General features: G+C 42.8%; 50 protein-coding genes and 3 tRNA genes (1 of these 53 running past the window's edge). 35 read left to right on the forward strand and 18 right to left on the reverse strand.

The features are described from left to right. Positions 1-279: 279 nt before the first annotated feature. The gene (locus HQ43_RS09385; protein ID WP_161785865.1) at positions 280-1,791 is read left to right on the forward strand and encodes an Ig-like domain-containing protein; all 1,512 of its coding nucleotides are present in this window, start codon (positions 280-282) and stop codon (positions 1,789-1,791) included. Positions 1,792-1,813: 22 nt separating this feature from the next. After that, entirely contained in the window at positions 1,814-1,999 is a 186-nt protein-coding gene (locus HQ43_RS01455) for a hypothetical protein (RefSeq protein ID WP_036788783.1), read from the forward strand. An 895-nt stretch (positions 2,000-2,894) separates the two neighbouring features. On the opposite strand, the gene HQ43_RS01465 is transcribed toward HQ43_RS01455, so the two are convergent. From HQ43_RS01465 to ribD, 7 genes are all read right to left on the reverse strand, one after another. Continuing rightward, positions 2,895-4,220: a UDP-glucose dehydrogenase family protein gene (locus HQ43_RS01465; RefSeq protein WP_036789060.1), complete on the reverse strand. Its 1,326-nt coding sequence runs from the start codon at positions 4,218-4,220 to the stop codon at positions 2,895-2,897. Between the two features lie 35 nt (positions 4,221-4,255). Continuing rightward, entirely contained in the window at positions 4,256-5,737 is a 1,482-nt protein-coding gene (locus HQ43_RS01470; RefSeq protein ID WP_036788789.1) for a TrkH family potassium uptake protein, read from the reverse strand. 10 nt (positions 5,738-5,747) lie between these two features. Then, on the reverse strand, positions 5,748-7,088 hold the full coding sequence (gene trkA / locus HQ43_RS01475) for a Trk system potassium transporter TrkA (protein ID WP_036788791.1): 1,341 nt from the start codon (positions 7,086-7,088) through the stop codon (positions 5,748-5,750). A 16-nt stretch (positions 7,089-7,104) separates the two neighbouring features. Next, positions 7,105-9,027 (reverse strand): 1-deoxy-D-xylulose-5-phosphate synthase, encoded by a 1,923-nt coding sequence (dxs, locus tag HQ43_RS01480; protein WP_036788793.1) that lies wholly within the window; start codon positions 9,025-9,027, stop codon positions 7,105-7,107. A gap of 134 nt (positions 9,028-9,161) precedes the next feature. Next, on the reverse strand, positions 9,162-10,733 hold the full coding sequence (locus HQ43_RS01485; RefSeq protein ID WP_036788795.1) for a sialidase family protein: 1,572 nt from the start codon (positions 10,731-10,733) through the stop codon (positions 9,162-9,164). A 22-nt stretch (positions 10,734-10,755) separates the two neighbouring features. Then, the gene (locus HQ43_RS01490; RefSeq protein WP_036788797.1) at positions 10,756-11,718 is read right to left on the reverse strand and encodes an NAD-dependent epimerase/dehydratase family protein; all 963 of its coding nucleotides are present in this window, start codon (positions 11,716-11,718) and stop codon (positions 10,756-10,758) included. Between the two features lie 152 nt (positions 11,719-11,870). Beyond that, positions 11,871-12,932 carry a bifunctional diaminohydroxyphosphoribosylaminopyrimidine deaminase/5-amino-6-(5-phosphoribosylamino)uracil reductase RibD gene (gene ribD / locus HQ43_RS01495; protein ID WP_036788799.1) on the reverse strand — a complete coding sequence of 354 codons (1,062 nt, stop codon included), beginning with the start codon at positions 12,930-12,932 and terminating at the stop codon, positions 11,871-11,873. Between the two features lie 35 nt (positions 12,933-12,967). Here ribD and HQ43_RS01500 point away from each other — a divergent pair, with 35 nt between their 5' ends. From HQ43_RS01500 to glmM, 10 genes are all read left to right on the forward strand, one after another. Then, positions 12,968-13,864, forward strand: coding sequence for a N5-glutamine methyltransferase family protein (locus tag HQ43_RS01500; RefSeq protein WP_052102998.1), 897 nt, complete (start codon positions 12,968-12,970; stop codon positions 13,862-13,864). Then, positions 13,861-14,388, forward strand: a complete 528-nt coding sequence (locus HQ43_RS01505; protein WP_052102999.1) for a regulatory protein RecX — start codon at positions 13,861-13,863, stop codon at positions 14,386-14,388. Before HQ43_RS01500 ends, HQ43_RS01505 begins: the two co-directional genes overlap by 4 nt. Then, positions 14,363-15,079 (forward strand): ComF family protein, encoded by a 717-nt coding sequence (locus HQ43_RS01510; RefSeq protein WP_081964508.1) that lies wholly within the window; start codon positions 14,363-14,365, stop codon positions 15,077-15,079. Before HQ43_RS01505 ends, HQ43_RS01510 begins: the two co-directional genes overlap by 26 nt. 365 nt (positions 15,080-15,444) lie before the next feature. Further along, complete coding sequence (locus HQ43_RS01515; RefSeq protein ID WP_036788803.1) at positions 15,445-16,221, forward strand: polyprenol monophosphomannose synthase; 777 nt, start codon at positions 15,445-15,447, stop codon at positions 16,219-16,221. Positions 16,222-16,227: 6 nt separating this feature from the next. Next, positions 16,228-18,285, forward strand: coding sequence for a putative porin (locus HQ43_RS01520; protein ID WP_036788806.1), 2,058 nt, complete (start codon positions 16,228-16,230; stop codon positions 18,283-18,285). Between the two features lie 18 nt (positions 18,286-18,303). Next, positions 18,304-19,149, forward strand: a complete 846-nt coding sequence (locus HQ43_RS01525; RefSeq protein ID WP_036788808.1) for a transporter substrate-binding domain-containing protein — start codon at positions 18,304-18,306, stop codon at positions 19,147-19,149. A gap of 15 nt (positions 19,150-19,164) precedes the next feature. Next, entirely contained in the window at positions 19,165-20,511 is a 1,347-nt protein-coding gene (locus HQ43_RS01530) for a DEAD/DEAH box helicase (protein ID WP_052103001.1), read from the forward strand. Next, a complete protein-coding gene (locus tag HQ43_RS01535; protein WP_036788810.1) occupies positions 20,438-21,460 on the forward strand; it encodes a DHH family phosphoesterase in 1,023 nt (340 codons plus the stop codon). The genes HQ43_RS01530 and HQ43_RS01535 overlap by 74 nt, the downstream gene beginning before the upstream one ends. 67 nt (positions 21,461-21,527) lie before the next feature. Next, a complete protein-coding gene (locus HQ43_RS01540; protein WP_036788811.1) occupies positions 21,528-22,136 on the forward strand; it encodes a DUF4827 family protein in 609 nt (202 codons plus the stop codon). Between the two features lie 64 nt (positions 22,137-22,200). Beyond that, complete coding sequence (glmM, locus tag HQ43_RS01545; RefSeq protein WP_036788813.1) at positions 22,201-23,592, forward strand: phosphoglucosamine mutase; 1,392 nt, start codon at positions 22,201-22,203, stop codon at positions 23,590-23,592. 276 nt (positions 23,593-23,868) lie between these two features. Here glmM and mfd read toward each other — a convergent pair whose 3' ends face one another. Continuing rightward, positions 23,869-27,249 carry a transcription-repair coupling factor gene (gene mfd / locus HQ43_RS01550; RefSeq protein ID WP_235305936.1) on the reverse strand — a complete coding sequence of 1,127 codons (3,381 nt, stop codon included), beginning with the start codon at positions 27,247-27,249 and terminating at the stop codon, positions 23,869-23,871. 257 nt (positions 27,250-27,506) lie between these two features. Between mfd and HQ43_RS01555 the strand changes: the two genes are divergently transcribed. The 10 genes from HQ43_RS01555 to HQ43_RS01600 all read left to right on the forward strand — a co-directional run bounded on the left by HQ43_RS01555 (position 27,507) and on the right by HQ43_RS01600 (position 36,576). After that, positions 27,507-28,634: a CapA family protein gene (locus HQ43_RS01555; protein ID WP_262501530.1), complete on the forward strand. Its 1,128-nt coding sequence runs from the start codon at positions 27,507-27,509 to the stop codon at positions 28,632-28,634. Between the two features lie 418 nt (positions 28,635-29,052). Further along, a complete protein-coding gene (locus HQ43_RS01560) occupies positions 29,053-29,628 on the forward strand; it encodes a 50S ribosomal protein L25/general stress protein Ctc (protein ID WP_036788816.1) in 576 nt (191 codons plus the stop codon). A 119-nt stretch (positions 29,629-29,747) separates the two neighbouring features. Then, positions 29,748-30,344 (forward strand): DUF3109 family protein, encoded by a 597-nt coding sequence (locus tag HQ43_RS01565; protein WP_036788818.1) that lies wholly within the window; start codon positions 29,748-29,750, stop codon positions 30,342-30,344. Positions 30,345-30,346: 2 nt separating this feature from the next. After that, positions 30,347-30,964 carry an aminoacyl-tRNA hydrolase gene (gene pth / locus HQ43_RS01570; RefSeq protein ID WP_052103003.1) on the forward strand — a complete coding sequence of 206 codons (618 nt, stop codon included), beginning with the start codon at positions 30,347-30,349 and terminating at the stop codon, positions 30,962-30,964. After that, a complete protein-coding gene (locus tag HQ43_RS01575) occupies positions 30,928-31,350 on the forward strand; it encodes an RNA-binding S4 domain-containing protein (protein WP_036788820.1) in 423 nt (140 codons plus the stop codon). The genes pth and HQ43_RS01575 overlap by 37 nt, the downstream gene beginning before the upstream one ends. Positions 31,351-31,397: 47 nt before the next feature. Then, positions 31,398-32,528: a tRNA guanosine(34) transglycosylase Tgt gene (gene tgt / locus HQ43_RS01580; RefSeq protein WP_036788822.1), complete on the forward strand. Its 1,131-nt coding sequence runs from the start codon at positions 31,398-31,400 to the stop codon at positions 32,526-32,528. 12 nt (positions 32,529-32,540) lie between these two features. Beyond that, positions 32,541-33,641: an LptF/LptG family permease gene (locus HQ43_RS01585; RefSeq protein WP_036788823.1), complete on the forward strand. Its 1,101-nt coding sequence runs from the start codon at positions 32,541-32,543 to the stop codon at positions 33,639-33,641. A gap of 9 nt (positions 33,642-33,650) precedes the next feature. After that, the gene (priA, locus tag HQ43_RS01590) at positions 33,651-35,897 is read left to right on the forward strand and encodes a replication restart helicase PriA (protein WP_036788825.1); all 2,247 of its coding nucleotides are present in this window, start codon (positions 33,651-33,653) and stop codon (positions 35,895-35,897) included. Between the two features lie 17 nt (positions 35,898-35,914). Continuing rightward, the gene (locus HQ43_RS01595) at positions 35,915-36,406 is read left to right on the forward strand and encodes a low molecular weight protein-tyrosine-phosphatase (protein WP_036788827.1); all 492 of its coding nucleotides are present in this window, start codon (positions 35,915-35,917) and stop codon (positions 36,404-36,406) included. Between the two features lie 86 nt (positions 36,407-36,492). After that, a tRNA-Leu gene (locus HQ43_RS01600) sits at positions 36,493-36,576 on the forward strand. Positions 36,577-36,662: 86 nt separating this feature from the next. On the opposite strand, the gene hemW is transcribed toward HQ43_RS01600, so the two are convergent. Both hemW and HQ43_RS09620 read right to left on the reverse strand, forming a co-directional pair. After that, positions 36,663-37,808: a radical SAM family heme chaperone HemW gene (hemW, locus tag HQ43_RS01605; RefSeq protein ID WP_036788829.1), complete on the reverse strand. Its 1,146-nt coding sequence runs from the start codon at positions 37,806-37,808 to the stop codon at positions 36,663-36,665. 270 nt (positions 37,809-38,078) lie between these two features. Further along, positions 38,079-38,246, reverse strand: coding sequence for a DUF362 domain-containing protein (locus tag HQ43_RS09620; protein WP_081964509.1), 168 nt, complete (start codon positions 38,244-38,246; stop codon positions 38,079-38,081). A 376-nt stretch (positions 38,247-38,622) separates the two neighbouring features. On the opposite strand from HQ43_RS09620, the gene HQ43_RS09625 reads away from it, so the two are divergent. The 4 genes from HQ43_RS09625 (at position 38,623) to HQ43_RS01620 (ending at position 41,609) form a co-directional block, all read left to right on the forward strand. After that, entirely contained in the window at positions 38,623-38,856 is a 234-nt protein-coding gene (locus HQ43_RS09625) for a 4Fe-4S binding protein (RefSeq protein ID WP_081964510.1), read from the forward strand. A 71-nt stretch (positions 38,857-38,927) separates the two neighbouring features. Next, the gene (locus HQ43_RS01610) at positions 38,928-40,013 is read left to right on the forward strand and encodes a 3-methyl-2-oxobutanoate dehydrogenase subunit VorB (RefSeq protein ID WP_036788831.1); all 1,086 of its coding nucleotides are present in this window, start codon (positions 38,928-38,930) and stop codon (positions 40,011-40,013) included. A 237-nt stretch (positions 40,014-40,250) separates the two neighbouring features. Beyond that, entirely contained in the window at positions 40,251-41,012 is a 762-nt protein-coding gene (locus tag HQ43_RS01615; protein WP_036788833.1) for a thiamine pyrophosphate-dependent enzyme, read from the forward strand. A 51-nt stretch (positions 41,013-41,063) separates the two neighbouring features. After that, entirely contained in the window at positions 41,064-41,609 is a 546-nt protein-coding gene (locus HQ43_RS01620) for a 2-oxoacid:acceptor oxidoreductase family protein (protein ID WP_036788835.1), read from the forward strand. Between the two features lie 150 nt (positions 41,610-41,759). Here the strand turns inward: HQ43_RS01620 and HQ43_RS01625 are convergent, their stop codons facing one another. Further along, on the reverse strand, positions 41,760-42,386 hold the full coding sequence (locus HQ43_RS01625; protein ID WP_036788837.1) for an aminotransferase class IV: 627 nt from the start codon (positions 42,384-42,386) through the stop codon (positions 41,760-41,762). Further along, positions 42,379-43,359, reverse strand: a complete 981-nt coding sequence (locus HQ43_RS01630; protein ID WP_036789074.1) for an aminodeoxychorismate synthase component I — start codon at positions 43,357-43,359, stop codon at positions 42,379-42,381. The genes HQ43_RS01625 and HQ43_RS01630 overlap by 8 nt, the downstream gene beginning before the upstream one ends. Positions 43,360-43,415: 56 nt before the next feature. Between HQ43_RS01630 and HQ43_RS01635 the strand changes: the two genes are divergently transcribed. The 9 genes from HQ43_RS01635 (at position 43,416) to HQ43_RS01675 (ending at position 52,353) form a co-directional block, all read left to right on the forward strand. Continuing rightward, the gene (locus HQ43_RS01635; protein ID WP_052089866.1) at positions 43,416-44,000 is read left to right on the forward strand and encodes an anthranilate synthase component II; all 585 of its coding nucleotides are present in this window, start codon (positions 43,416-43,418) and stop codon (positions 43,998-44,000) included. A 52-nt stretch (positions 44,001-44,052) separates the two neighbouring features. Further along, positions 44,053-44,124 (forward strand) — tRNA-Met (locus HQ43_RS01640). 176 nt (positions 44,125-44,300) lie between these two features. Then, complete coding sequence (locus HQ43_RS01645) at positions 44,301-46,778, forward strand: TonB-dependent receptor (RefSeq protein ID WP_036788839.1); 2,478 nt, start codon at positions 44,301-44,303, stop codon at positions 46,776-46,778. A 326-nt stretch (positions 46,779-47,104) separates the two neighbouring features. Then, on the forward strand, positions 47,105-47,689 hold the full coding sequence (locus HQ43_RS01650) for a superoxide dismutase (RefSeq protein WP_036789078.1): 585 nt from the start codon (positions 47,105-47,107) through the stop codon (positions 47,687-47,689). Positions 47,690-47,894: 205 nt separating this feature from the next. Then, positions 47,895-48,377, forward strand: a complete 483-nt coding sequence (gene ribH, locus HQ43_RS01655; protein WP_036788841.1) for a 6,7-dimethyl-8-ribityllumazine synthase — start codon at positions 47,895-47,897, stop codon at positions 48,375-48,377. 72 nt (positions 48,378-48,449) lie between these two features. Beyond that, a tRNA-Tyr gene (locus HQ43_RS01660) sits at positions 48,450-48,532 on the forward strand. Positions 48,533-48,993: 461 nt separating this feature from the next. Further along, positions 48,994-49,620 (forward strand): uridine kinase, encoded by a 627-nt coding sequence (gene udk, locus HQ43_RS01665; RefSeq protein ID WP_369794002.1) that lies wholly within the window; start codon positions 48,994-48,996, stop codon positions 49,618-49,620. Between the two features lie 20 nt (positions 49,621-49,640). Further along, positions 49,641-50,891 (forward strand): GTPase HflX, encoded by a 1,251-nt coding sequence (hflX, locus tag HQ43_RS01670; protein ID WP_036788843.1) that lies wholly within the window; start codon positions 49,641-49,643, stop codon positions 50,889-50,891. Then, the gene (locus HQ43_RS01675) at positions 50,863-52,353 is read left to right on the forward strand and encodes a CCA tRNA nucleotidyltransferase (RefSeq protein WP_081964511.1); all 1,491 of its coding nucleotides are present in this window, start codon (positions 50,863-50,865) and stop codon (positions 52,351-52,353) included. The genes hflX and HQ43_RS01675 overlap by 29 nt, the downstream gene beginning before the upstream one ends. A 166-nt stretch (positions 52,354-52,519) precedes the next feature. Here HQ43_RS01675 and HQ43_RS01680 read toward each other — a convergent pair whose 3' ends face one another. The 6 genes in view from HQ43_RS01680 to truB are tightly spaced (at most 40 nt apart) and all read right to left on the reverse strand, a layout consistent with a single transcriptional unit that may run on beyond the window. Continuing rightward, positions 52,520-54,559 carry a tetratricopeptide repeat protein gene (locus tag HQ43_RS01680; RefSeq protein ID WP_036788846.1) on the reverse strand — a complete coding sequence of 680 codons (2,040 nt, stop codon included), beginning with the start codon at positions 54,557-54,559 and terminating at the stop codon, positions 52,520-52,522. A gap of 40 nt (positions 54,560-54,599) precedes the next feature. Then, on the reverse strand, positions 54,600-55,151 hold the full coding sequence (def, locus tag HQ43_RS01685; protein WP_036788848.1) for a peptide deformylase: 552 nt from the start codon (positions 55,149-55,151) through the stop codon (positions 54,600-54,602). Between the two features lie 38 nt (positions 55,152-55,189). Then, positions 55,190-55,621 carry a Holliday junction resolvase RuvX gene (gene ruvX, locus HQ43_RS01690; protein ID WP_036788850.1) on the reverse strand — a complete coding sequence of 144 codons (432 nt, stop codon included), beginning with the start codon at positions 55,619-55,621 and terminating at the stop codon, positions 55,190-55,192. A gap of 11 nt (positions 55,622-55,632) precedes the next feature. Next, the gene (gene folK / locus HQ43_RS01695; protein ID WP_036788852.1) at positions 55,633-56,127 is read right to left on the reverse strand and encodes a 2-amino-4-hydroxy-6-hydroxymethyldihydropteridine diphosphokinase; all 495 of its coding nucleotides are present in this window, start codon (positions 56,125-56,127) and stop codon (positions 55,633-55,635) included. 16 nt (positions 56,128-56,143) lie between these two features. After that, the gene (gene queA, locus HQ43_RS01700; protein ID WP_036788853.1) at positions 56,144-57,193 is read right to left on the reverse strand and encodes a tRNA preQ1(34) S-adenosylmethionine ribosyltransferase-isomerase QueA; all 1,050 of its coding nucleotides are present in this window, start codon (positions 57,191-57,193) and stop codon (positions 56,144-56,146) included. Continuing rightward, positions 57,190-57,671, reverse strand: the 3' portion of a protein-coding gene (gene truB, locus HQ43_RS01705) for a tRNA pseudouridine(55) synthase TruB (protein WP_036788855.1). It continues 238 nt past the right edge of the window; only the last 482 of its 720 coding nucleotides appear in the window; its start codon lies beyond the right edge, outside the window; the stop codon is at positions 57,190-57,192. The genes queA and truB overlap by 4 nt, the downstream gene beginning before the upstream one ends.

The raw sequence follows: 57,671 nt of genomic DNA on the forward strand, positions 1-57,671 counted from the left end.
GTGCAGATCGAAGCGTGATTTAAGACAAGCAAGCCATGACTTGCAGCATTCTGCGCTTGATATGAGAAACTAAAAGTATTTATTGAGAGTTTTATGAACTATCATCTCTTTTTGTTTTAGCATTTATCCCAAAAATGGAGCTCTTTCTTTGAATATTTGTATTTTTGCGATATATAGGGAATAAATGAGAACCATACCCCGGATATAGGTTGGATTATTCTTGGGTATTATGCGTTTTTAGAGTTGACTATCAAATCAAGAACAATAAAAATTATGATTATGAAAAGAGTACTATTTCTTTTATTAGTTGTATCCCTGTCTGTTATGGGATGTAAGAAAGAACAGAAAGAGCCTGCAAAAGCACCTACGGTTTCTACCGGAGCGGTTTCGGCTGTTACCACAACAAGTTTCGACTGCGAGGGAAATGTTACCGCAGATGGAGGAGCGGCAGTTACGGATCGCGGTGTCTGTTATGCCATGAGTTCTGCTCCTACTGTTTCCAATGATAAAGTCTCCGGAGGTCAGGGTACCGGGAGCTTCAAGGTGAGCGTCAGCAACCTTACTCCGGGTAAAATCTACTATGCTCGTGCGTATGCAACGAACTCCGTTGGTACTACTTATGGTCAGGAGGTAAAAGTAACACTGATTAAGGTGGTGGAAGGCATTACCGTTTCTCCTACCGAAAAGAGTGTGGAGGCAGGGGAGAAATTCAAACTCCAAGTTACGTTTACCCCTGCAGATGTACCGAATAAGGCTGTAACGTTTAGTTCAAACAAGTCGGACGTTGCTTCCGTTGATGACAAAGGGGAAGTAACCACTCACAAAGAGGGCATTGCGATCATCACAGCCACATCTGTGGATGGCGGCAAGACAGCCACTTGTAAGGTAACCGTTCGCCGCAAGCCTGTTCTTGTAACAGGCATTACCGTTTCTCCGACAGCGAAGAGTGTAAAAGAGGGGGAAACGTTTGTCATCACAGCCACCGTGCTTCCTGCCGATGCGGACAATAAGGCGGTTACTTGGAGCAGCTCGGCTTCCGACATCGCTTCCGTAAATGATCAAGGACGTGTAACGACACATAAACCGGGTAACGCGACTATCACAGCCACTACGGTGGAAGGAGGCAAGACAGCCACTTGTCAGGTTACCGTTAATAAGAAAGAGGTAAAAGTAACCGGCATTACGGTCAATCCGACCAAGAAGACCATCATCGAGGGCGAGAGCTTCATTATTTTTGCCACCGTGCTTCCTGCTGATGCTGATAATAAAACAGTAATCTGGAGCAGCTCGGCTTCCGACATCGCTTCCGTAAACGATCAAGGTCGCGTAACCACACATAAACCGGGTAAAGTAGTCATCACCGCCACTACGGAAGATGGTGGCAAAACTGCTACTTGCGAGGTTACGGTCAAGAGCAAGATCACCGATGAGTACAAAGAACTTAGAGATAAGGCGAAACAGATTGAGCAAAATATCGAATCGGCAAGGACGGAATTTGACAGTATCAAGAAGTCCGATAAAACCGTAAATGAAAAACTCAAGCTGCTCACACCGCTTTTGGAGAAGATAGGAAACTTGCAAAATGAGATCAGCACCCTCTCTCAAGCAATTGAAGCAAAGAAAGATACTCTTCACGAACATGAATATAAGGAGTTGAAGAAACTTGCAGAGAAGCTTTTGTGGGACTGTACGGAGCTTCAGGCAGAAGTGGAAATTTATAAAGCAAAACTGGAGAAAGCAGCCAGAGAGGGAAAAGGAAATATTTCAGATCTTGAAATAGTGGATCTGTGATAAAATAAAAGAACCGAGGAATATGAGAAGCGTATATCCAAAGGCTCTCTTCCCGGCCTTCATGCCACAGGATGGCATCGCAACGCGCATCGCTTTGGAGCAAGACGGAGATAAGAACATCCTCTATGGCAATCCGGGCACAGACACGTGCCACAAGAAGATAGCCGAGAACAAGGGGTGGAAGGTACACCTCGAATCCGGTGATTGATAATAGCTCATCCCGAAGGGACGGAGTATAAAACATCTCAGACAAAAGCAGGCAGTGCCGGTACGATAAGTGCCGGCACTGCTTTTTTTGTGTTGCCAAAACGGGAACCTGAGAGTGGCACGAAAAAAAATTCTGTGCGCACGAAAAAAAAAATTCTGTGCGCACGAAAAAAAATTTACGTGCGCACGAAAAAAAATTTACGTGCGCACGAAAAAAAATTTCTGTGCGCATGAAAAAAAATTTCCGTGCGCACGAAAAAAAATTTCCGTGCGCATGAAAAAAAATTTCCGTGCGCACGAAAAAAAATTTTCGTAGGTAAGAAAAAATATTTTCGTAGGTAAGAAAAAATATTTTCGTAGGTAAGAAAAAAAATTTTCGTAGGTAAGAAAAAAAATTTTCGTAGGTAAGAAAAAAATTTTTCGTAGGTAAGGAAAAATATTTTCGTAGGTAAGAAAAAAATTTTTCGTAGGTAAGAAAAAAAATTTCCGTAGGTAAGAAAAAAATTTTTCGTAGGTAAGAAAAAAAATTTCCGTAGGTACAAAAATTCAGACCTTTACGGAAGAAGGTTTATTTCCCTCTATATGAGCAAGATACGGAGATGGAAATTGTGGCGGGTTTTGAGACCCTTGCAGGGTACTTTTTTTGCTGTTTTGCTTTCGAGATTCGGACCCGGTTTCGTGCCCGGAAACGCACCCAAAACCTCACTTCCGAGAGCTCGTCTCTGAAGCTGTCTGCAAAAAATCTCTTTCTTATCAGTACATGATGGCTTTCCGGTGACGGGGTGTCTCTCTTGGGGAGGGGAGTGGTACCGGCTTTCGAGGGGAGGAAGCATGGGCGGATGGCGATGGCGTTCACTGCCTCTCGGCATGGCGCATCGCCACAGGACGCACCGCTGCTAAGATTTGCCTATGCCGTAGTAGATGAGTCCTGCTTGTTCGAGCTCCGTTTTGTTGTAGATGTTTCTGCCATCTATTAGAACGGGATTCGGTTTCATGGACGAAATGATGCGCTGCCACAGAGGCATTCTGAACTGTTTCCACTCGGTCAGGAGTAGTATCGCATCCGCTTTTTCGGAGGCGGAGTAGAGACTGTCGGCATACTCTACGCGGCTGCCGAAGTGCTTTCGGGCTTCGGGAATGGCGACCGGATCGTACACACGGATACGCACGCCGAGAGCGAGAAGTCGGGCAATGACGACGACGGAAGTGGCTTCCCGCATATCGTCCGTTTCGGGCTTGAAAGATAGCCCCCAGACCGCAACGGTCTTGTCCCGAAGGGTGTCGCCATAGTGGCGGAGCAGCTTCTCCACGATTACTTCTTTCTGCCTGTTGTTCACATCGTCCACGGCTTTAAGTATGGTAAGATCCATTCCGTGCTCCAGCGCGGTCTGCCTGATGGCTCGGACGTCTTTTGGAAAACAGCTGCCGCCGTATCCGCAGCCGGGGTATAGAAATGCCGTGCCGATGCGCTTGTCTGCACCCATGCCTCGGCGGACGGCTTCGATGTCCGCACCCAAGAGTTCGCACAAGTTTGCCATCTCGTTCATGAAGCTGATTCGGGTCGCCAGCATCGCGTTGGAGGCGTACTTGGTAAGCTCCGCGGAGGCGATGTCCATGAAAATGACGCGGAAGTTGTTCAGCAGAAAGGGTCTGTACAGCTGTGTCATGATCTCTTTGGCTCGCTCCGAATCCACTCCGACGATCACTCTGTCCGGGCTTGTGAAGTCTTTTATCGCGCTGCCCTCTTTGAGAAATTCCGGGTTCGAGGCGACGTCGAAAGGAATATCCGCCCGGCGCAGATCCAGCTCCGCCTGTATGATCTCTTTCACCCTCTTTGCCGTACCGACCGGCACCGTGCTCTTCCCCACGATGAGAGCATATCTGCATAGATGCTGCCCGATCTCCTTCGCCACCGCATACACGGCAGAGAGATCCGCATTGCCGTCGGAACCCGAAGGTGTGCCCACAGCCGTGAATATGACATCGACCTCTTCGATGCAGGATGCCAACGAGGTGTGGAAGAAGAGCCTCTTGTCTTCGATGTTGCGCTGAACCATTACATCCAGCCCCGGCTCGTAGATGGGGATGATACCCTGCTTGAGGTTGGAGATCTTCTCTTCGTCAATATCCACGCAGTGTACGTGGACTCCCATTTCGGCAAAGCAGGCGGCTGTCACCAGCCCGACGTATCCGGTTCCTACGATAGCAATATTGAATCCCATATATGTGTGTTGTCTGATGAGATGAGAATAAAACTTCAGTCCTTCCAAAAACCACCGTGAAAGACTGCCAAAACAGTGAAAATCTCCAAGCGACCGATCATCATCATCAAAGACATCACGATCTTGGAAACAGAGCCTAAAGCAGCGTAGCTCTCCGTAGGCCCGAAAGACTCTAACGCCGGACCGCTGTTGGAGATACACGCAACAGCCACGGAGACAGCACTGTCGAGCTTTATCCCTTCAACGGTGAGAAATAAAATACAGAGCAAGATGAGCATCGAATAGGCGAAGAAAAAAGTGCCTACCTGACCCACAAATCTTGTCGGAATCACGATATTGTCGGCTCTTACCGGCAATACCGCATTGGGATGAGTCCGCTTGCGTATCTCGTTGAGTAGGTTCTTGACAAGAATGAGAAAGCGACCGACCTTGAGCCCCCCACTCGTGGAGCCGGTACAGCCCGCAACAAACATGATACAGAGCGCGAGCAGAGCAAAGAACGAGAGCCAGCCGTCATAATCTACCGTGTAGTAGCCCGTAGTGGAAATGAGGCTGATGACTTGAAAGAATCCGTGCCTGAGAGCTTCCAGAGGAGCGTCAATGATTCCTTTCATATAGATCCAGACCGAAGAGGCAAACCCTACAATAACCACAATGGAGAGAAACCATCTGAACTCCGTGTCCTGTATGAGCTTCTTGGGCTTCCCTGTAAAGGCAAAATAGATGAGAGAGAAGTTTGTCGCGGCAAGAAACATGAATAACATCGCCACGACATCCGTATAGGCGGAGTTGTAGTACGACAGAGAGTCCGTCCGAGTGGAAAATCCTCCGGAGCACACACAAGTGAGAGCATGGCAGACAGCGTCAAACAGGTCCATCGGTCCAATCCAAAAGAGAAGAACGCACGCAAAGGTCAGGATGAGGTAAATGTTGGTAACTTTCTTTGCCATGATGCCGGCTCTCGGCATGAACTTCTCGTGGAGAACTCCGCTTGCCTCGCAGTTGTAGACCAAAGAGCCTGATCCTCCGAAGACAGGTAAAAGAGCCAAAGCAAAGACAACAATACCTATACCTCCCTGCCATTGAGTGATGCTGCGCCAAAGTAACAGCCCTTTTGGTAGAGCTTCTATATTGTCCAATATGGTCGCTCCTGTCGTGGTGAATCCGGACATCGTCTCAAAGAAAGCATCCGCCGGATTGGGAATGTACCCACTGATAATATATGGAAGCATACCCAAAAGAGACAGGGTAACCCATGCAAGGGAAACGGTCAGCATCGCTTCTTTTCTCCCGGACTTGTAGTGTTTTGCCTCCCTGCCTGCAACAAGAAGAGTCCCTCCCACTGCAGCCATCGCAACAATGGCTGAGAGAAAACTCCATACGATAGACTTGTCGTAAAAGAGTCCTACCGATAGAGAGAGGATTAGAAAGGGAATTTCTAATAAACAGAGAAATCCCAACATTCGGGCAACGAAGCGGTAGTTCACTTTCCGTCTGATGTTATCGAACAGATGCATAGATTCTTTGTTAGGAGAAGAAGTGTCTCAACTTTATTAAGGAGTGTCCAAGACAGAATGCAAGGACTACATCATTGGGTTGTATTACGGTAGATCCTTCCACAAGCTGCATTTTCCCATCTCTAATGAGAGCTCCAAGACTTATTTCGTTGGGGAGCTTCAAATCTTTGATCTGTTTGGAGGTTATCTTGGACCCCGGTTTTGCTACCAGTTCCACAACATCGGCATTGGCAATAGCCAGACACTTTACGTTATTTACATCCACATTGAGGAGATGTCTGTATATACTTCCTACAGCAATTAGCTTCTTATTTATAAGGATCCCTATCTCCATCTGTTCTGCAATAGAGAGGTAGTCGATGTTCTCTATCCGGGCAATAGAACGATACACTCCCATCCGTTTAGCAGCCAATGTTGCCAGAAGATTGGTTTCGGAATTACCGGTAAGTGCTGCAAAACATTGGGCATCCTCTATACCCTCCGCTTGCAAAAGTTGAGGATCTCTTCCGTCTCCATGGATAATCATGGTATTGGATGGAACGCGTTTTGCCATCTGCTTACACTTTTCATAGTCCGTGTCTATGATTTTTGCTTTGATGTTGGATGGTAGCAGCTCCACAGCTTTGATGGCTATTCTACTGCCTCCCATCATTATGATCTTTCTTACTTCTGATCTTTCTTTTCCACAGAAGATCCTTACTTTATCGAGATTATCCTTTTCGCAGGTTACGAATATAATATCTCCATCTTCTATTTTGGAGTTACCCCTGGGAATAATAGTCTCCTGCTTTCTTTTTATGGCGACAACGTGGAAGTACTTTTCTGTACTCGCGAGTTCCGAAAGATACATACCCGATAGTGGAGCTCCGGGCATCATTTTTACTGCAAGCAACTGAACTCTTCCCTCCGAAAGACTCCAATATTGTCTTGTCCAAGGTAAACGTACTCCATCTACTATCTCTTGGGCTGCAAGCAATTCCGGATAGACCATGTAATCGACACCGAGGTTTTTGAAGAAAGCGGCATTGGGATCTTCGAGATACTCCTGGTTATTGATCCGAGCCATGGTCTTCTTTGCCCCAAGGTTATGGGCAAGTATGGCTGCTGTGATATTTGTACTCTCTTCGGGGGTGACACTTATGAAGAGATCACTTCCTGCAATGCCGGCATTTCTGAGATCTGCCAAGGACGTCGGACTCCCTTGTATCGGTAGTACTTCCAAACTATTGTCGTATGCAAACTCCAAACGAGAAGCATCAGAGTCCATGATTGTGATGTCATGATCTTCTCTCGATAGTAGAGTTGCAAGGTGTGATCCTACTTCTCCGGCTCCGGTAATAAATATCTTCATACGTAATGAAATAACTTTATAGAAGAGAGGCGTAGACCGCTTTTATCTTTTTTAGAATACTTTGTGTGTCTATTTGGCTATAAGCATATTGTTCAGGAACGCTGCCATGAGGGATAAACTCATCATCAATACCTAACATATATACTTTAGGGATGCTTTGATTTTGTTCCGAATATTCTGAAAACCATTCCAATATCGCACTTCCTATCCCTCCTTTTCGAGATCCATCTTCAATTGTAATCACAGCTTTGTATCCTTCAGAAAGTATCTCTCGAAGAATTGTATCATCCAGAGGTTTTACAAATTTCATGTCGTACAATGCCGGAGTTGGTTCTCCGTTTTTTTGCATTTCGTCAATTGCTTCTATTGCATTGCATACGATAGGTCCATAGGTCAATACTGCAATGCCCTTACCTTCTTTCAACTTCTCTCCTTTTCCTATCTCCATTTCTTCCAATGGTGTTTTCCACTCAATCGTATGTCCGCTTCCCCTTGGGTATCGGATTACAATGGGGCAGAACTCCGGATGCTTGTATGCTGTGTACATCATATTCCGGAGTTGCATTTCATTTCTGGGAGAACAGAGAACAAGTCCCGGAATGGTACGAAGCGAAGCAATATCGTAAAGTCCATGATGAGTACAACCATCTTCACCTACCAATCCTGCACGATCGAAGCAGAATATTACAGGGGCTTTTTGCATGGCTACATCATGAATAATATTATCATAAGCGCGTTGAGAAAAAGTAGAGTAGATATTGCAGAACGGAATAAGTCCGGATAGAGAAAGACCCGCAGAAAAAGTTACGGCATGTCCTTCTGCTATACCTACATCGAAGGTCCTTTCCGGAAATCTTTTTTGCAACAAAGTCATAGAGCATCCAGTTGCCATTGCAGGAGTTACTCCTACAACTCGCTCGTCCATTTCAGCTAATTCTACAAGAGTTTCTCCAAAAACATCTTGATACCTAGGTGGTTGAGGATGATCACTTGATGAGGATAGGCGCTCTCCGTTTTTACTATTAAACTTACCCGGGGCATGCCATACAACCTGACTTTCTTCCGCAGGCTTGTAACCTTTTCCTTTCGTTGTGATAAGATGTAAAAGCTTTGGACCGGAAAACTCCTTTATGTCTCTAAGAACCTTTACCAGATAAATCACATCATGTCCATCTACCGGACCGAAGTATCTCACATCAAACCCATTAAAAAGATTTCTATGCTCAGAAAACAGAGATTTTATACTGTTGTGAAATCTTACGACCTTTTTCTTTTTCTGTTTGTCCATCAAGTTCATACTTGATAGCCCTTTGTACGCCGTATATCTTAGCTTATTGTAGGTCTTGTTAGTGATGAGATCTACCAAAGCTTTGTTTAGTCCTCCCGTACTGGGATCTATGGACATATTATTATCATTCAGAATAATAAGAAGATCATTGGGAGAGTTTGATGCATTATTGATTCCTTCAAAGGCAAGCCCTCCGGTCATAGAACCATCACCAATGATTGCTACCACTTTCTCTTTTCTACCACAAAGCCTGTTCGCAACGGAAAACCCCAACGCTGCGGATATAGAATTAGATGCATGTCCTGCAATAAAAGCGTCATAAGAACTCTCTGCTCTAGATGGAAAGCCACTTAATCCGTTCCATTTACGCAATGTTTCGAAGCGGTCTTTCCTTCCGGTCAAAACTTTATGAGGATACGCCTGATGCCCAACATCCCAAATAAGTTTGTCTTCAGGTGTGTCATAAACATAATGTAGAGCTACTGTTAGCTCTACCACTCCAAGTCCTGCTCCAAGGTGTCCGGGATTTCTGCTTAGTGTGTCTATAAGGAAGAGACGAATCTCTTCACAAAGTAAAGGGAGTTCTTCTTCCTTCAGATGCTTAATATCTCCGGGAGTATTTATATTGTCCAAAAGAGGGTAGTTCATCATACGTCATCAAAGACCTTATTTAGTCCATGCTAAACAAAGTTAGCAAAACCCATGAAACTATTAGCATCATCTACAGCACAAAGAAGATGTAGATGATGCTAAATTATATTGTATCGAACAAAAACGATAGAGAACTACTGCTTCATAGCATCCTCAAAAAGCCATTCTGGAGATAGTCTGACAAAAACAAGACTGATCGGTTCGTCCTCTTCTGTAAAATATCCTATGTCTCCATTCGGTAAGATGGCAAGATCTGTGTATGCCGTTGAGCCTTTGAAAATAGTCTTATTCCACTTCCATGTCTTTGCTTCATCGTTAGAAATGAATATTGTACCATTTTTGCGAGCGCCTTTATCAAAAGGTATGGAGTGTAGAAGAAACTCTACATTTGGTCTCGACTCATGTTTATATCTCATGATAGCACCATTACAAGCAGGCTCTATTATTTCAGACCATTTAGCCGGAGTGCCCCATGTCTGACCTCCATCACGGGAGATATTATAGTATCTGTTACCTCTGAATTTATTTCTTATACTCATTAGAAGTCGTCCGTCTTTCAGCTCTATAATCTTACTTTCATCTCCTCCCATCATAGCCGGTCCGGATACTTTCCATGTCAGACCTTCGTCATCAGAGTAGTAAGCATAATTGTTTAGAGAGCCCATTTCACCTTCTCGTACAGCTGCTGCAAAGAGTATTCTCCCATTTTGAGTGACACATCCATTGCCCGATGCACAGAAAGAAGCCCACCAATGCTTGCGCATATCGTTGCTGTTTTCCTCTCCGAATAATTGTGAGGTAATATCTCTCGGAGCAGACCATGTAAGACCATCATCTGTGCTTTCAGAGATATAAGTTCTGTTCGGGTCATTGGCACGACTTTGCCATAGCCCGGTACCACCTACGTATATCATCAGTAGCTTTCCACTTTTGGTCTCGACGATTGCGGCATCTCCATATCCCTTGAAACGCCCTTGACCCTCAGCAACAAGGATCGGCTCGCTCCAAGTATTGCCGTTGTCTGTACTACGTTTGACAACGATGTCTATATCTTCCGGAAGATCCACGATGTTTGCTTTTCGCTTATCTGCGATAGCTATGATGGTACCTTTTTTTGTGGTGATGATTGCCGGGATGCGGTAATTCTTTGAATTATAATCCCCCGGAGCCCAAAGTGTAGTGTATGCTTTGAACACTCTTCTCTCACTTTCGTTTACACTCTTTATCACCATCTGCTTCCCGTTAAGCAGGGCAGATCGTATTTCGGATTTTACCAAAGAGCCTTCTGGAGCATTCGGATTTATTTTGGCTGTAAGATAGATGAGATTATTGGCTATGTGTTTATCCTTAAATCTAAACTTAAGAGATATTCCCCCCCCTCCGGTAAAAGGCTTGTTCATAGCCTTTATCGGAGTCGGAGTTTTGTAATCTACTATATCTCTTATCCTGTCTACAGAAGAGCTGTAAGCCACTATTTGGGATAGAGGAGTATCGGACAGGTCTAAGAAAGAGAGTGAGAGAGCTATATTTTGGGGCAATTTCTCTGCCGGTTTTATATATAGTTTACAGAGAGTTTGCATCTCTTTCCCCATGGCTGTGCCGTGATTGGAGTAGTGGACATATAGTGTATCCGGAGTTTGACCACTTAGGTTTGTTTTCAATCCAAACAGGCAAAAACCTGCCAATAAAATCAATCTTTTCTTCATGTAGATGGTGTTGAGGTATAAGTTAAATAGGCTTATTGAATCTCTTGGATAGTACTTCAAGCATATCCTTGGTCATAGCATCGAGATTGAATTTCGGATTCCATCCCCACTCTTCTCTTGCACAAGAGTCATCAAGAGAGTTTGGCCAAGAATCTGCGATACCTTGACGAAGAGTGTCTATATTGTAATCCATCGTGAAGTCAGGCATCTGCTTTTTGATTGCAGACGCCAATCCTTCAGGATCAAAGCTCATAGAGGCGATGTTAAAAGAGTTTCTATGTACCAGTTTGGATGGGTCTGCTTCCATGAGTTGAACCATACCTTCAAGAGCATCGGGCATATACATCATATCCATAAATGTGCCCGGTTTAAGGGGACAAGTATATTTACGCTCATTTATAGCACTGTAATAGATGTCCACGGCATAGTCTGTAGTACCTCCCCCCGGAGGAGCCACGTTGGATATGAGACCCGGAAAACGAGTAGAGCGAGTATCTACCCCAAAGCGGTGGAAGTAATAATCGCTTAAAAGCTCTCCGGATACTTTCGTAACGCCGTACATGGTACGAGGTCTTTGTATGGTATCTTGAGGGGTGTTGTCTTTAGGGGTTCCGGGGCCGAATGCTCCTATGGAGCTTGGTGTAAATACCGCACACCCTTTTTCTCTTGCAACTTCAAGAGTGTTGAATAGACCGCCTAAGCCGATATGCCAAGCCAGTTGTGGTTTAGATTCTGCTACTGCAGAGAGTAGAGCTGCAAGGTTATAGATTGTGTCGATCTTGTATTTTTCTACAACATCTGCAATCTGTTGTGCATTAGTGATGTCTACGATTTCCGCCGGTCCGCTTTCCAACAATTCTCCTTTCGGAGCAGCAGATGGGATGTATCCTGCGACGATATTTCCTTGAGGATAATGTTTTCGCAGATGCAAGGTTAGTTCAGAACCTATCTGCCCTGTAGACCCAATAATAAGAACATTCTTCATAAAAGCATGTAAATTTTGGATAAATAAGTTTGTGTCAATTCGTATGTTTTTACTTACTGCTGTACCCTCTCTTTACTTTAGACATAGAGCGGTCTCGTTGATATCCAAAATAGGGGGGAGCGGAACGCCGGACAAAGATACAAAGAATAATTTTACAAAGGGAGACGGATCATGTGTGTTACTTTGTGTCCATCTATCTCTTCAATTTTTTCCAAGATTCTCTGCTCTTTTTTCTCTTTGTCAAGATGAGAAACTTGTGGCGCAAAGACTCCTTTTTTCAACCTTACATCAGAGGTCTCTATTCTGATTTCATCCCAAAGATCTGCCTTGAGAAATGCCTCCAAGACTCTTTGTCCTCCTTCCACCAAGATGCTCCGAATGCCTTCTTGAGCGTAAAGAGCTTCTATCTGTTTCGGGAGAGAATCAGTATCTGCAGAGAACAGAGACCACATATCCCGTTTAGATGAAAAGTGTTCGGGGCGGTTGTCGAATAGATTTGCATCGCTACTCCAAACCAGCTTGCGAGGTTCTTTCCCATGCCAAAGTCTCAGATCCAGCCGTGGGGAGTCTTTCAGAAAGGTCTCTTTTCCTATGAGAATTGCTTCAAATTCAGCTCTCATTTTATGTACCAGCATAGAAGTAAAAGGAGTGGATATCTTACAAGGGGATAGCTGGACAGGAGTATCCGGAGTCCGATTATCTATAAATCTGTCACTGCTCTCTGCCCATTTGAGTGCTATATAAGGTCTTTTTTTGAGTTGTCTCACAAAGAAAGGAAGAGCCAAGCGGATACAAGCCTCTTTTTCGACATCTATATCCACACGGATGCCGTGCGATCTGAGCTGCTCGATGCCTCCTCCCTGAACTTTTGGGAAAGGGTCTTCTACTCCTATAACCACGTGGCGTATCCCTGAGTCTATAATAAGCCGGGAGCATGGCGGTGTTTTCCCATGATGGCAGCAAGGCTCCAGCGTCACGTATAACGTGGATTCCGGTATCAAGGCTCTGTTTTTCTCCGACACACTACGGAGGCAGATCACTTCCGCATGAGCTTCCCCTGAATATTGGTGATACCCTTCTCCTATAATGGTACCGTTGTGCACAAGCACAGCCCCCACTTTGGGGTTATCCTTTACACTGTTCCACTCTGCTCGTTCTGCAATCTCCACAGCCCGTAGCATATACATACTTTGTTTGTCAGAAGTCAAATTCATCTTCTCCTATCCTTTTTTCTTACATTTGCATCACGATGAATACTCTTTTCCCACAGCATTTTGTGCGATACATAACATCCCAACTTCTCCCCGTGTATCGGAGTGAAGAGGGGGCAAAGAGCGTTGCTCGGCAAATATTGGAGTATTTGGTAGGAAAGCCGTACCCCTCCATTGTTTTGGACAAAGATAGCACAATAGACCAAGAGAGCATAGAACAGAAAGCCCGTGATATTGTAGAGAGACTCCTTCAAGGGGAGCCTTTGCAGTATATTTTCGGCTCTGTCGAGTTCTTTGGGCTTGATATAAAGGTTGGTACCGGTGTACTTATCCCCAGACCGGAGACAGAAGAGCTTGTTTCGCTTTTGCACTCAAGAGGATGGCTTTTACCGAATAAGCGATATGCAGACCTCTGTTCCGGTTCGGGCTGTATAGCTGTGGCGCTGGCTGCTCTCACTTTCCCCTCTTTTGTGGATGCGGTGGATTTCTCTCCGGAGGCTCTCTCTTTTACAAGTGAAAATCTTAGGACAAACGGATATGCCGATATGCAGAGGTATCGGGTAGTCTCTCATGATCTTCTTTCCGGAGCACATGATACCGAGGGAAAGGTATATGGAATCGTAAGCAATCCGCCTTATATTCCACAGAGCAAAGAAAAGGAGATGGAGCACAATGTTCTCGGCTTTGAACCACACCTTGCACTTTTTGTGCCGGACAGCGATCCTCTCTGTTTTTACAGGGCTATTCTCGAATCTTATATGCCGAAGCTGGAAGAGGACGGATTTTTTGCATTTGAAACAGAGACGGATTTTACCAACGATGTAGCTGCTTTTGCCCACAGACTGTGTGGAGAAAGAGGAGAGGTTGAGGTATTAGAGGATATGTTCGGACGAGACAGGTTTTGTCTGATAAAACTAAAAAGCCTGCGCAGATGAGGAGAGAAAAAGAGGAGATCAGGCTTTCTTCCGAAGAGTATGATGCCCTTCTTCTCAGGGCGGCAAAGTACTCTTTATTGGGCGAAAAATGTACGTCTCAACTAAGAGACAAGATACAAGCATGGAGTCCGGGTATAGCAGAAGAGCAGCTTTCTTCGATTATAGAAAAACTCTGTACCGAGAAGTACATAGATGAAGAGAGATACGCTGTTGCCTTTGTTTCCGATAAACACAGGTTTAACAAGTGGGGACCTGTTCGGATTGCTGCGGAACTTAAAAGTAAGGGCATTGATAAAATCACCATAGATAACGCTTTGAGGGAAATCTTTCCGAATGAATGGCTCGAAACAGCAGTCGCTCTTCTGCAACAGCAGAGAGGGCGCATCTCATCGGCAAAATCCTCCTACGAACTTCGGAATAAGCTTTACAGATGGCTGTATGCCAAAGGATATCCATCCGCCACCGTGAGTAAAGCGTTGGAAAAACTGGATCTTTCGGATGATGAAGAGGAGCATTGGGAGTAGCATAACAGGGGTATTGGATACGATATTCCCTGTTTTCTGTGTTCACTGTGGCGACAGGTTGGATGTCGCGACCGAGAGTGCGGCTCTGTGTAACGAGTGTTTGGACAAAATACACGGTACGGTAAGGCACAAAGCTTTCTACGAGGTAGAGGAGCGGGTAGCCGGTATACTGCCCTTGGGAGAGATGTTTTATTCCATGCTGTATAGAGACGATACGGCAGAGAAAGAGATTATTTTGAGAGGCAAATACGGAGACGAGCCTTTCCTGTTCCGAAGTTTGGCAGAGGCATTTGGAAAAAGATTGAGAAGAGATGGCTATTTTCGAGATGTCTCTTGTGTCGTGCCCGTGCCTGCATCTAATTCCAAGAAAAAGAGGAGAGGGTACAATCAGACTCGTTTCATCGCAGAAGGGCTTGCCAAAGTATTAGGAATAGAACTTATAGACGAGGTCTTGCTGCGTCGGGATGACGGTGGCGGTACACAAACAGCTCGTTCCAAAGAGAAGCGATGGCAGGCTATGGAAAATTTGTTTTACTGTAAGTCGGAAGATGAGCGGCTGCGAGGAAGGCGTGTACTTCTTGTAGATGATGTCCTTACTACGGGAGCTACTCTCGTACATGCTGCCAAGGCTCTTTTTGAAGAGAGTGGAGTAGAGAGCATATCCTTTTACACTCTATCCGTGGATATTTGAGACCGATTTCCTTTATCTGTTTTCTACCTCCCATCTAACGCAAGGTCGCTGTTCAAACTTGTTTGTTTTTTCTCTTTTTGAACGGATATAAAAGTTTCATTTATTACATTCAGATCTTTCCTTGGACAGGTTAAAAACCCCGAATAAAGGCTTGGCTTTCAGATGTCAAGGCTTGTTTTGTACAAACCGGCCTTTGATTTGGAGAAATCAAAGCTTGGTTTGAAGATTTTCTAAGCTTTAGACGTTTTTCTTTATAGGTTTAGATTCTTTTGTTATAACGTTAAATGAGAAGATTCTTCGTGCCAAGAAGAGAGTGGGATTGAATGGAATATGCTATATTTGCATACAAAAGAAACATCACTCTAATGGATTTGCAAACTGCGGAGAGTAAGTTGGTCATCATTCCAACGTACAATGAAATAGAGAATATTGAGAACATCATTCGGGCTGTAATGGGTCTTGAAGGAGATTTTCATGTTCTTGTCGTGGATGACAACTCTCCTGACGGAACAGCCGGTGCCGTTAAACGGGTACAGGGAGAGCTTGACGGAAGACTCTTTCTTCTTGAACGTCCGGGAAAACAGGGGCTTGGAACCGCCTATTTGGCAGGGTTCGATTGGGCATTGAAATCGGGTTATCATTACATCTTTGAGATGGATGCCGATTTTAGTCATAACCCTCTTGATCTCCTTAAACTCTATCGTGCATGCGCTTATGAAGGTGCCGATGTGGCTGTCGGATCTCGTTACTGCAACGGAGTGAATGTTGTAAACTGGCCTCTTGGACGAGTATTGATGTCCTATTTTGCTTCTGTGTATGTGAGGATGATTACCGGATTGAAGGTGAACGATACCACTGCCGGATTTGTCGGTTACAGGCGAGAAGTGTTGGAGACAATGGAACTTGATAAGATTCATTTCAAAGGATACGCTTTTCAGATAGAAATGAAATATACCGCCAAGCTGTGTGGCTTCGATATCCGAGAAGTACCTATCATTTTTGTCAATAGGGTCTTGGGTACCTCAAAGATGAATACTTCCATCTTTGGAGAAGCGTTCTTCGGTGTACTTAAACTTCGCTACTGGGCTATGACACGGAAGTATCCGCAGAAGAAAAAGAGGCTTGCATCTTCTAACAGATAGCTCTTTATGCAGACAAAATACTTTTTCCGGACGATAAGTCATACGAGATATATTCTCTTTTATACGGTTCTGTTCTTTTTATCTTCTCTATCTCTCCATGCGCAGCATAAGGAGAAGATGGACGAGAGAGAGCATGCACATGATGAGGTAGACCTGAATGAGGACAGCGATAGAGACCGCCATGGCAATCTCTTTGCCTACTACCTCTCTTCACATTTAGGGGACAAAAGAGTGGCTCCTCTCGATACTCTAAAGATAGGATGGTATAGAAGAGCCATCGTGGAAGGGCGTACCATTGCTTCCGGATATGCCGGCGGGACATATGCATCGCCGTATTTCTCAAAATCTTACTTTTCTCCCAATTCCACCACACTTCTCTTTCCGTTCTACAATCCCTATTTTTATCTGTTGCGTTCGGGGATAGAGCAGAAGTGGTTCGATACCAAAGTTCCTTATACATCTTCCAGTTATGCAAAGTCGGGCGGCAGTAGTTCGGAGGAGAGTAACTTTCATACTCTCTTTAGTATGAATCTCGGTAAAGAACTTAATCTTGGAGGGTTGTTCGACTACGACTATGCCAACGGACAGTACGCATCGTCCAAGAGTAAAAACATCACTTATCGGATATTTGCCAACTACGAGGGCGACAGGTATAAAGCCTATGCTTCTGTTGGAAACACTAATATAGTACACTTTGAAAGCGGAGGTATAACGGAGGATAAGTACATTACCAATCCGAAAGAGTTTACTTCGGGGCGCCGTTCATTCCTTCCAAAAGATATTCCGGTAAAGCTGCAACGTACCTGGAATAGGAATATCTTCTCGGAAGCGCGCTTTCATCACAGATATAGTTTGGGTATCACAAGAAAAGCACCTACGGAAAAAGACTCTCTTAAAAGGGAATTTGTCCCCGTAACAACCATCTTCAATGACTTCACTTACAACAGACACAGACGCCGTTTTGTGTCTCAGATGTCGAATATTACCGAGATCTACAAAAAGCAATATCTCCCTAAGACGGAAGAAGCTAAGTTCTATCCGGATGAAGAACACATTGCAGAATCTTATGGTGGTACGGTCGGTATCGCTCTGGAAGAGGGTTTCCACAAGTGGGCAAAGATGGGATTGGCAGGATATATAAGGTATCAGTACGACAGTTATGTTCTTCCTCCGATGATTCCGGAAGGCGAACAAAATCCTCAAATAACTCCTTACAAAACGGATGAATCTACCACTTATGTCGGTGCAAGGCTATCTTCTACCAAGGGGAAAAGGTTTACTTACTATCTGAGTGGGGATCTGGGTACTGTGGGTGCTTATGCCGGAAACTTATCTGTGGATGCAGAAGCACAGTATGCCATATCCATTGCAAATAAAAGACACGTTGTACGACTTTTCGGTGAACTAAGAAACGAACGTACACCTCTTATATTAAGAAGGTTCAGCAGTACTTTCAATCTCTGGGAAAACAGCTTTAATCCGGTACAAAGACTTCGATTGGGAGGAGAACTTTCTATTCCTTTTACTTCTACCAGGATTAAAGCAAATGTCGAGACAATCCAAAATCCAATCTATGTCGGTTCGGAAGGAGTACCTGCCCAATTGAATGACAATTTTAGGGCAATAGGCGTGGAGCTTGAACAGAACTTGAAGCTTGGACCTTTCCATTGGGACAATATGGTAGAGTATCAGTATCTGAGCAATGACAAGATATACCAATATCCGTCTCTAATGGCGTATAGCAATCTGTACGTTCAGACCGTTTTGGCAAAGGTATTGACTCTGCAACTGGGAGTAGATGCTTATTGGCATACAGCCTACAAGGCTCCGTACTACGAACCATCCACTCAGCTTTTGGTGCCTCAAAACGATATAACGATAGGGGGAGGAGATGCGGTACACATGAATGCTTATGTAAGTGCACACCTTAAAAGAGCACGCTTTTTCTTGACCTATTACAATGTGGGAGCGTTATTCCTCGATCCGAAATACTTCTCTCTTCCACACTATCCGACCTATCCTCCTATGTTGAGACTGGGAGTGATTGTGGACTTTAGAAACTAACACAAAATCTTAGAAGCCATGTCCAACAGATATATTCAAGTAAACAAAGGAGGGCGAAATGCTCATTTGCGTTTACCTATTCTTTTAGGTGTTGCTCTTGTTCTGCTTTTTGGTTTTGGTGGATATAAGTTGTTTACTCTGTTATCGGAGAAGAAAGCCGGTGCTGATGATGAAAATATTCGTATCGGAGTCGTTCTCTCTCCACAGGATATATCCATAAAGGGAGACTCTCTTTCCGGTTTACAGGTTGAGCTTATCAAGCTTTTGCCTAAGATGGATAAGGATTACAAGATAGTTCCATATACATCTCATGCAGAGTCTTTGGATGATCTCAAGAGTAACCGTTTGGATATACTTGCCACTTCTTACCTGACAATGCTTGATAGTAGTGAGGATTTCATTTATACTCGTCCTGTCTACTCCTCCTCCTATGTCCTTATGCGACATATCCCGGATGGCGATAACATTTCTCCTTTTACATTGGATAGCTTGAGAGGGAAAGAGATCAGCGTACCAAGTGGCTTCCCTGCAATGGAGGTGTTAATAAGTCACCTCTCTCAAGAGAGTATTCCTGATCTTCAAATCCGTCAGACAGAAGAGAGTCAGGAAAAGCTGATTCGCTCGGTTTCAGAAGGAGTTCTCGCTTACGTCATTTGTGAGAAAAATATTGCCGGATCTTATGCGGCAAAACTTCCCAACTTGGTTATTGATACAGATGTCAGCTTTTTGCTTAAACATACTTGGGTTCTGAACATAGGCCAGGAGAAGTTGAAGGCAAATCTCGACTCTGTTATCTCTTTGGCTTATACAAAAGGAACGTGGACGGAAGTTGTTCAACGTTACGGCATGCTACCTACACTTTAATCTCTGAACTTGATAATGGAGAACGATATAGAAAATAGTATAGAAAATACATTTGATCAGTTTGATCTTAATCCGAATGTGATGGATGGTTTGGAGGCTATGAACTTCAAAGAACCATCACCAATACAAAAGCTGGCGATCCCTGTTATCTTGGACGGGGATGACCTTATTGCCTGCGCTCAAACGGGAACAGGAAAGACAGCAGCCTATGTTCTTCCTCTTTTGAGCATGCTTGCAGATGGAGATTTTCCTAACAATAAGGTCAACGCAGTAATTATGGCTCCTACACGAGAGCTGGCTCAGCAGATAGATAATCAGATACAGGGCTTTGCTTACTTTGTTGATGTTTCCGCAACGGCAGTATATGGAGGAACCGGCGGAAGCGAGTGGGAACAACAGCGAAGAGGTCTCGCCATGGGTGTAGATATTGTTGTCGCTACTCCCGGAAGGTTATTATCGCATCTCAATTTCGAGGCTGTGGATCTCTCTCAACTGAGTTTCTTCATTTTGGATGAAGCGGACAGAATGTTGGATATGGGCTTCTACGATGATATTATGCAGATATTTGAGCAGTTGCCCAAAAGCTGTCAGATCATAATGTTTTCGGCAACAATGCCTGCTAATATACGTAAGCTTGCGGCAAATATTATGAAGAATCCGAAACAGATAAATATTGCCATATCAAAACCTCCGACATCCATAGATCAGAGAGCCTATATCTGCTACGAGCCTCAAAAGCTTCCAATCATTCTCCAGCTCTTTAAGGAACACACTCCTAAAAGGAGTATCATATTTGCTTCTTCCAAGGAAAAGGTGCGCCAACTCTCTACAACCCTTTCCCGAAAGCATATAAAACTGTGCGAAATGCACTCCGACCTCGATCAGTCAAAACGAGAAGAGGTGATGAGAGACTTTAAGAACGGTAAGATAGATCTTTTGGTCGCTACGGATATTGTGGCTAGGGGAATAGATGTAGACCAGATAGAGATGGTCATCAACCTTGATGTTCCGAGAGATCCGGAAGACTATGTACACCGTATTGGCCGTACAGCAAGAGGAGATAATGACTATGGCATTGCCATTACTCTTGTCGGACAGGATGAGCAAAACGAATTTTACAAGATAGAACGCTTTCTTGAATACGAGGTAAAAAAGATCCCTTTGACACCTGATTTAGGTGAAGCCCCCGTATATGCCCCTTCCACGGAGCGCTCCAAAGCGAGACGAAAAACGTACAGAAAGCAAACAAACAGAACACAACAAGGGCGTAACACCCATAAAAGAAACGATGATAAAAGAACTGGACACAACAAAAATAGATCACCTAAGAGAAAAGATAGAAGGAATAAAGAGAACGGATAAGGTTGCTATCATTACTCATGTTTCACCGGATGGTGATGCCGTAGGTTCTTCATTGGGGCTGTATCATGTTTTGAAAAACAAAGGGATAGAGGCGGATATTATTTTCCCTTCCAGATACCCCGAAAGTTTCAGCTTCCTTGCAGATTTGGAGATACATACCATTGCTAAAGAGACACCGGAAAAAGCTTCTCGCATATTGGAAGAAGCGGATATTATATTCTCTCTTGACTTCAACGATCCGTACCGTACAGCCGAAATGTCCGATAGCCTTTGCCGTTCAAAGGCATATAAGATTCTTATCGACCATCATTTGGATCCTGCCGATTTCTCGGATTTGGTCTTTTCCTATCCGACTGTTTCCTCTACCTCTCTTTTGACTTACACCATTTTATCTCTCTGCGGATACAAGGAACTTTTTACGCTGGATGCCATAACCTGTTTCTATGTAGGTATGATGACTGACACGGGAGGCTTTTCTTACAACTCCAATGATCCGCATATCTATACCGTTTTATCCGAAATGATAGAGCTCGGATTGGATAAAGACGATGTGTCGGCTCGTGTAAACAGAGGCTATTCCATAGATAAAGTAAGGCTTAATGCCTACGCTGTCTCCAACAATCTTACGGTTTTGCCGGAGAAAAAGACAGCCATAATCACACTTTCAAAAGCAGAGAAGAACAGATTTAACTACAAGATAGGAGACACGGACGGGCTGGTCAATGTTCCTCTTGAAGCAAAAGAAATTCTGTTCTCGATCTATTTGTACGAGCAGTCCAACTTTATTAAGCTCTCTTTCCGATCCAAAGATCCTTTTGCGTGCAATCTCTTTGCTTCATCCTATTTTTCGGGAGGAGGACATAGAAATGCTTCGGGTGCCGAGTTCTACGGAACTTTAGAAGAGGCTTATCAAGAGGTTCTCAAAGCATTAGAGAAGATGCATCCGTAATATTTTTACTACCTTTGAAAGGAATAGTGAACAGACAGATTATTTAAGCAGACCATTACGATATATCATGGCAAACAAGAAGACACACTTCATACTATCTCTTGCAACGATTTTTCTTGCCTCTCTTTTTATCTCTTGTGATAAGAACAGGCTTTCCTATGTGGACATCATCAAGAGAGAGAAAAGACAGATAGCAGAATTTGTTTCAAAGAACAACTTCAAGATTACTTCCGAACCGGCAGAAGGGCAAGCCTCTCCGGAGAATGAGTTTTTTGAAGTCAAAGATGGTATTTATCTCCGCATTGTAAACCGTGGAGATATGGAAAAGAAGCTTATATCGGGAAAGACCATTGTGCTTACCCGGTTCAAGATGGAACGTTTTGCTCAAGAGGAAAAGAGTATTTACGATAATATCAGTCCTACCAAATCCGGAACATATCCCTGCAACTTTGTTTATGTGAAAGAGGGAAGAGAGATTCTTGTCTCCTCTACTGTGTCTCATTCACCATACAACAACTATCTGGCTCCGGCGATGAACTTTGTACTCCCTTATGTCGGAGACGGAGGAAAAGTACAGATGATAGTATCATTCAAGTACGGACCCGGTGTGGCGGAGATTCAGCAAAACGGAGAGCCCGTGTTTTATGAACTTGTAGAGTTTAAGTTTAAGAAGTAAAAGCCTGCATCATGCAGGTTTTTGCATATTTATATATCCACAAAAGATACATTCGTTAGAGTATATGAGTTTAATAAAGTCTATTTCAGGTATTCGGGGAACGATAGGAGGATCCGTTGAAGAAGGATTGAACCCTGTGAATATCGCTAAGTTTACGGCAGCTTATGCCTCTCTCATAAGAGAGTCTTCCACTGTTCGCAGCAACAAGATAGTGGTTGGGCGAGATGCCCGTATATCGGGACCTATGGTCAAGAATATTGTAACAGGAACTCTTGTAGCCATGGGATTCAATGTTGTAGATATAGATCTTGCATCCACTCCTACCACAGAAATGGCAGTGATTTACGAGCAAGCAGATGGAGGCATCATTATCACCGCAAGCCACAATCCCAAACATTGGAATGCCCTAAAGTTACTCAACGAAAAAGGCGAGTTCCTTAGCGACAAAGAGGGAAAGGCACTCATTGCTTTGGCAGAAAGCGATGCTCTGAACTTCTCTCCGGTAGATGAGATAGGCAGGATTTATCGAAAAGACTACACTCAAAAGCATATAGACGATGTCGTGGCTCTGCCTCAGGTTGATGTCGATGCCATCAGTCGTGCAAGGCTGAAGGTTGCGGTAGACTGTGTAAACTCTGTCGGGGCTGTTATTGTACCGAATCTTTTGGAGGCATTGGGCATAAGAGATATTCTTTTGATTCACGGCACACCCAATGGTGAGTTTGCTCACGATCCGGAACCACTGCCTCACAATCTTACAGACATCTCTTCTGTCGTTGTGGAGGAGCAGGCACACGTCGGTTTTGCAGTAGATCCGGATGCGGACAGACTTGCGGTTATATGCGAAGATGGCTCCATGTTTGGTGAGGAGAATACACTAATAGCCGTTGCGGACTATCTGTTGGACATCACTCCGGGACAGCATACCACGGTCTCCAATCTCTCTTCTTCTCGTGGTCTTAGAGATGTTACTCTTGCAAGAGGAGGGCAATACTATCCTGCAAATGTGGGTGAAGTAAATGTCGTGGCAAAGATGAAAGAGGTCGGTGCTCTTATTGGCGGAGAAGGAAATGGGGGAGTAATCTTCCCTGCATTGCACTACGGAAGAGATGCAATGGTGGGTATCGCTCTCTTCCTCACGGCACTTGCAAAACGGATGCTAAAGCCTACACAGATGAGGGAAATACTTCCACAGTATTGTATGTTCAAGACTAAAGTGCAGATTGATGACTGCACAGACTTTTCGGCAATGATATCCAAGATTCGGAGCCATTATCCTCAAGCCACTCCTACCACTACGGATGGGCTGAAGTTGGACTTTGAAACCACTTGGGTGCAAATCCGAAAGAGCAATACCGAGCCTATTGTCCGGATCTACTCCGAAGCTCCTACCATGAAAGAGGCAGAAGCAATAGCAGAAGAGGTAAAAGCTCTATTCCTGAAGGGAGACGCTTAACAGGCGGCAAGATATACGGCACTGAAAAATAGAAGAGATTGGAATGTAAATTTGTTTGAACATTCCAATCTCTTTTTGTATTCACGTTAATAAAAACGGCTAAACCTGTTCGGAGATCGAAATCAAGGCTTGATTTTGTGAAATCATGTCTTGTCTTGGAAAAATCATGCCTTGATTTACGCAGTTCAAAGCTTGAATTTTACCAATCAAGCCGTGATCTTTTTTCCTGAATCGGCTCAGAGCATCTTTTTAACGTTATAAGATCGTTTTGTATAGCTATTGAGAAAGTAATTGATCCAACACAGAAGAGGCTTCCTTGATGCTTTCGATTGTCGGAACTATCAGTAATCTTTTGTTGCCAACCTGCTTGAACTGCATCTTTCGTTTGATAAGAATCGGACTCGATAAGATTGCAGAGAAAGTCTCAGACCGGTAGAACGGGCTTTTTTCATCGGAGACAAACTGCATATTCATTCTGTTGCCTTTTAGTACAATCTTCTCCAAACCGAGTGCCTTACCCTTCCATTTGATCAAGATAAGCTCCAACAGGTTCTCCGCTTCCGGTGGTAACTTGCCGAATCTGTCCAGCAATTTTTCCGTATAGATACGGAGAGAGTCATGGTCGGTAAGGTCTTCCAGCTTTCGGTACAGGGCAAGCTTTTCCTGGTCGCCGGGTACATAGTCGTCCGGAAAGTAAGCATCAAAGTCTGTTTCTATGATGGTCTCTTTCACATACTCTTTGTTGCTCGATGAGGAGTAAGCTTTCACCTCCCCAAATTCTTCGTTTCTGATTTCGCCGACAGCCTCTTCCAAGATCTTCTTATACGTTTCGTAGCCTATATCTGCAATGAAGCCGCTCTGTTCTGCCCCAAGCATATTTCCGGCTCCACGTATGTCAAGGTCTTGCATGGCGATATGAATGCCACTGCCCAAATCCGTATAAGAGGTTATCGCTTCCAGTCTCCGGACTGCTTCGGGAGTGAGATACTCTTTGGGTGGAACCATCAGATGGCAGAAAGCTTTCTTATCACTTCTCCCGACTCTCCCTCTAAGCTGATGCAGATCACTCAGTCCGTATCTGTGCGCATCATTGATAATGATGGTGTTGGCATTGGGAACATCTATACCATTCTCTACTATCGAAGTGGCTAAAAGGAGATCATAGCGATGATCCACAAAGTCCATAAGGATTTTTTCTACCTCTTTCGGAGCCATCTGTCCGTGTGCAATACCTATTCTGATGTCGGGTACTGCACGTACGATGTCCGATGCAATATCGTTCAGATTGTGTATTCTGTTGTGAACAAAAAAGATTTGTCCTCCTCTTGCAAGCTCAAAGTTGATGGCTTCGGCAATATTCTCTCCATTGTATGTAGATAGTTCCGTATAGATCGGATGCCTGTTGGGTGGGGGAGTTAGAATATTAGACAGGTCTCTTGCTCCCATTAGAGAAAACTGCAAAGTACGCGGAATGGGTGTGGCTGTCAGGGTCAGCGTATCCACATTGGCTCTCAACTGTCTCAGCTTTTCCTTTACGGAGACACCAAACTTCTGCTCTTCGTCTATGATCAGAAGCCCAAGATCCTTGAAGATAACCTCTTTCCCTACCAGCTTATGAGTACCTATGATGATGTCTATCTTGCCTTCTTTCAGTCCGGTTAGTATGTCTCTCTGCTCTTTTGCCGACTTTGCTCTGGAGAGGTATGCAATATTCACGGGAAAGTTTTTCAGCCTTTTCTTAAATGTCCTGTAGTGTTGATACGCCAGTACGGTCGTTGGTACCAAAACAGCTACCTGCTTATTGTCCGTAGCCGCTTTGAATGCAGCACGTATGGCTATCTCGGTCTTTCCGAAGCCTACATCTCCACAGACAAGACGATCCATAGGTACGGGTTGTTCCATGTCGTGCTTCACTTCGGCAGTTGTCTTCTCCTGATCCGGTGTGTCTTCGTACATGAAAGAGCTTTCCAACTCTTCTTGCAGGTAGGTATCCGGCGAAAAAGCAAATCCCTTTTGCTCCATACGGGAAGCGTAAAGCTTGATAAGATCACGGGCAATATCTTTAACCTTCTTCTTTGTTGTCTCTTTCAGCTTTTCCCAAGCACCGGATCCGAGTTTGCTCAAAGCCGGAGGTGTATCGCTCTCTTTGGATTTGTATTTGGAAAGATGGTGCAGAGAGTGTATGCTTACATAGATGCTGTCTCCTCCTTTATAGTTTACACGGACGTACTCTTGCCTTTTCCCGTTCTGCTCCATAGTGAGAAGCCCGGCAAACTGTCCTATGCCATGATTGATGTGTACGACATAATCCCCGAAGCTGAACCCCTGAATATCTTTTATGGATAGGGTTGCCACATTTTGCTTGATGCGGTCGGCTTTGGTCTTGTATCTGTGAAATCTTTCAAAAATGGAGTGATCCGTCAGAAGAACAATGCGTGTCTCGTGATCTATAAATCCGGCATGCAGAGTGGGTGTAACGGATGAAAAATGGGTGGAAGCACCTTTCTCTTGAAAGATATGGGTTAGTCTTTGAAGCTGGCTTTCCTGTCTACTCATGATGTAGACCGTGTAACCATTCTCCTTTTGATACTTCTCAACCTCCTCTATAAGCCTATCAAACTGTTTATGGTACAGTGGTTCGGGATTTTGCTTAAAGGAGATACTCTTCCATAAATGCCGTTCTTCTGCGGGGATGAAACCCGAAAGAATAGTTTTCTTTTCCCCTAAAAGATGTTCAAACTGCCCCGGAGAGATGAGAAGTTCTTGAAGCTCTTTTTCTGTCTTTATGCTGTTGCTTTCCGGATGTACAGGCTTACTCTCATACAACTCTTGTAGTGCATTGTGCAGCTGTACACTGTTTTCTATGAATATGATTGTGTCTTCCGGCAGGAGATTCAGTATTGCCTCTCCGTGTGTTATCGTCTCATTGCTGATAGGGGGAGTGATAACGGCTTTCTCTATCTTCTCTATGGAGCATTGATCCACGCAGTCGAATGTACGGATGCTCTCTATCTCATCATCAAAGAAGTCTATCCGCACCGGATACTCGTAGGCAAAAGAGAAGATGTCTATCAGGCTTCCGCGAACGGCAAACTCCCCCGGAGAGTAGACGTAGTCCGTTTCGTTCATTCCCATATTCCAGAGTACCGTCCGCAGATGAGCTCTGTCGATGGTATCGCCTACGCTTACTTCCATTCGGAGATGGCTGTCTGCACCGGCAGTGTCCGGTATCTTTTCTGCCACGGCATCCGGATAAGAGACAATGATTTTAGGGGATGTCTCGTGCGAAAGAGCTTCTATCGCTTGTGTTCTTAGCACCTCATTGGCACTGTCTACGCTACCGTACTTGATACCTCGGTTGTATCTGGAGGGAAAGAAAAATGCTTTTCGCTCTGCCTCCTCTGCTCCCAAGATAGAGACAATATCATTATAGAAATATCCGGCACTCTCTTTATCTTGTGCTATGTGGAGGATGCTTCTATTTGTTTGCTGCATCAGGTCTGCTGTCAAAACAGCAGGGAATGAACCACAGATACCTTCCAATGAGATTTTTTTTACCGAATTGCTTCGGTCGGAAAGGGTCTCTTTTAATCTCTTGGTCGGGGACGACTCACAAATCTTCCTGCACAAATTCTGTATGCTCAAATGCTCTTTCACGATACGATTTCTGTTCTGTATGAGGGGCAAAGTTACCAAAATGACCTCGTTTAATCTCTCTTTTGTTCAATTTAACCGAAGAGAGAATTGTGAGAAAAGTGTAGAAATAAACAATCTGATATGCTTGTGCTTCACTCTAACTCACTTATCTTTGCTACCAAATGGGCATTCTCAACAGCACCGAACAGGCTATATCCGAAATAACAACCCCATATAAAGAGAAAATATATCATTTGATAAAACCGCTTATTCTTCCAATGACAAAAAACGTTTTCAAAAAAATCAATCCGGTTGTAGGGATCGTGTTTCTTTTTTTTCTTCTTCTTTCTTGTGGTGGAACAGCAAAGGGCAGGGAACATTCTGCAGAAAAAAAAGAACAAGATTCTATTCCCGAATATCGCCGGCTTCGTTTCCTCTTTCTCGGAGACATAATGAGCCATAAACCTCAAGTAGACGCAGCTTGGGATGGGAAACAGAAAAAGCATGACTTTAAGCCTGTATTTGATGCGGTGTCTTCCTATTTCAAGGGTGCTGACTTGGTCATTGGAAATCTTGAAACAACCTTTGGAGGAGAGCCTTATACCGGCTATCCTACATTCAGCAGTCCCGATATTTTGGCTTCGGATCTTAGGGATGTCGGTGTGGATATCCTTACTACTGCTAATAATCATACGTGTGATAGGGGTAATAAAGGAGTGATCAGAACGCTTGATATATTGGATGGTGTGGGAATACGCAGTACGGGCTCTTTCCGTTCGGAAGAGGATTATCGTATGAGAAATCCTCTTGTCATAGATACATTGGGAGTGAAGATTGCCTTCTTGGCATACACTTACGGGACTAACGGTATTCCATTCTTTGAGCCTGTCAGAGTAAACTTGATAGATGCCATCGCCATTAAGAACGATCTCGAAAAAGTAAAAGCATTAGGAGCAGACTTTATCATAGCCTCCATGCATTGGGGTATAGAGTATAGCCTCACTCCAAGTGGAGATCAGAAAAAAGAGGCTCAATGGCTTGCAGATAACGGTGTAGATGCCATTGTGGGAATGCATCCGCATGTGGTACAGCCGTCGGATACTTTGCTTTCATCGGGTGGAAAATCTGTCCCGGTGGTTTACTCTCTTGGAAACTTCATAAGCAACCAATATCAACCATACACTCGGCTTGGAAAAATGTTGAGTATGCAGATCGGCATAGACAGACAAAACCGTATATCCATAGAGGAGTGGAAAGAGCATTATACGTTTGTTGCCAGAAGAACCGGTCGTCCAAACAGGTATCTTATAGTGCCTGCGGATAGTGTGCAACGCTATCAGGACACATTTTCGGAAGAAGATAAAGCAGAGTGGAAAAGGATTGCAAGATTTCTGAAGCTCTTTTAGAACTCTCTTTTAACCTGTCCGAATATTGTAATAAACAGGTTTATTTTTCTCTTTTAATCTGTTTGGAGTTGCAAATCAAGTCTCGCTTTTTGGAACTTGCGGCTTGATTTCCGGTTTTCAAGTCTCGATTTCTCCGATTCAGGTCTTGATTTCTAATATTATCAAGCTTTAGAGCCATTTCTAAACGTATTCAAAGCTATTTATGATCGTGTTAAGAAGAAAAATGATCCCTGAGAAGATGTACCATGCTGGTATATAGACGTTTCTAAGATCTCGTTCGTGCCGAAAGTTCTGGCGTATGATGTTTTTCATTCTCACGGAAAAGCATTATCTTTGCACAGATTTTGCGAAAGCCCTACGTGTGATGGGGAATTAGCGAAACGCTAATTTTGAGTAACACAACAATTAAATTTACGAAATGAAAACATTTGACCTAAGTGCATCGGCACGTCAAGACCTTGGAAAGAAGGCATCAAAGGAGCTCCGTAAGGGGGACAACATTCCTGCTGTAATATACGGTGCAAACTTTAATCAGTCTATCGTGGTAACGGACGATGCAGTACGTAAACTCATCTACTCTCCTGATATCTTCGTGGTAAACATGAATATTGATGGTAAGGCTACTACATGTATCTTGAAGGATATACAGTTCCATCCTGTAACAGACCGTATTCTTCACATTGACTTCCTTCAAGTAGAAGAAGCTAAGCCTATTGTGATAGATGTTCCTGTTAAGCTTACAGGCCACGCAGAAGGTGTTAAGGCCGGTGGTAAGTTGAGCCTTGAGATGAGAAAAATCCGTGTGAAGGGACTTTACAAAAACATTCCTGAATTCCTTTCTATTGATGTAACAAACTTGGGCTTGGGCAAGACATTGCAGATTGGTCAGCTATCTTTTGACAATCTTGAGCTAATGAATGCTAAGAACAACGTTGTAGCCGCAGTTAAGCTTACTCGTGCTGCAAGAGGTGCTGCCGCAAAAGCCGGTAAGTAATCTTTATTGCCGCTGTGCGTAGCTCAGCATATAGAAATATCTGCCTGTAAGTCTCAAAGCTTGTGGGCAGATATTTGTTTCTAAAGAAAGAGGTCGATTTGTAATACATTAGCGATACAGTGATAGAGATAGACGGAGCCATAGTAAGCAGAGACGTTATAGAGACATATTTCTGCTGCGATCTGGAAGCTTGTAAAGGAGCTTGCTGCATAGAGGGAGAGAGTGGTGCTCCTTTGGAAGAGAACGAACTCCCAAAGATTGCAGAGTGCTATGATGTGGTTCGGGAATATCTTCCGGAAAAACATCTGAACTATCTCGAACAGAACGGACCTGCTTACAGAGATAGCGATGGAGATCTCGTTACCTCCATCATAGGTGGTAGAGATTGTGTCTTTTCTCTCTCGGAAGAAAATGGATGGTGTCGCTGCGCTTTTGAAAAGGCTTACACCGAAAACAAGCAACGATCGTTCTATAAACCTGTATCTTGTCATCTCTACCCCGTAAGGCTGACCGAATACTCTTCTTTTACCGCCGTAAACTACCACGAGTGGGAAATCTGCAAGCCGGCATTGGTAAAAGGTAAAAAGCTAAATATGAGAGTCTATCAGTTTCTAAAAGAACCGCTGATAAGAAGATTTGGAAAAGAGTGGTACTATAAGTTGGAAGAGATAGCAGATGAGATGTTGAATACTTCTCATAAGGATACACATAGATAAGCATGAGTAATAAATATCTTGTTGTCGGACTCGGAAATGTCGGAGCAGAATATATGGGAACTCGCCACAATGTCGGCTTTAGAGTTGTCAATGGGTTGGTTCCGGACTTCGTCGCAGACTTTTCGGATGATAGATATGGGGCAGTGGCACAGGTTAGAGTGAAGAATAAAATCCTCATTCTGCTAAAGCCATCTACTTACATGAACCTGAGCGGAAATGCCGTGAGATACTGGATGACGAAAGAGAATATCCCGGTAGAAAATCTTCTTATCGTTACAGACGATCTCTCTCTGCCGCTCGGAACATTGAGAATGAAGCCATCGGGAAGTGATGGAGGTCATAATGGCCTGAAACATATAGCCCAGATATTGGGATCTCAAAAGTATGCTCGCCTAAGAGTGGGTATCGGCAATAATTTTCATAAAGGCGAGCAGGTGGATTATGTGCTTGATAAATTTACTCCCGAAGAGGAAAAGGCTCTGCTCGAAATAGGAGAACGTGCCTGTGAGGGGATAAAACTTTTTGCCCTAATGGGTATAGAGCGGGCAATGAATAACGTAAACACTAAAGCAGTGAAGCAGGAATGTCAGACAAAGAACACTCCGGCGACGGAAGAATAGACAAGTGGCTTTGGGCTACTCGGGTGTATAAAACACGCTCTATTGCTGCAGAAGAGTGCAAAAAGAATAGAGTGGAGCTAAGAGATCAGCCCGCCAAGCCCTCTGCAATAGTGAGGGTGGGGGATATAATAAAGGTACGCAAGCCTCCGATAACCTACACTTTCAGAGTGAAAGCGTTACTGAATAGCCGTGTCGGAGCCAAGCTTGTAGACCAATATCTTGAGAATCTGACACCGGAAAGCGAGTATGAAATATTGGAGCTGAATAAGCTTTCCGGTTTTGTGGATCGCTCAAGAGGGTTGGGACGACCCACTAAAAAGGAAAGAAGAGAGCTGGATCGCTTCAAGGGAGTAGGGGATCTCTCCGACTGGTGGGATGAGGATTAGCCCTGTCTCTTCTTGATATTAAAGACAGAAGTAATACCTTTGTGGTAATGAAATATGAATTGCAATATAAAGATCCGAACAGCAATGCCAGAGTAGGTGTTCTGCATACGGATCATGGAGATATTCACACCCCTATATTCATGCCTGTGGGTACGTTGGGCAGTGTTAAGGCTGTCTATATGCACGAACTGCGTGAAGATATAGGGGCGGAAATAATACTTGGAAACACATACCATCTCTATTTGAGACCCGGTACGGATATCCTCTACAAAGCCGGAGGGCTACACAAGTTTGGAACATGGGATGGACCCATTCTTACAGATAGTGGCGGCTTTCAGGTCTTTTCCCTTACAGAGATAAGAAAGATTATGGAAGAGGGAGTGGAGTTTCGCTCTCACCTGGATGGCTCAAAGCATCTTTTCACTCCGGAAAAGGTGATGGACATAGAGAGACTAATAGGTGCAGATATTATCATGGCCTTTGATGAGTGTCCTCCCGGAACTTCTGATTATGCTTATGCAAAGAAGTCTCTTGGGCTGACAGAGCGTTGGCTTGAACGTTGTTTTAAGAGATTCAACGAGACAGAACCGCATTATGGCTATAATCAGAGCCTTTTCCCTATTGTGCAAGGCTGTACTTACCCAGATCTTAGACGGGATGCCGCAAAAAGAGTGGCAGACTATGGGGCGGATGGAAATGCAATCGGGGGACTTGCCGTGGGGGAACCAGCGGAGGTTATGTATGATATGATCGAGATTGTAAACGAAGAGCTCCCGCAAGATAAGCCTCGCTACCTGATGGGGGTGGGTACTCCCGAAAATATATTGGAAGCAATAGAGAGGGGGATAGATATGTTTGACTGCATCATGCCTACCAGAAACGGTAGAAACGGAATGCTCTTTACTTGGGAGGGAACCATGAACATGAGAAACCAAAAGTGGGCTGACGATTTTTCTCCACTTTATCCGAACGGCTCTTCCCATGTGGATCAGAGGTATTCTAAGGCGTATGTTAGACATCTTATTCACAGCAAAGAGTTGTTAGGCTTCCAGATTGCTTCCGTGCATAATCTGGCTTTCTATCTGGATTTGGTCAGAGAAGCCAGAAAGCAGATCCTGGCAGGGACATTTAAGGCATGGAAAGATAGGATGATTCCGGTGCTTATGAGACGTCTATAAAGAAGATACACGATGGCAAAGTTTTGGAGTAAAATAGGATTGACACGCTTAGATAGATATATAATAAAGCAGTTTCTCGGAACGTTTCTGTTTATTATATCCCTCATCATGGCTATAATCGTGGTGATAGATATTCAGGAGAAGATCTCCGAGTTTTCCAATCCGGAACTCACTCTGCGTGAGATCGTATTCAACTATTACATGGCTTTTATTCCATACTATGCCAACCTGCTTGCTCCGCTGTTTATCTTCCTTAGCGTTATATTCTTTACTTCCAAGCTGGCTAATAACTCCGAGATCATAGCCATGCAGTCTTCGGGGATGAGCTTGAAGCGTATCATGAAACCCTATATGATATCTGCAACGGTATTGGCATTCGCTACTTTTTTGCTCAGTAGCTATATCGTGCCCAAGCTGAATGTGGTAAGAATAGAGTTTCAGAACAGATATATCGATGATAAAAAGAACGTACATGGCTCCAATTTACAGGCAGAGGTAGCTCCCGGAGTCTTGGCATTTTTCTCTTCTTTCGATATTATCAATAATTCCGGAGGCTTTTTCTCTTTGGAAAAATTCGAGGGGAAAACATTGGTATCGAGATTAACCGCACAGATGGTAACGTATGACTCTCTTTATCACTGGACTCTTACAGACTATATGATACGAGATTTTGAAGGGCTTTACGAAAAGGTCTCAACAGGTACAGCCAAAGACACGGTAATCCCGATAACGCCAGCAGATCTGGTGATGTCCGATGAGGATAGTGAGCAGCTCACCACAGCGACATTAGGGAGGTATATAGACAGACAGAGAGATAGAGGCTTGGGAAGTATTCAACGCTTTCAGATAGAGTATCATCGGAGATTTGCCTCCATCCTGGCTGCATTTATATTGACCGTTATAGGAGCAACACTCTCTCTTAGAAAGGTTAAAGGTGGAATGGGGCTGAATATTGCAATAGGTTTAGCTCTTACCTTTACATATATATTGCTGTTTACATTTTTCAGTACCTACTCTGCTTCGGGAGCCATTCCGCCTGCTTTAGGAGCTTGGCTGCCTAATATCATATTCATTCCGGTTGCATTTTTCCTTTATATGAGGGCTCCTCGTTAATTATAACAGATGTATTATGTAGATGTCATAGTTCCGCTACTTGTTCCTACTCCATACACATACAGGGTGGAAGAGGAAACATTGGGAATTGATATTGGCTCCATAGTACGTGTTTATGTAGGAAAAATATTGTACACCGGGCTTGTTGTACAAAAAAGAGAGCTTCCTCCTCATGAGGGAATCTCCTACAAGAATGTCTCGGATGTTTTCCCCCTTCCTAAGATACCTCAATCCATAGTAAAGTTGTGGGAATGGATTTCTCTTTACTATATGTGTACGATGGGAGAGGTTTGGAAAGCTTGTCTTCCTTCTTCACTGGAAGAGAATATGCCGGAGTTGGATAATCGCACTCATAGAACCAGAACATTAGTTACTGTTTCGGAATCTTTTTTAGCCTCTCAAAAGGGAGAATTATGCCCTGATATAATAGTAGAAGAGTGGAAGCTATTTCTTCAGAGGTATTCCAAACGGAAGCAGATGATTCGAGTAGCTGCAGCTGTCAGAGAAGAAAAAAATATCCGTTATTTCACTCGTAGCTATATAGCTGAGAAGTACAATACTTCTCCGGAAATTGTTAAAAGTCTAATTGAGTCAGGCTTCCTAAGAATCGTAGATGCCTCGTCTGTATCTTCTTATACTCTTGTTATTCCTGAAGAGGAGCTGAAACAATCACAACAGGCATGGAGAAGATGTTTGGAACAATCCGCACAGAATATCCAAATTCAGTTAATACATGGGGAGTTTGACTATTCTGCTCCATATACAAGTTTACCTATTCATTGGATTGAGGAGAAAATAGAAGCCAAGGGAAATGTATTGCTTTTGTATCCTTCTGCCGAACTGCTTTATAAAGCTCTTCCATTTCTTCGGGTACTATTTCCGGAAAAAGTAGAACTCTATGATGCCAATAGTAGTGGAATACAGAAAGAGTCCGTGTGGAACAAGTCCCTATCGGAAGGTGGAGGTTATATTTTCGTCGGTGTTAGATCTGTCGTACTTCTTCCTATTGTCTCTCTTAAAGGAGTTATTGTATTGGGAGAAGAGGATAGTTCTTACAAACAGATAGAACCTAATCCCCGATACTCTGCAGTTCATACAGCTCTTATGATGGCTCGCCTCATGCGGAAAGAAGCAGATGTTTTACTTTGTTCAAGAACGCCTTCTTTAGAAAGTTGCATGCAAGCAAAGAAGGGAACATATAGATTGCTCTCTTTTGAGTATGTGGATCCTTCAAAGGATAGGGAGTGTAGCGTAGATGTTGTAGATCTACGCGAGGCTTTTGATAAGAATCGTGTGAATGGCAGGCTTCTCTCTTTTGAACTACAAAGTGCTATACAGAAGACACTCTCTGAATCTGGCAAAGTACTTATTCTGCATCACAGGTATGGTTATGCCAAGGGTATTAGCTGCGTTCAATGCGGTCATGTAGAAAACTGTCCGGATTGCAAGATTCCTCTTAAAATATACAAGGAGGGAGGAGAGCTTGTTTGTGCTATTTGTGGATACCATAAGCCGAAACCTGAGAAATGTTTAGAATGCGAGGGAAAAAGCTTAAAAGAGGAAGGAACAGGTATAGAGCGTTTGGCTGATGAGGTAAGAGAATTATACCCTAGTATCCCCATTAGAGTAGAGGACTCTAAATTCGATTCCGGATGGGAAGATGCCGACATCATTCTTTCTCCAAAGGGTCGTCCTTCATTTGCTCTACTTCATGGAGCCGATTGTATTGCTGTAACCAATCTTGATATTTTGTTTGCAAGACCAGACTTTCGGGCAGAAGAAAGAGTCTTTCAGTGTATGTACGAATGGAGATATACTCCAAAGCATTTGAAGAGAGTTGTAATTCAAACTTTCAATCCACATCATCCGGTTATAGATAATGTCCTAAGATCAGATCATGAAAGTTTTACTGCTATGGCTTTGAAGGAGAGACATTCTCTGCTGTATCCGCCTTTTTCTCGAATGATTTCTATCTCTGTGGAAAGTAAGGATCGGAGAGAAGCATTGGGGTACACTCGTGAGATGATATCCATGCTGGTATCTAACTTATCAGATTGCACTACTTTGGGCCCTGCTCCATTCCCGGTAAAAAAAGTAAATGCTTCCATAGGGTTTAGAATATGGGTAAAGGTGCCGGTACAATTTCCCATACAGGACGTCAAACAGATGATGGTACGGATACAGAATAGCGTGTATGCTCTTAATAGACCTTCGTCGAACTTGAGAGTCTTTTACGATGTGGACCCTGTATGGTAGTCTTATGATAAAATAATATGAAACAAAACAATAAACCGAAAAAGTGTATTTTATTTGTCTGTCTTGGTAATATCTGTCGTTCTGCTGCTGCGGAAGCCGTGGCTAAGAAGTTTTTGGAATCGAGAAGTACACGTTATGAGTATGTGATAGATTCTGCCGGAACTGCCGGATATCATGAGGGAGAAAAGGCAGATCCCAGAATGATATTTCATGGAAATAAAAGAGGGTATAACGTCGATTCCATATCAAGAAAAGTAAGGTATTCGGATTTTGAAAAGTTTGACTTGATTTTGCCTATGGATCATTCTAACAGAGATTACTTACTTTCTTTGGCTTGTACTGAAGAGGAGAGCAAGAAGATAAAGATGCTAACAGATTTTTGTAGTTCGGATAGAGCTTTTGATCATGTTCCGGATCCGTATTATGGAGGAGCCGAGGGGTTTGATCATGTGATAGATATACTTGAAGATGCCATTGGTAATCTTCTTAGAGAGATTGAGAATGAATAAAACAGCAGAATTGTTATTGTTTTTAGTGTATATCTATTGCAGTTTTCAATAATAATACTAACTTTGCAACGCAATAAGACAAAGATGCCCAGATGGCGGAATCGGTAGACGCGCTGGTCTCAAACACCAGTGGATTCACTTCCATCCCGGTTCGACCCCGGGTCTGGGTACAACAAAATATAGCCGTAGATAAGGAGGTCTACGGCTATATTTCTTTTGAGGATTCTTTTGTAAATGAACGATCTGACCAGAATACTTACTCCGAAACCATTTCTAATATTATAGCATCCATAAGTAGTATTCCATCGTATGTGAGAGCATAATGATTATTGAGGAGTTCTCGGATAAGACCACAAGAAATATTTTTGTCTATTACGTGCTTAACTCTATCATAAGAAGTTTTTCCATACTCCTTATAGATATAGTCAAGAGATATTCCATGTTGAAGAGTTCGCATTCGAGTTAATATATACTCTTCCAGAGACTCTTCATGAGATATAATCTCTGTGTGTCGTATATTCTCAGACAGCGGATTTTGAATGTATTTTACGATGGAGGGAGATATAGACCAACGAAGAGGATGAATATAGCCATGCGCAGATGGTCCAAAGGCTAAGTACGGTTTTCCAAACCAATATGCACTATTGTGTCTGCTTTCAAATCCCTTTTTTGCAAAAGCAGAGATCTCGTAAGGAATTAGTCCGTGAGATTCTGTGGAGGTGTACAGGTATTTGGCCATCTCAATACTTGTTTCTTCCGGAGTCTCTTGAAATTTTCCTCTTTTTCTAAAATACCACATTGGAGTTCCCTCCTCATAAATCAGATGGTACGCAGACAAGTGTGGTATATCAAGACTGAAAAGCTTATCCAAATCTTTTTTCCACATTTCTGATGTTTGACCGGGAAGACCATAAATAAGGTCAATGGATAGATTTTCTATTCCTGATCCTTTTATGGTATCAATCGCATGGATAGCCCCAATAGAGGTGTGGCTTCGAGAAATGGATTTTAATAGTTGATCATTAAAACTCTGTACTCCCATACTTATTCTATTGATACCAATATTTCGGTATTCTGAAAGATTTTTTTTACTTACCGATTCTGGATTTACCTCTATCGTAATCTCCGTTTCAGGCAAGACTTTGAAATATTTACGCAGGGATTCTATTATAGTGGCAATATCGGTATTAGAAAGGAGAGAAGGTGTTCCTCCCCCTATGTATATGGTTTCTATTTTATCTTGGGAATCCAATAGTCCATTATATTCCCTTGCTCTACCCTTTATCTCAAGTAGGAGAGATTGAATATATTGAGTCATGTAGCTCTTACTGACTACAGAATAGAAGTCACAGTAGGAACATTTCTTACTACAAAAAGGTACATGTATGTAGATACCTGCCATGGTTAGATTTGTGTCTGTTTGGAAAGAAATTCTTGTATGAAAAAAGATCCAAGCAGACAAAGGTACGTTATTTATGAGAAAGGAAATAAAGTTTGCTTCTACAGAGCAAGGTGTTTGTGTTTTTCAGTTTTACTAAATGAATCTGCCTTGTTTCTTTATATAAATCCTATGAGATTTAGTTCTAAAAGCTATAAAAACAATATACCCGACTTTTCCAAGAAAGTCGGGTATATATCAACACTCATCTAAGCCCAATATCACTATGGGCTATTATTGTTGTTCGATACTTTCTGTAGGGCAAACGGCTGCACAAGCACCACAATCTACGCAAGTATCAGGATCGATTACGTAGATATCGCCTTCGGAGATAGAGTCGGTAGGACACTCTGCCATACAAGTACCGCAAGCAATACAATTTCCATTAATCAAATAAGCCATAACTAAATGTTTTTGTAATAGTAATACCGGTTGTTTTTTGTTTATGCTGCAAATGTATGAAAGATATTTGATATACCCAAATATAGGTAGTTGTAATTAATTCTTGCAGTGGATTTGCTTGTCTTTTTCATTTGTATAATACCTATTTAATGCTATTGTATGTGATCTGCTTAAAATATTTGACAATGTGATGGTTAGGCTTTTTTTAGAGCAATAGGTGTAGATAACTATCTGCAAATTTAGTGTTAAAAACAAGAAATGGAGAAAAATATCAACTAAAATTCCTACCTTTGGATGGATTTCAAGATATAATAAAGAGAGATCGAATTACTATTACATAAACAACAATAAATTTAAATCTTAAATCACGCTTGATATGGCAAAAATCAAAGGCGCCGTGGTGGTGAATGAGCAAAGGTGTAAGGGTTGCAATCTTTGTGTAGTTTCTTGTCCAACATCAACACTTTCTCTACAACCTCATGAGGTGAATAGCAAGGGATATCACTATGCTTATATGGAAAATCCGGATAATTGCATCGGATGTTCTAATTGTGGTTTAGTATGTCCAGACGGGTGTATTACCGTTTACAGAATGAAAGTGGAAGGATGATTTGTGGCAAAAATATTCGGAAATAGAATACTTTTTGCTGTATCTATAGAACAAAAAGAAACGAAAAAGATATGTCTCAACAAGATATTCAATTGATGAAAGGCAATGAAGCCATTGCCAAGGCAGCTGTAAGGTATGGTTGCGATGGGTATTTTGGATACCCTATTACACCTCAGAGTGAGGTAATGGAAACTCTCATGGATGATGCTCCATGGGAAACAACTGGTATGGTGGTACTTCAAGCAGAAAGTGAAGTTGCTGCTATTAATATGGTCTATGGAGGAGCTGGTTGTGGTAAGCGAGTAATGACATCTTCTTCAAGCCCTGGTATGAGTTTGAAGCAAGAAGGTATTTCGTACATTGCAGGAGCTGAGCTCCCATGTCTTCTTTTGAATGTAATGCGTGGAGGTCCTGGTCTTGGTACTATTCAGCCCAGTCAAGCCGACTACTTTCAAACAGTCAAAGGTGGTGGACATGGGGATTACAGACTCATAACGCTTGCTCCGAATTCTGTGCAAGAAATGGCTGATTTTGTGGCTCTTGGGTTTGATCTTGCATTCAAATATCGTAATCCTGCTATCATTCTATCTGATGGCGTTATCGGTCAGATGATGGAGAAAGTTATTCTTCCTCCACAGCGTGAACGTATGACAGAAGAAGAGATTCGTGAAAAGTATCCATGGGCTACTGTCGGTAATACGCGCAATAAGCCTAATATTATTACCTCTTTGGAGCTTGATCCTAAAGTGATGGAAGAGAATAATCATCGCCTTCAAGCTAAATATGAAGCGATAGAGAAGAATGAAGTGCGTTACGAACTTACTCAATGTGAAGATGCAGACTATATTATAGTAGCGTTTGGATCAGCTAGTCGTATAGCAGGAAAAGCTCTTGAAATTGCTCGTGAAAATGGATATAAAGTTGGTTTGGTAAGACCTATAACTTTGTGGCCTTTCCCTTCAAAGATTATTTCAGAATTGGCGGATCGTTGTAAGGGATTTTTATCTGCAGAGTTGAATGCTGGTCAGATGGTAGAGGATGTAAGACTTGCCGTTAATGGTAAGGTTCCTGTTTACCATACCGGTCGTCAGGGAGGAATGATATTCTCTCCTGTTGAAATCTTTGAAGCTCTTAAGGAACGCTTTCCAAAGGCATAAATATTAAGAAGGTTGGAGAATTTGAATTCGTCACAAAGGAAGCTTTGATAAGTATTGGAATGAAGAAGTTGTATAGCATACTTACAATAGTATTTTATATTTTGGTTTTGGCTACTTTAGTTTTGTACTTTGCAGTACCGGAACAAAGACTCTTCTTTTTCACCACCGGTTTTACAGCTGTCTTTGTCAGGATTTTCCAATATATTATTCGTAACTTCATCTGAAATATATACCACAATGAATATTCAAGATATAATCAAGCCTGAGAACTTGGTCTATAAAAAACCGACACTTCTCAATGATACCACTATGCACTATTGCCCCGGTTGTAGTCATGGAGTGGTACACAAACTTGTAGCTGAAGTTTTAGAGGAAATGGGCTACGCAGATAAAACAATCGGTATAGCACCGGTTGGATGTGCTGTGTTTGCCTATCGCTATATTGATATTGACTGGCAAGAGGCCGCTCATGGTAGAGCTCCTGCCTTGGCAACGGCGATAAAGAGACTTATGCCGGAAAAACTTGTGTTTACATATCAAGGGGATGGGGACTTGGCAGCTATCGGTACAGCTGAAACTATTCATGCTGCGAACAGAGGCGAGAATATTGCCATAATATTTATCAATAATGGTATTTATGGTATGACCGGAGGGCAGATGGCACCTACCACACTTCCCGGAATGAAAACAGCTACCTCTCCGCAAGGGCGTACTGTTGAAATGAATGGTTATCCGCTTAAGATAGGAAATCTTCTTGCTCAGCTTGATGGCACTTGCTATGTAACACGTCAGGCTGTTCATAAACCGGCTAATGTGCGTAAGACAAAAGCCGCCATAAAGAAAGCGTTCCAAAACTCTCTCGATGGCAAAGGAACTTCTATCGTAGAGGTGGTATCTACTTGTAACTCTGGTTGGAAACTTTCTCCTGCAAAATCCAATGAATGGATGGAAGAGAATATGTTCCCAATGTATCCTCTCGGAGACCTTAAGAATGAGTAAAATTGGTAGAGGAAAAACAGAGTACTTAACTATACTAAAAGAATACGAACCATGACTTGTGAAATACTAATAGCCGGCTTTGGCGGACAGGGTGTACTATCAATGGGTAAAATATTGGCTTACTCTGGACTTATGGGAGGAAAAGAAGTTTCTTGGATGCCTGCTTATGGTCCGGAACAACGTGGTGGTACAGCCAATGTTACCGTTATAGTGAGTGATGATAAGGTAAGCTCTCCGATTCTTAACTCCTATGATATTGTAGTAGTGTTGAATCAACCTTCATTGGATAAGTTTTTGAATTCGGTAAAGCCAGGAGGTATCTTGATTTATGATGATAACTCTATCCCCGTACCTCCTAAAAGAGATGATATCAATATTTATCTTGTAGAAGGAGTTAAGGCTTCCGTAGAGATGGCGAATGATAAGGTTTTCAATATGATTATTCTTGGAGGTCTTTTGAAAGTTGCTCCTATTGTGGATTTGCAACACATCACCTTGGGACTTAAGAAATCTCTTCCTGAAAGACACCACAAACTTATTCCGATGAATGAGGAGGCCATTAAGAAGGGAATGGAAATTATCAAGAAGATAAACTAAGGTAATAAAGATCCATAGAGGATCTTCTCGTAAAAAAAAATGATGCGAGAAAGGAGCTTGAAACCTCTTTTCTCGCATTTTTTTGATTCCGTTACAGACTTACTTTATTAAGTACCATTTGAGGTTATGAGACAGAGTAATAAATCTCTTCTATTGTGTAATAGAAGTATTCCGTAAAGAGAGAGTGCCTAATGGCATTAGGGCATTGATTAAGTGGATAGTACAAGGTATATATATATCTTCCAGAGTAATTTTAGCCTCTTGTATTACTCCTTTTTTTAGTAGGGATGCTCTTTGAGTCCCTTTAAGTAGAGGAGTTGACGGAGTTTTATAAATACCGGACTTCTCTATTACAATATTGGTATAGCTCGTGTCAGATATAAATCCATCAGGTGTAACAATGATGATTTCATCGTTTGGCTGTAATCCTTCTTTTAGATTTTCAAAGGATTCTCTATTGGCATATTTGAAGTTGTACCAAGATAGATCTTTTACATAAACAGGTATAAGTCTTTCTATTTTTCTTGTGCTATATTTTGATAGAGATATCTGCTTAATCGTTTCTCTATACGTTATAGTACACTTATATAGAGAGGTAGGATCAGACAAAACCACATCTGTATCTAATCTTTCTTTTATTTCCTCCCATGATGGGGGAGAGAAGTGATGAGCTACCCCTGTTGCGTACATTCTTTCTTGATGGAACTCTAAGTTATTCACTACTCCACCACGAATGGATAATGTTTCAATAAAAAGTGGGGCAGATCCGTTAAACATGGGGGATATAGATTTTTTGAATAATTTCGCGATATTCGTTTTCTACAACAGAGTTAATTGTAATACCTCCTCCACTCCTGAAGAAGAGACTCCCTCCCTCTTTCTCTATATAACGGATTATTACTCCTGTATCCATCGTTTCTCCGTTAAACATTCCCATAATTCCGGTATAATATCCTCTTGTTTGCTGTTCTGCCTCACGTATGATTTGCAGAGTAGCCTCTTTAGGAGCTCCCGATATGGAACCGGCAGGAAGAAGAGTGTCTATAATATCTCCAATGCTCTCTTTCCAGTTTGGAGATAAAGTCCCGGTTATGGTTGAACTTACTTGTAATAGCTCTCCTTGAGGAGATATTATCTTATCTATGTATCTAAAGTGTTCTACTTTTACATTATGTGCAACCATATTTAAGTCATTCCGGATAAGATCGACAATTGTATGATGCTCTGCAGTCTCTTTATAGTCAGATAAAATCACCTCCTTGGCATTGGGAATAGTCGCATCTATCGTCCCCTTCATCGGATGAGCAGAGATTTTTCCATGTTCATCTATTGAAATAAATGTTTCCGGAGAGAAGCATACCCACTTGTCAGGAACATACATCTTGTATTTTGCCTTGGAATATACAAAGACCTCCTTCAGAGAATGAGGTAAAGATATGGGTGTTCTTACGGTCAAATTAGTAAGAAATGTATCTCCTCTCATCAATCCTTCCATCACTCTATTAAAGCGTTTGGTATAACTTTCTAACGACTCCGGGATTGCTTTTAGAGTCAAAGGACATTTTTCAAAAGCGTTAGGATAGTTAGAGTACTTCTGAATAGAGTATAGAACATCCGTTTGTTTATTAGGATGAGGTAGGATCAAACCTGCAGATTTTTCAAAATTAACGGCAAAAATAAAGGGAGTATTCGTGGCTCCCAATCTGTTCATCTCTTCTATAAGAGAATTGTAAGATATCTCTGTTATCATGCTCTCTATACCTTGCTTGGTATGCAAATATAGTGTATTTTTGGGCAAAAATAGCTATGAAGCGAATTAGAGTTCTTATTATCAATCATCATGACTCATTTGTGTACAACTTAGTACAGATTGTGAGAGAGTTCGGGATGTGCGACTACACAATAGTAAATGAAGAAGATCTCTCTTCCTCATGGCATTTGTTTTCCACTCATACCCACATTTTGCTTTCACCTGGTCCGGGATTACCTTATGAGTATGATAGGCTTTTAGAAGTGGTACGAACTTTTGCTCCAACTCATTCCATATTGGGTGTCTGTCTTGGGTTGCAAGCCATGGTTTTGGCTTTAGGAGGTAAGCTTGAATGCCTTACCTCTCCAAAGCATGGGCATGCCGGGATATTGGAGATTCTTAATAAAGATTCTCTTCTGTTGGCTCATTTGGATTTACCTGTTTGGGTTGGTAGATACCATTCATGGGTTGCCGACAAGAAGAGTTTACCCAAAGATTTTTCGGTAGATGCTCTTGATGATGAGGGGAATATAGCAGTTTTATCTCATGCTAAATTTAGGATGTGGGGCGTACAATTTCACCCCGAATCTATTATGACTCCACAAGGAAGAAAGATGATTGAAGCATGGTTGCTGAGTTAGAGGATTTGGTGGTTTCAGAATTTCTTTCTACCTTTGCAACGCAAAACGAAATCGCGGAGTGGAGCAGTGGCAGCTCGTTGGGCTCATAACCCAAAGGTCGTAGGTTCGAATCCTGCCTCCGCAACTAAGTAGAAGACCTGGTCCAAGTTATGGATTGGGTCTTTTCTTTGTTATAATGTTACTATGTTTTAAGGCTATAAATTCACTAAAAAAAGGTATTGCCCATATTGAACAAAACATTGAAATTTGCGAAACTTACTGACATCAAACAATAAAACATTTATAATAGAGAAAGAACTCATGAAGAAAATTTCATTTTTACTTGGAGCCTTACTCGTTTCATTGCCCGTGGCTCAGGCAAATGTTTCTACTACTTCGGTGGTAGAGCAGGCTCCCCACAAGCATTATAAGCTTTCGGGAAAAGTTATAGATGCATCCACACAAAAACCATTGCCATACGTTGTTGTTAGAGTAGTGGGATCAAGCGATGGTGCATCTGCGAAGAAGGATGGAACATTCGTAATGGAGGAGCTTCATCGCCCTCAAGGTAAACTTCGTATAGTCCTAATGGGTTATAAGACTCAAGAGTTTGACTATGATGTAACGAAGAAGAGCGAAATTATATTGGCTCTTGAACCTTCTGTATTTAATATAGACGAAGTCGTGGTCTCTGCCAACAGGACAGAAACAAAGCGCAGGCAGGCTCCTGTATTAGTAAATGTAACAGACGCTAAGCTTTTTGAGGCAACCGCTTCTGTCAACTTGGATCAAGCATTGAAGTTTAATCCCGGTGTAAGAGTTGAAGACAACTGTCAAAACTGCGGTTTTAATCAAGTTAGAATCAACGGATTGGATGGACCATATTCACAAGTAGTTATCAACTCCAGAAGTATTTTTAGCTCACTGGCAGGAGTTTATGGCTTGGAAATGTTCCCAACAGAGATGATCGATAGAGTGGAAGTAGTGCGTGGTGGCGGTTCTGCTATTTTTGGATCCAGCGCCATCGGCGGTACAATAAATATTATTACGAAGGCACCAAGTAGGAATATGACTACTGTCTCTTACAACACAGAGCTGTATCAAGACAATTGGACTAAGCCTATGCACAATGCAAACTTTTTCTCATCCGTTGTCTCTTCGGATCTCCAAAGCGGTATCTCCGTGTATGGTCGTATGAAAGAGAGAGACGGTATAGATGTTGTACGTCCCGGAAGTTTGGTAAAAGCCGATAAGGATTTGGGAACAAAGGATGGACAAGATGGATATTCCGAACTTCCAAAGTTGAAAAGCGTAACTGTAGGTACTTCTGCATTTTTGAATCCTTGGCATCAGGGGAAACTTTCTCTTGACTATTTCTATACACAAGAAGACAGACGCGGTGGTAACAACTTGGAAAAGCCGGAACATGAAGCAAATATTGCTGAAAGCTTGAAGCACAATATTCATACAGGTATTCTTCGTTTGGATCAATATGTTGCGGATGGAGCCGGTTTTATCACTGCTTTTGGAGCGGTAAGCCACACACTTCGCCGTAGCTATTATGGTGGAGGCCCTGTTACTCCGGACAACTTGGTAGGATCCAATCCTATTTCTCCCGAAGATGCAGCAAAAGGATTAGGAGCTTATGGATTGACTAAAGACCTTACAGCCCAAATGGGATTGCAATATGTACACAATTTTCAAAAGCTTCTTTTCATGCCTTCAGCATTGACTGTTGGAGGAGAATATACATACAACAGACTTAATGACAGCAGTGGAAACAGACCATTGGCAATAGGACAGCACACTCGCACTTCCAGTCTTTTTGCTCAAAACGAGTGGAAGAATGACAAGCTCGGTTTCCTTTTGGGCTTGCGTTACGATCACGTAGGATTATCAACGGATGAGAAGCATGCGAAGTTAGGACTGAGCACTCTTGATATTCTTACTCCTCGTGCCACACTACGCTATAATCCTACGGAAGATATCAATATTCGTCTTTCTTACGCAGAAGGTTTCCGTGCTCCTGCATACTTTGAAGAAGAGTTGCACGTAGCTTTTGCCAATGGAGAAGGAAAGCCTCGTATATTGTCTCCTGACCTCAGAGAAGAGCGCTCTAATAGCTTTACCGGTTCTGTGGATTACTATACAACACTTTCGGACAATATCTCTCTCAATTTGATGTTGGAAGGGTTCTACACCAGAATTTTCAATAAGTTTGTTGCCGTAGAAAAAGAGGATTATACCTATGTACAGAATGTCGATGAAGACGGGCACAAGGTAAATGCTTCTGTTTATGGTGCCAACTTTGAAATGAGATTAGCTTACAAAAAGCTGACATCACTTCAGTTGGGTTATACTGTTCAGCGCAGCTTGTTCGATCGTCCGCAACGTGCAATAGAAGATGTGGATAAGAAGAAAGAGTTTATGAGAACTCCGAATCAATACGGATACTTTGTGTGGAGTTTGACACCGACAGACAGATTTTCATTTAACCTTACCGGAGACTTCACCGGCTCTATGTATGTTCCTCACGAACACGGAGACAAGGAAGGTGTTTATATCACCAATGATGGAGAAAATAAGATTGTCTTTACCTCTCCGTTCTTTGCTTTGAACACGAAAGTAGCGTATAAGTTTGCATTCGGATCTACGGATATGGAAGTAAACTTCGGTATCAACAATCTTTTGAATGCTTACCAAAAAGACTTCGATGAAGGTCCAAACCGTGCTTCGGCTTATGTTTATGGTCCTAAATCACCAAGAAGCATCTTTGCCGGTATAAAGTTGAGCTTGTAATCTGATCCGATCTCTCAGCCATTATTTCTCTCTTTGTGAGGAGGTGGCTGAGAGATTGTTTTATGGCTCAATCGTTTATAAATAAGGCTCGCATCGTTTTTTTTATTATATTTGCATACGGAAAATCGAAGGCACGAGTTCTATATAAAATATTAAGCCAAATGAGACGGATTTTTACGCTCTCTTGTGCATTCTTTCTGCTTGGGACATCTCTTTTTAGCTGTTCACAGAAAGCGGTCGAAGAAGAAACAGGAGAAACCAAAAACAACACAGAGATCACGGCAGCTGCCGACTCTGAAATTATTAACACAAAAACACAAGATAGTATGGTATTTGAACTTTTGAAACTGCCTTATGCAACAGATGCATTGGCTCCTGTAATAAGCAAGCGCACAGTAGAACTACACCATGGCAAGCACCTTCAAGCCTATGTAGACAATCTTAACAAGCTGCTTCCGGGCTCCGGATTGGAAGGTAAAGAGCTTATCGAGATCGTGAAGTCTTCCGATGGTGGTATCTTCAACAATGCAGGACAGATCTTGAATCATAACCTCTATTTCACACAGTTTTCTCCTAATGGAGGTGAAAACCCTAAGGGAGAATTGGGTGCTGCGATAGATGCTACATGGGGATCTTTTGACGCATTCAAGGCAGAGTTTAAGACAAAAGCAACTACTCTTTTCGGTTCAGGCTGGGCATGGCTTGCTTGCGATAAGGATGGTAAGCTTGTTATTACTCAAGATAAGAACGGTAGCAACCCTGTGGTGGACAACTTGATTCCTCTTATGGGAATTGATGTTTGGGAACATGCTTACTACCTGGATTATGAAAACAAGAGAGCAGACCATATAGACGCCGTTTGGAGCATTATCGACTGGAATGTGGTAAACGAACGCTACATTGCAAGATAAGCCCCGACAGACAGAAGAGTATTTTACAAACAACGTAGAATTATAAAAAGATAAAGGCCTGCATTTCTTACACAGAAAGAGGAAATGCAGGCTTCTATTTTGCTTATTCCTTACCTCCTGATCTCATAAAAAGGTTTCGAGATAAGATCAGAGTCTTTTCAACGAATAATTGAGGTGGAATGGCAGCTCACAAACTAAAACATTTATGGCAACAAAGAATCAGAATCTTTCTTCTTATGACCCCGAATCAGTCCCTTTTGCGGGAGGCTTAAAGATCGCTATTACTGTCGCAAGATGGAATTCCAATATTACCTATGCACTTCTTGATGGGGCAATATCTGCTCTAAAGGAGCATGGAGTGGAGAGTCAAGACATAGATGTCTTCTATGTGCCGGGTACATTTGAACTTGTTCACTCTTCTGCTTCTCTTGTACGAATGGAGAAGTATGATGCTGTCATAGCCATAGGCTGTGTCATTCAAGGGGAAACGCCTCACTTTACATTCATATCCGATGCTGTGGCAAACGGGTTGGCGTCCCTGAATATGAACTCATCTGTCCCGGTAATATTCGGTGTCCTTACAACGGATAATATGGAGCAGGCAGAAGAAAGAGCCGGAGGAAAGCATGGAAACAAGGGTGTGGAAGCCGGAATAACAGCCATACAAATGGCAAAGCTGTTTGGCTAAATCGGAGAAATATTCTACCTTTGCGGGGCAAATAGGGGAGACGAAGCATAATGCCTCTACTATTTGCACATTGGGCAGTTTCCAGAGTGGCCAAATGGGGCTGACTGTAACTCAGCTGACGTTCGTCTTCGGTGGTTCGAATCCATCACTGCCCACTTCTCTACGTAAGATAGAGTTGTTGCAAAGCAACAAACTGAAGGTTGAAGAGCTACTCCATGAGATAGTTATCTTTAGCCTTTTTTGTTTGTCTGTACTGACCCTTTTGCTTGAAGATGGTTTCCTTCTTTTTGTAGACAGGTTTAGAAAATATCCTGTACCTGTTCACAGATATTGTTTATCGTATTCAGAGGTGTAAATCAAGGCTCGATTTGTGCAAATCAAGGCTTGAAACATAAGAATCAAAGCATGAGAGCTAGAAATCAAGTCTTGAATTGCAGAGTTATCAGGCATTACACGATTATTTATCCGGCTTAAATATATTTTATAAACAGGTTAAGAGCAAGTTTGCTACCGGAGAGAAAACAAAGTAGGGACGGTTGGCAAATGGTCCGAATTGTGTACGCTTCTCTTTTTTTTTACCTTTGTCGGATGAGATAAAAGTCACGAAAGTAGCTGTATGATGGATAAACATAACAATACAACCGTAATAGGAGTGGCAGGAGGTTCGGCTTCGGGAAAGTCCACTCTTGTGAACAGACTTCTTGAAGCCTTTAGTGATGAGTCGGTGGTGATAATCAGCCATGACTATTACTATAAAGCAAATGATGATCTTACCATGGAAGAGCGCGTAAAGCAAAACTATGATCATCCCTCTTCTTTCGATACAGACATGCTTATACAGCATATCCGCCTGCTCAAAAGCGGTATTCCTGTGCGTCGTCCGGTCTATTCGTTCAAAGAGCACAACAGAATGTCCGAAACCGTCTTGGTAAAGCCGGCAAGAGTGATCATACTGGATGGCATTTTGATTTTGGAGAATAAACAGCTTCGGGACTTAATGGATATCAAGATTTTTGTCGATACAGATGCCGATGTGCGTTTGGGAAGAAGGCTTGTTCGTGATGTGCAAGAGAGGGGAAGAGATATGGATTCGGTTTTGACCCAATATTTCTCTACCGTAAAGCCGATGCACGATGAGTTTGTGGAGCCATCCAAGAGATATGCACATCTTATCATTCCGGAGGGAGGCTTCAACTCCGTTGCGCTCACATTTTTAATAGAGAACATAAAAACTCTTTTATAGGAGAAAAGTAGATCCAATAGATGAAAGACTTTATCATAACCGACACAGAATCCGAGAAGGCTGTCCTTGTTGGTTTAATTCTGCCTGAACAGACAGAGAGTGAAATAACCGAATATTTGGACGAACTGGCTTTTTTGGCACAGACAGCCGGAGTAGAGCCTGTCATGAGGTTTACTCAACGGTTGGATCATCCGCAGCCGGCAACTTTCGTGGGAAAGGGAAAGCTGGAGGAGATCAAGATGTACATAGAGGCACAAGAGGGAGAGATCGGAGTGGTAATATTCGATGACGAACTCGGTCCGAAGCAGATGCGAAACATCGAAAAAGAGCTAAAGGTCAAGATCTTGGACCGTACAAGTCTGATATTGGACATCTTTGCCGCTCGTGCTCGAACAGCACACGCCAAGACTCAAGTAGAGTTGGCTCAGTACAACTATATGTTGCCACGCCTTACCGGTCTCTGGACACACTTGGAGCGTCAGCGTGGAGGTGTCGGAATGCGCGGGCCCGGAGAAACTCAGCTTGAGACAGACAGGCGTATCATATTGGATAAAATAGCAAAGCTGAAACGAGATCTGCAGACCATAGACAGGCAGATGAGCGTACAGAGAAAGAATCGTGCTCAACTTATCAGGGTTGCTCTCGTGGGATATACCAATGTCGGGAAATCTACGATAATGAATGTGGTGAGCAAAAGTGATGTTTTTGCCGAAAATAAGCTCTTTGCCACTTTGGATACCACCGTTAGAAAGGTGATCATTCGTAACCTTCCATTTCTTCTTTCGGACACGGTCGGATTTATTCGTAAACTTCCTACTCAGCTCATAGAGTCTTTCAAATCCACTCTCGATGAAGTTCGGGAAGCAGATCTTATCCTGCACGTTGTGGATGTTTCTCATCCATCTTTTGAGGATCATATAGCTGTGGTAGAGTCTACTCTTTCCGAAATTTTGAAGGAGGAACGTAAGCCTACAATTATGGTCTTTAATAAGATAGATGCTTTCTCCTTTGTTCAGAAAGATGAAGATGATCTTACTCCGGAGACCAAAGAGAATATCTGTCTTGAAGATATTAAGCAGACATGGTTGAAAAATCTTGGTGCGGATGTATTGTTTATATCGGCTAAGAGCGGAGAAGGATTGGAGGAGTTTAGAAGTCGGATTTATGACAGAGTCAAAGAGCTGCACATGCTCAGATATCCCTACAATGACTTCTTGTTTGATGAATATACAGACCTGACAGATGAGTTTGACAGCAACGGAACTAAATAGACCCGATCTCTCTTTTCGCTTTATACCCGAATCGTTGAAAGCGGATATAGAGTCTGCGTTGAGTGATGGTATCTTTGAGGCAATAGCCCGATGTGCCGATGAGTTAGGTCTCGAAACTTACATTATTGGAGGTTTCGTCAGAGACATTGTTATGCATCGCCCTTCCAAGGATATAGATATTGTCTGTGTGGGGAATGGCATTGAACTGGCTCAGGCACTCAAGAAGAATTTTGGCAAGAAGTGTTCGCTCTCGGTTTTCAAAAACTTTGGAACGGCACAGATTAAATATAAAGGGTACGAGGTAGAGTTTGTCGGAGCACGAAAGGAGAGCTACCGAAGCGACAGTCGTAAACCGATAGTGGAAGACGGGACTTTGGAAGATGATCTTATCCGTCGCGATCTTACCATAAATGCGATGGCTATATCTCTGAACAAGGAGAGTTTCGGAGCGTTTATAGATCCGTTCGATGGCTTGAAGGATGTAGAGAACAGACTCATCAGAACACCTCAAAATCCGGATGCAACATTTGAAGATGATCCTCTGAGAATGATGAGAGCCATCCGCTTTGCCACTCAGCTCGACTTTGTAGTGGTTCCGGAAGTATTGGAGTCCATTGTTCGCAAGCATGAACGTATAGAGATTATCTCCATGGAGCGGATTTCGGATGAGTTTAAGAAGATTATTCTCTCTCCTCGTCCCTCTTTGGGGCTGGAGCTGATGATGGAAACGGAGCTGCTCTCTTACTATCTTCCCGAACTTGTTCTACTGAAAGGGGCAGAGACAATAGACGGAGTGGGGCATAAGGAAAACTTCAGCCACTCCCTTATTGTGTTGGATAACATTGCGAATGTTACGTCTGACCTTTACCTGAGATTGGCCGGGCTGTTCCATGATATAGCCAAACCGAAAACAAAGCGTTATGAGAAAGGTTTCGGATGGAGCTTTCACAACCATAATATAGAGGGTGCGAGAATGATTCCGAAGATATTCAAGCGAATAAAACTCCCCCTGAACGATAAAATGAAGTATGTTCAGAAACTTGTATTTCTTCATATGAGACCTTCGCAGCTTGCGGATGAGGGAGTTACGGATTCTGCTATAAGACGATTGTTGTTTGATGCAGGAGATCACATAGACGATCTCATGACGCTCTGCGAAGCCGATATCTCCAGCAAGAACCCCAAAAAGGTGGAGAAGTATCTCCGAAACTTTGCCATTGTAAGGCAGAAGCTGGTGGAGGTTGAAGAGAAAGATCGGATTCGGAATTTCAAATCGCCCATTACAGGAGAGATGATAATGCAACTCTATAATCTTTCTCCCTCAAAAGAAGTGGGTGTGATCAAGGAGGCGATTAAGGAGGCTATTCTTGATGGAAAGATACAAAATGAGTATGACGAAGCTTATGCCTATATGCTTGAGACGGCAAAGAAAATGGGACTCTCTCCGGTTGAGATTAAATAAAAAAAGAGGCTGTACCGGAGTTTAACTTCGGCACAGCTTCGACTTAAAAGTTTATTTTTGATTGGCACAAGCGTATCGTCCGACCATTCGGAGCAGTCTCCGGAAGTCGAGCGGTACGATTTCTTTTTATGCCATATATGGAGAAGAGAAAAACATCTTCTGTTTTCTACTGCATCCGTTTGAGAATAGCATACGCTCTGGAGATACCTTTTGAACCGGCCAAACTCATATTCTGAGATCCGGAAAGAATGTCTCCACTTGCGTATTGAGCCAATGCCAGATTGAAAAAGGCTGCGGCAAATGTAGGATCTTTGCGACAAACTTGAGTCAATACTTTTACCGCTTCCTGATATTGCCCTACATGATACAATAGTGTGCCATGGTTATACATGGCTACAAGGCTTTCCTGCCACAATGTCAAGAGCTGTTTGGAATCATTGAACGCTTGTTGAAGATGTGGAGAGTGTTGCCCTGTCTTTAGAGCGGCATCGAGCTTGTTGTAACTACTCTTTCCAAGAAAATCTTTGGTTTTATTCTCCTGTTTGGTTGCCTGATCTGATGTCTGCTCGGATCTGTACGAGAGGTAGTTCCCGGTAGATCTCAAAAGCAGCCAGAGCGGATCTTTGGTATCGTTATAACGAGTGTTATAGATGGCATTTGCAGAGTCGAAATCTTTGGTCGTCTCTAAGTCTATCGCCAAAACAAGTGCATCTCTGGCTGTGAGTGTGCTCTGCTTTTGAAGAGAGTCTATTCTTTGCAAGTGCTCTGCAATCATACTTTGAGAAAGAGACGGGGTATAAAGCACAATCTGAGGAGTAATATCCGGATTGAGATTGCTAAGAGCTCGTTCTACTGCCTTGTCTCTAATCCTGATAGGAATGGCATCTGTTTGTAAAAACTCATAGAAAGAGAGTCGGAGAAGCGGTTCGGCATCCAACGAAACCTCTCTGTCTTGAAGCTCTCCACGATTGTTTTCATTGTACAGACTGGTAAAATCTGTAGAAGAAGAGTTGTGGATGAGCATTCTGAACTTCTCTATATTCTGATCCTGTTCGCTTCGAGTAGCGTCCTCATCTTGAGCAGGGGAAGAGGGGAGAGCAGCCCGATTGGTTGCTGCAAGCTGTTGTAGTCTTGTAATCTCACGTATATCTTTCTTGTATCCCGACTCATTGCCCGTAGATTTGTGTGTCTCTGCTCTTGCCATAAGAGCAGGAAGGAATGTGGGATAGCTTTTAAGAATCGCATCAAAGTCGCTTACGGCTCCTTTGTATATTCCCAACTCTTTTCTCAAAAGCCCTCTATTGAATCGTGCAATCTGATCTTTAGGCTCGATAGCCAGTACAACGTCATAATCTTCAATAGCGGCATTCATATCGCCAACCCTCATTCGGAGCTGAGCTCTATTGAATCGAGCCGTACGATCATCGGAGTCTATGGATATGGCTTGTGTGTAGTCTTCGAGTGCTTCTCGGATATTGTGAATCTTGTAGTTGATAATTCCTCTAAGTGTGTATAGCCTCTTGTCTTTATTGTTCAAGGCAAGACCTCCGTTCAGCTCTTTCAATGCTTCCGGGATCTTATTTTTGCTGTAATAGATAGAGGATAAAAGCCTGTAAGGTTCGGAGGATAAAGCATCAAGAGATTTTACCTTTTCCAACAGTGAGATTGCCGTTGTTGTGTCTTGTCTTTCAAGCATCGAGCCACTGTGAATGAAGTAAGTAGGAAGATATTGGGGATAAAACCGCTCAAGTCTTGCAATATCTTTATCCAAAGCGTCGTACTCCTTATTGGTGAGATGAATCAAAGCCGAATTGTGTAACGCACCTTGATGATCGGGATTGTTGTACAATACTTTTTCATAATCCAGAGCGGCAAGAGAATCTTTACCCAGAGCGTGTCTTGAGATACCACGCAAAAAATAGGCATTGTACATGAACCGGTTGCGAATAAGGCAGGAATCACAATCAATCTCAGCTCCGATGTAGTCTCCCAAAGAGTGTTTGGCAAGAGCACGGAAGAAGTATGGCTCCGCCTTTTCAGGGGATGCGGATATAGCGGAAGAGAAGTAGCGAATAGATAGAAGATAGTCTTTGAAGTGAAGAGCATTACGACCAACAGATAAAGCTTTGTTCGTATCAACTTGAGCTTGGGCAAAGAGTGTTGCTACAATACAGAGTAGCAAGGCTATTCCGACTTTCTTATTCATGGTATATTCTATCTATTCAACCTCTTGTGGAGATTTGGTTCTACTTGTTCACGGTACGATAGTGGCAGTTTACAATGCCTTTGGATATTTTCAGAAGCTTATTTTTAATCAGTTGTTTTCTAAGTGGGGATACCCTGTCAGTAAACAGTGTCTGGGTGATATGATCATGTTCGTGCTGGAAGACACGAGCAGCAAAATCGTTCAATGTTTCCGTCTTTTCCTCAAAATTCTCATCGCGATAGCGAATTTTGACTTGAGTAGGGCGTACAACATTCTCGGAAATACCCGGAATGCTAAGACATCCTTCGGGCAAAGAGACTGTTGTTTCGTTGCTTTCCAATATTTCGGGATTGATAATGACTCTCTTGAAACCTTTGCATTCGGGATAATCTTCTCCTAAAGGGTCTGCATCTATGACAAGAAGCTTTAAGCTTTTTCCTATTTGTGGGGCAGCAAGACCTATTCCATCTGCATGATACATTGTTTCAAACATATCATCGATCAACTTCTTTATGCTATCGTTTATCTCTTCTATGGGAGCCGTCTCCCGGCGTAGTACATCTGTTCCGTAGAGGTAAATAGGTAATATCATTGTGTTTCTATCTGTATTTAAGCTATATAGTCTATCTTTTAATTGTGTATTGTCGGAGGTAGGTTGGCTTCCATGTAATCTCGCAGTATGATCACGGCAGCAATCTCGTCTGCAAGACCTTTCTCTCTCCGTTTCATCTTCTTTATACCTCCCTCTATCATACTTCTTTGAGCAATGGTCGTGGTATAACGTTCATCTGCCCAGTCTATAGGGATAGACGGGAAAGCTTTTTTTATTTTCCCTACAAGCGGTTGTATATATCTCATACTCTCAGAGTCCGATCCATCCGCCTGTTTCGGATAACCTATGATAATCTTCTCGACACTCTCTTTGCTTGTGTAATTCTGGAGAAAGGGGAGAAGTTGATTGGTCTCCACATATCCCAATCCATTGGGGATGAGCTTCAGAATATCCGTCACGGCTATTCCGGTTCTCTTCTTTCCGATATCAAGAGCAAGCCATCTTCCCATTAGACGTGATGTTAAGCGTTAAGTGCACGAAATCTGTTCCATAGTTCCTCTATAGTTTTTCCCGTAATCGGATCTACGACATCAGGAGCTATTTCTACTAAAGGAATGAGTACAAAATCTCGTTCTCTAAAGGCAGGATGCGGAATAGAAAGCAGAGGACTCTTGATATTGGTCTTTCCTATAAGGATGATATCTATATCAATGGGTCTGTCTTCATAGGTCTGACCCGATTTTTCTTTGCGTCCCATCTCCTTCTCTATCTCTTTTGCCTTTTTCAGTATCTCCTCAGGAGACAAGGGAGTAAGCACTTCTATGGCTGCATTGAGAAAGAGATGTTCGGAAGAGAATCCCATCGGTTGCGTCTCTATAAAAGAAGAAATCTGCTTGACTTCTCCAATGCGCTCACCAATGAGAGCAATAGCCTCTTTAAGGTTAGCCTCTCGCTCCCCGATATTGGAGCCAAGAGCCAGATAGCAAGATCTATAAGGAGATAAAGGACAGAGCATCTTATTCGGATCTTAATTACAATATGAGCATGGCATCGCCATAAGCACCAAACTTATATTTCTCCTCTATGGCAACCTTGTAGGCATTCATGATGGTATCGTATCCACCGAAAGCCGCAGTCATCATGAGCAATGAGGATTGGGACATATGGAAGTTTGTTATGAGAGCATCAGCCATGTTGAAGTCGTAAGGTGGAAAGATAAATCTACTGGTCCAGCCTTCAAACTCCTTTATAAAGCCATCCGTGCTGACACAAGTTTCCAAAGCTTTCAGCGTGCTTGTACCTACGGAAATGACTCTGCCTCCTTTTTCTTTGCATTTATTTACGACAGAGGTACATGCAGAAGTAACAGACATTTGCTCCGACCCCATTTTATATTTGGTGAGATCGTCCACATCTATATCTTCATAAGCACACAAACCGCTGTGAAGAGTAAGGTATGCAAAGTGGCAATCTTGAATTTCCAAGCGCTTCATAAGCTCTCTACTAAAGTGAAGTCCTGCAGCAGGAGCCACGACAGCTCCTTCTTCTGTTGCTACTATCGTTTGGTATCTCTCCTCATCATCTTCTTCCGGTTCTCTGTCTATGTATTCCGGTAGTGGAGTTTTACCCAAGCTAAACAGGATTTCCTTAAATTCATCGTGTGTCCCGTCAAAAAGAAAGCGCAATGTACGTCCTCTTGAGGTAGTATTGTCTATCACTTCGGCTACAAGATCTTCATTCTCCCCGAAGTAAAGTTTATTTCCTATCCTTATCTTTCGGGCAGGATCTACCTGTACATCCCATAAGAGCAACTCTTCTTTCAGTTCTCTCAGAAGAAAAACTTTGATCAGAGCCTTTGTTTTATCCTTACTGCCAATGAGACGAGCCGGGAAAACTTTCGTATTGTTCATGACAAAAACATCATTCTTGCCGAAGTACTCGATAAGATCCTTGAACGTTTTGTGCTCTATCTCTCCGCTATCCTTATGCACTACCATCAATCGAGACTCGTCCCTGAAGCGAGCCGGATATTGTGCAATAAGTTCATTCGGAATATTGATTACAAACTGGGATAATTTCATTGCTGTATATTTTTTATTGTATTCTCAATGTAGTTACTAAACTCTTCTATTTTTATCGCATTGTCAAGCGTATATTCTCCTACGGATAGGCGTGCCAATTCGGTCAGATGCGCTCCACTATCCAATGCTGTGCCCAAATCCCTTGCCAGAGAGCGTATGTATGTCCCTTTTCCACAGCTGATCTCCAGACTCAGGTAGGGAGGATTAAATCCAAGAACAGATATGTCGTAGATTTCGATTTGCTTTGGCTCAAGCTCTACCTCTTTCCCTTTTCTTGCCAGTTCGTAGGCTCTTTTCCCTTCTATTTTACAGGCACTGAATATGGGAGGTATCTGCTTGATGGATCCTATGAACCGGGGTAATACATCCTCTATTGACTTTCGAGAGATATGCTCCCACGGGTAGGTATTATCCACTTCGGATTCTAAGTCGAAGCTAGGGGTCGTCTCTCCAAATTTTATGGTAGCCCGATAGACTT

The sequence above is a fragment of the Porphyromonas canoris genome (assembly GCF_000769115.1).
Taxonomy (GTDB): Bacteria; Bacteroidota; Bacteroidia; order Bacteroidales; family Porphyromonadaceae; genus Porphyromonas_A; species Porphyromonas_A canoris.

Bases quoted from the DNA above. Each gene is read 5' to 3' on its own strand.
- HQ43_RS09385 (WP_161785865.1), top strand. From the start codon at position 280: ATGAAAAGAGTACTATTTCTTTTATTAGTTGTATCCCTGTCTGTTATG.
- HQ43_RS01455 (WP_036788783.1), top strand. From the start codon at position 1,814: ATGAGAAGCGTATATCCAAAGGCTCTCTTCCCGGCCTTCATGCCACAG.
- HQ43_RS01465 (WP_036789060.1), bottom strand. From the start codon at position 4,220: ATGGGATTCAATATTGCTATCGTAGGAACCGGATACGTCGGGCTGGTG.
- HQ43_RS01470 (WP_036788789.1), bottom strand. From the start codon at position 5,737: ATGCATCTGTTCGATAACATCAGACGGAAAGTGAACTACCGCTTCGTT.
- trkA (WP_036788791.1), bottom strand. From the start codon at position 7,088: ATGAAGATATTTATTACCGGAGCCGGAGAAGTAGGATCACACCTTGCA.
- dxs (WP_036788793.1), bottom strand. From the start codon at position 9,027: ATGATGAACTACCCTCTTTTGGACAATATAAATACTCCCGGAGATATT.
- HQ43_RS01485 (WP_036788795.1), bottom strand. From the start codon at position 10,733: ATGAAGAAAAGATTGATTTTATTGGCAGGTTTTTGCCTGTTTGGATTG.
- HQ43_RS01490 (WP_036788797.1), bottom strand. From the start codon at position 11,718: ATGAAGAATGTTCTTATTATTGGGTCTACAGGGCAGATAGGTTCTGAA.
- ribD (WP_036788799.1), bottom strand. From the start codon at position 12,932: ATGAATTTGACTTCTGACAAACAAAGTATGTATATGCTACGGGCTGTG.
- HQ43_RS01500 (WP_052102998.1), top strand. From the start codon at position 12,968: ATGAATACTCTTTTCCCACAGCATTTTGTGCGATACATAACATCCCAA.
- HQ43_RS01505 (WP_052102999.1), top strand. From the start codon at position 13,861: ATGAGGAGAGAAAAAGAGGAGATCAGGCTTTCTTCCGAAGAGTATGAT.
- HQ43_RS01510 (WP_081964508.1), top strand. From the start codon at position 14,363: ATGATGAAGAGGAGCATTGGGAGTAGCATAACAGGGGTATTGGATACG.
- HQ43_RS01515 (WP_036788803.1), top strand. From the start codon at position 15,445: ATGGATTTGCAAACTGCGGAGAGTAAGTTGGTCATCATTCCAACGTAC.
- HQ43_RS01520 (WP_036788806.1), top strand. From the start codon at position 16,228: ATGCAGACAAAATACTTTTTCCGGACGATAAGTCATACGAGATATATT.
- HQ43_RS01525 (WP_036788808.1), top strand. From the start codon at position 18,304: ATGTCCAACAGATATATTCAAGTAAACAAAGGAGGGCGAAATGCTCAT.
- HQ43_RS01530 (WP_052103001.1), top strand. From the start codon at position 19,165: ATGGAGAACGATATAGAAAATAGTATAGAAAATACATTTGATCAGTTT.
- HQ43_RS01535 (WP_036788810.1), top strand. From the start codon at position 20,438: ATGATAAAAGAACTGGACACAACAAAAATAGATCACCTAAGAGAAAAG.
- HQ43_RS01540 (WP_036788811.1), top strand. From the start codon at position 21,528: ATGGCAAACAAGAAGACACACTTCATACTATCTCTTGCAACGATTTTT.
- glmM (WP_036788813.1), top strand. From the start codon at position 22,201: ATGAGTTTAATAAAGTCTATTTCAGGTATTCGGGGAACGATAGGAGGA.
- HQ43_RS01555 (WP_262501530.1), top strand. From the start codon at position 27,507: ATGACAAAAAACGTTTTCAAAAAAATCAATCCGGTTGTAGGGATCGTG.
- HQ43_RS01560 (WP_036788816.1), top strand. From the start codon at position 29,053: ATGAAAACATTTGACCTAAGTGCATCGGCACGTCAAGACCTTGGAAAG.
- pth (WP_052103003.1), top strand. From the start codon at position 30,347: ATGAGTAATAAATATCTTGTTGTCGGACTCGGAAATGTCGGAGCAGAA.
- HQ43_RS01575 (WP_036788820.1), top strand. From the start codon at position 30,928: ATGTCAGACAAAGAACACTCCGGCGACGGAAGAATAGACAAGTGGCTT.
- tgt (WP_036788822.1), top strand. From the start codon at position 31,398: ATGAAATATGAATTGCAATATAAAGATCCGAACAGCAATGCCAGAGTA.
- HQ43_RS01585 (WP_036788823.1), top strand. From the start codon at position 32,541: ATGGCAAAGTTTTGGAGTAAAATAGGATTGACACGCTTAGATAGATAT.
- priA (WP_036788825.1), top strand. From the start codon at position 33,651: ATGTATTATGTAGATGTCATAGTTCCGCTACTTGTTCCTACTCCATAC.
- HQ43_RS01595 (WP_036788827.1), top strand. From the start codon at position 35,915: ATGAAACAAAACAATAAACCGAAAAAGTGTATTTTATTTGTCTGTCTT.
- hemW (WP_036788829.1), bottom strand. From the start codon at position 37,808: ATGGCAGGTATCTACATACATGTACCTTTTTGTAGTAAGAAATGTTCC.
- HQ43_RS09620 (WP_081964509.1), bottom strand. From the start codon at position 38,246: ATGGCTTATTTGATTAATGGAAATTGTATTGCTTGCGGTACTTGTATG.
- HQ43_RS09625 (WP_081964510.1), top strand. From the start codon at position 38,623: ATGGCAAAAATCAAAGGCGCCGTGGTGGTGAATGAGCAAAGGTGTAAG.
- HQ43_RS01610 (WP_036788831.1), top strand. From the start codon at position 38,928: ATGTCTCAACAAGATATTCAATTGATGAAAGGCAATGAAGCCATTGCC.
- HQ43_RS01615 (WP_036788833.1), top strand. From the start codon at position 40,251: ATGAATATTCAAGATATAATCAAGCCTGAGAACTTGGTCTATAAAAAA.
- HQ43_RS01620 (WP_036788835.1), top strand. From the start codon at position 41,064: ATGACTTGTGAAATACTAATAGCCGGCTTTGGCGGACAGGGTGTACTA.
- HQ43_RS01625 (WP_036788837.1), bottom strand. From the start codon at position 42,386: ATGTTTAACGGATCTGCCCCACTTTTTATTGAAACATTATCCATTCGT.
- HQ43_RS01630 (WP_036789074.1), bottom strand. From the start codon at position 43,359: ATGATAACAGAGATATCTTACAATTCTCTTATAGAAGAGATGAACAGA.
- HQ43_RS01635 (WP_052089866.1), top strand. From the start codon at position 43,416: ATGAAGCGAATTAGAGTTCTTATTATCAATCATCATGACTCATTTGTG.
- HQ43_RS01645 (WP_036788839.1), top strand. From the start codon at position 44,301: ATGAAGAAAATTTCATTTTTACTTGGAGCCTTACTCGTTTCATTGCCC.
- HQ43_RS01650 (WP_036789078.1), top strand. From the start codon at position 47,105: ATGGTATTTGAACTTTTGAAACTGCCTTATGCAACAGATGCATTGGCT.
- ribH (WP_036788841.1), top strand. From the start codon at position 47,895: ATGGCAACAAAGAATCAGAATCTTTCTTCTTATGACCCCGAATCAGTC.
- udk (WP_369794002.1), top strand. From the start codon at position 48,994: ATGATGGATAAACATAACAATACAACCGTAATAGGAGTGGCAGGAGGT.
- hflX (WP_036788843.1), top strand. From the start codon at position 49,641: ATGAAAGACTTTATCATAACCGACACAGAATCCGAGAAGGCTGTCCTT.
- HQ43_RS01675 (WP_081964511.1), top strand. From the start codon at position 50,863: ATGAGTTTGACAGCAACGGAACTAAATAGACCCGATCTCTCTTTTCGC.
- HQ43_RS01680 (WP_036788846.1), bottom strand. From the start codon at position 54,559: ATGAATAAGAAAGTCGGAATAGCCTTGCTACTCTGTATTGTAGCAACA.
- def (WP_036788848.1), bottom strand. From the start codon at position 55,151: ATGATATTACCTATTTACCTCTACGGAACAGATGTACTACGCCGGGAG.
- ruvX (WP_036788850.1), bottom strand. From the start codon at position 55,621: ATGGGAAGATGGCTTGCTCTTGATATCGGAAAGAAGAGAACCGGAATA.
- folK (WP_036788852.1), bottom strand. From the start codon at position 56,127: ATGCTCTGTCCTTTATCTCCTTATAGATCTTGCTATCTGGCTCTTGGC.
- queA (WP_036788853.1), bottom strand. From the start codon at position 57,193: ATGAAATTATCCCAGTTTGTAATCAATATTCCGAATGAACTTATTGCA.